45 protein-coding genes and 1 tRNA gene (2 of these 46 cut by a window edge) are annotated in these 57,671 nt (G+C 43.7%); 21 read left to right on the forward strand and 25 right to left on the reverse strand.

Features of this window, described 5'->3' with window-relative positions; all coding sequences use genetic code 11:
- The 4 genes from BMX95_RS30640 to BMX95_RS30655 form a co-directional block, all read right to left on the reverse strand.
- Positions 1-375, reverse strand: partial view of an O-methyltransferase gene (locus BMX95_RS30640; protein ID WP_081198413.1) — the 5' end (the start) only. It extends 423 nt beyond the left edge of the window; only the first 375 of its 798 coding nucleotides appear in the window; the start codon lies at positions 373-375; its stop codon lies off the left edge, out of view.
- A 28-nt stretch (positions 376-403) separates the two neighbouring features.
- A complete protein-coding gene (locus BMX95_RS30645; protein WP_081198412.1) occupies positions 404-901 on the reverse strand; it encodes a dihydrofolate reductase in 498 nt (165 codons plus the stop codon).
- A gap of 52 nt (positions 902-953) precedes the next feature.
- The gene (locus BMX95_RS30650; RefSeq protein ID WP_081198411.1) at positions 954-1,787 is read right to left on the reverse strand and encodes a thymidylate synthase; all 834 of its coding nucleotides are present in this window, start codon (positions 1,785-1,787) and stop codon (positions 954-956) included.
- 310 nt (positions 1,788-2,097) lie between these two features.
- On the reverse strand, positions 2,098-3,672 hold the full coding sequence (locus BMX95_RS30655) for a coiled-coil domain-containing protein (protein WP_081198410.1): 1,575 nt from the start codon (positions 3,670-3,672) through the stop codon (positions 2,098-2,100).
- Positions 3,673-4,095: 423 nt separating this feature from the next.
- Between BMX95_RS30655 and BMX95_RS30660 the strand changes: the two genes are divergently transcribed.
- The 7 genes from BMX95_RS30660 to BMX95_RS30690 all read left to right on the forward strand — a co-directional run bounded on the left by BMX95_RS30660 (position 4,096) and on the right by BMX95_RS30690 (position 12,989).
- The gene (locus tag BMX95_RS30660) at positions 4,096-4,713 is read left to right on the forward strand and encodes an RNA polymerase sigma-70 factor (RefSeq protein ID WP_081198409.1); all 618 of its coding nucleotides are present in this window, start codon (positions 4,096-4,098) and stop codon (positions 4,711-4,713) included.
- A 30-nt stretch (positions 4,714-4,743) separates the two neighbouring features.
- Complete coding sequence (locus tag BMX95_RS30665) at positions 4,744-5,733, forward strand: FecR domain-containing protein (RefSeq protein ID WP_133053873.1); 990 nt, start codon at positions 4,744-4,746, stop codon at positions 5,731-5,733.
- Positions 5,734-5,755: 22 nt separating this feature from the next.
- A complete protein-coding gene (locus BMX95_RS30670; RefSeq protein WP_081198407.1) occupies positions 5,756-7,792 on the forward strand; it encodes an LA_2272 family surface repeat-containing protein in 2,037 nt (678 codons plus the stop codon).
- A gap of 71 nt (positions 7,793-7,863) precedes the next feature.
- Positions 7,864-8,988 (forward strand): LA_2272 family surface repeat-containing protein, encoded by a 1,125-nt coding sequence (locus BMX95_RS30675; protein WP_081198406.1) that lies wholly within the window; start codon positions 7,864-7,866, stop codon positions 8,986-8,988.
- Positions 8,989-9,167: 179 nt separating this feature from the next.
- Positions 9,168-11,504, forward strand: coding sequence for a TonB-dependent receptor (locus tag BMX95_RS30680; RefSeq protein WP_081198405.1), 2,337 nt, complete (start codon positions 9,168-9,170; stop codon positions 11,502-11,504).
- Between the two features lie 32 nt (positions 11,505-11,536).
- Positions 11,537-12,253, forward strand: a complete 717-nt coding sequence (locus BMX95_RS30685; protein WP_165758843.1) for a head GIN domain-containing protein — start codon at positions 11,537-11,539, stop codon at positions 12,251-12,253.
- A 241-nt stretch (positions 12,254-12,494) separates the two neighbouring features.
- Positions 12,495-12,989: a hypothetical protein gene (locus tag BMX95_RS30690; RefSeq protein WP_081198403.1), complete on the forward strand. Its 495-nt coding sequence runs from the start codon at positions 12,495-12,497 to the stop codon at positions 12,987-12,989.
- Positions 12,990-13,064: 75 nt separating this feature from the next.
- Here BMX95_RS30690 and BMX95_RS30695 read toward each other — a convergent pair whose 3' ends face one another.
- Positions 13,065-15,275: a pectate lyase family protein gene (locus BMX95_RS30695; protein ID WP_081198402.1), complete on the reverse strand. Its 2,211-nt coding sequence runs from the start codon at positions 15,273-15,275 to the stop codon at positions 13,065-13,067.
- Between the two features lie 79 nt (positions 15,276-15,354).
- The gene (locus tag BMX95_RS30700) at positions 15,355-17,799 is read right to left on the reverse strand and encodes an InlB B-repeat-containing protein (protein WP_081198401.1); all 2,445 of its coding nucleotides are present in this window, start codon (positions 17,797-17,799) and stop codon (positions 15,355-15,357) included.
- A 721-nt stretch (positions 17,800-18,520) separates the two neighbouring features.
- Here BMX95_RS30700 and BMX95_RS34735 point away from each other — a divergent pair.
- A complete protein-coding gene (locus BMX95_RS34735; RefSeq protein WP_207631522.1) occupies positions 18,521-18,976 on the forward strand; it encodes a glycine zipper 2TM domain-containing protein in 456 nt (151 codons plus the stop codon).
- A 103-nt stretch (positions 18,977-19,079) separates the two neighbouring features.
- On the opposite strand, the gene BMX95_RS30710 is transcribed toward BMX95_RS34735, so the two are convergent.
- The 4 genes from BMX95_RS30710 to BMX95_RS30725 form a co-directional block, all read right to left on the reverse strand.
- Entirely contained in the window at positions 19,080-19,472 is a 393-nt protein-coding gene (locus tag BMX95_RS30710) for a response regulator (RefSeq protein WP_081198400.1), read from the reverse strand.
- Between the two features lie 220 nt (positions 19,473-19,692).
- A complete protein-coding gene (gene dinB / locus BMX95_RS30715; RefSeq protein ID WP_081198399.1) occupies positions 19,693-20,853 on the reverse strand; it encodes a DNA polymerase IV in 1,161 nt (386 codons plus the stop codon).
- 5 nt (positions 20,854-20,858) lie between these two features.
- Positions 20,859-23,810 (reverse strand): DNA polymerase III subunit alpha, encoded by a 2,952-nt coding sequence (locus BMX95_RS30720; RefSeq protein ID WP_081198398.1) that lies wholly within the window; start codon positions 23,808-23,810, stop codon positions 20,859-20,861.
- 300 nt (positions 23,811-24,110) lie between these two features.
- Positions 24,111-24,536 carry an SRPBCC family protein gene (locus BMX95_RS30725; protein ID WP_081198397.1) on the reverse strand — a complete coding sequence of 142 codons (426 nt, stop codon included), beginning with the start codon at positions 24,534-24,536 and terminating at the stop codon, positions 24,111-24,113.
- Positions 24,537-24,748: 212 nt separating this feature from the next.
- Between BMX95_RS30725 and BMX95_RS30730 the strand changes: the two genes are divergently transcribed.
- Entirely contained in the window at positions 24,749-26,563 is a 1,815-nt protein-coding gene (locus BMX95_RS30730) for a bifunctional metallophosphatase/5'-nucleotidase (RefSeq protein ID WP_081198396.1), read from the forward strand.
- Between the two features lie 84 nt (positions 26,564-26,647).
- On the opposite strand, the gene BMX95_RS30735 is transcribed toward BMX95_RS30730, so the two are convergent.
- On the reverse strand, positions 26,648-27,433 hold the full coding sequence (locus BMX95_RS30735; RefSeq protein ID WP_081198395.1) for a PI-PLC domain-containing protein: 786 nt from the start codon (positions 27,431-27,433) through the stop codon (positions 26,648-26,650).
- Positions 27,434-27,882: 449 nt separating this feature from the next.
- The gene (locus BMX95_RS30740) at positions 27,883-28,278 is read right to left on the reverse strand and encodes a winged helix-turn-helix transcriptional regulator (protein ID WP_081198394.1); all 396 of its coding nucleotides are present in this window, start codon (positions 28,276-28,278) and stop codon (positions 27,883-27,885) included.
- 82 nt (positions 28,279-28,360) lie between these two features.
- Between BMX95_RS30740 and BMX95_RS30745 the strand changes: the two genes are divergently transcribed.
- A complete protein-coding gene (locus BMX95_RS30745; RefSeq protein ID WP_081198393.1) occupies positions 28,361-29,254 on the forward strand; it encodes an NmrA family NAD(P)-binding protein in 894 nt (297 codons plus the stop codon).
- A 51-nt stretch (positions 29,255-29,305) separates the two neighbouring features.
- Here BMX95_RS30745 and BMX95_RS30750 read toward each other — a convergent pair whose 3' ends face one another.
- The 4 genes from BMX95_RS30750 to BMX95_RS30765 form a co-directional block, all read right to left on the reverse strand.
- A complete protein-coding gene (locus tag BMX95_RS30750; protein WP_133053872.1) occupies positions 29,306-30,469 on the reverse strand; it encodes a hypothetical protein in 1,164 nt (387 codons plus the stop codon).
- 51 nt (positions 30,470-30,520) lie between these two features.
- Positions 30,521-30,727 carry a hypothetical protein gene (locus BMX95_RS35140; RefSeq protein ID WP_177193735.1) on the reverse strand — a complete coding sequence of 69 codons (207 nt, stop codon included), beginning with the start codon at positions 30,725-30,727 and terminating at the stop codon, positions 30,521-30,523.
- 267 nt (positions 30,728-30,994) lie between these two features.
- Positions 30,995-31,795 carry an alpha/beta hydrolase gene (locus tag BMX95_RS30760; RefSeq protein ID WP_081198391.1) on the reverse strand — a complete coding sequence of 267 codons (801 nt, stop codon included), beginning with the start codon at positions 31,793-31,795 and terminating at the stop codon, positions 30,995-30,997.
- Between the two features lie 144 nt (positions 31,796-31,939).
- Positions 31,940-34,741, reverse strand: coding sequence for an Ig-like domain-containing protein (locus BMX95_RS30765; protein ID WP_081198390.1), 2,802 nt, complete (start codon positions 34,739-34,741; stop codon positions 31,940-31,942).
- 23 nt (positions 34,742-34,764) lie between these two features.
- Between BMX95_RS30765 and BMX95_RS35145 the strand changes: the two genes are divergently transcribed.
- The 3 genes from BMX95_RS35145 to BMX95_RS30775 all read left to right on the forward strand — a co-directional run bounded on the left by BMX95_RS35145 (position 34,765) and on the right by BMX95_RS30775 (position 37,167).
- Positions 34,765-34,929, forward strand: coding sequence for a hypothetical protein (locus BMX95_RS35145; protein WP_165758842.1), 165 nt, complete (start codon positions 34,765-34,767; stop codon positions 34,927-34,929).
- Positions 34,930-35,049: 120 nt separating this feature from the next.
- On the forward strand, positions 35,050-36,057 hold the full coding sequence (locus BMX95_RS30770) for an SPFH domain-containing protein (RefSeq protein WP_081198389.1): 1,008 nt from the start codon (positions 35,050-35,052) through the stop codon (positions 36,055-36,057).
- A gap of 18 nt (positions 36,058-36,075) precedes the next feature.
- A complete protein-coding gene (locus tag BMX95_RS30775; protein ID WP_081198388.1) occupies positions 36,076-37,167 on the forward strand; it encodes a TFIIB-type zinc ribbon-containing protein in 1,092 nt (363 codons plus the stop codon).
- Here BMX95_RS30775 and BMX95_RS30780 read toward each other — a convergent pair.
- The 3 genes from BMX95_RS30780 to BMX95_RS30790 form a co-directional block, all read right to left on the reverse strand.
- On the reverse strand, positions 37,130-37,753 hold the full coding sequence (locus BMX95_RS30780) for a GNAT family N-acetyltransferase (protein WP_081198387.1): 624 nt from the start codon (positions 37,751-37,753) through the stop codon (positions 37,130-37,132). The genes BMX95_RS30775 and BMX95_RS30780 overlap by 38 nt on opposite strands.
- A gap of 143 nt (positions 37,754-37,896) precedes the next feature.
- Positions 37,897-38,304 carry a DUF4242 domain-containing protein gene (locus BMX95_RS30785; RefSeq protein WP_242673032.1) on the reverse strand — a complete coding sequence of 136 codons (408 nt, stop codon included), beginning with the start codon at positions 38,302-38,304 and terminating at the stop codon, positions 37,897-37,899.
- Positions 38,305-38,457: 153 nt separating this feature from the next.
- Positions 38,458-39,549: a nickel-binding protein gene (locus tag BMX95_RS30790; protein ID WP_081198386.1), complete on the reverse strand. Its 1,092-nt coding sequence runs from the start codon at positions 39,547-39,549 to the stop codon at positions 38,458-38,460.
- A 334-nt stretch (positions 39,550-39,883) separates the two neighbouring features.
- Between BMX95_RS30790 and BMX95_RS30795 the strand changes: the two genes are divergently transcribed.
- The 3 genes from BMX95_RS30795 (at position 39,884) to BMX95_RS30805 (ending at position 45,446) form a co-directional block, all read left to right on the forward strand.
- On the forward strand, positions 39,884-43,204 hold the full coding sequence (locus tag BMX95_RS30795; RefSeq protein WP_165758841.1) for a reprolysin-like metallopeptidase: 3,321 nt from the start codon (positions 39,884-39,886) through the stop codon (positions 43,202-43,204).
- A 99-nt stretch (positions 43,205-43,303) separates the two neighbouring features.
- Complete coding sequence (locus BMX95_RS30800) at positions 43,304-44,290, forward strand: DUF2157 domain-containing protein (protein ID WP_081198384.1); 987 nt, start codon at positions 43,304-43,306, stop codon at positions 44,288-44,290.
- Complete coding sequence (locus tag BMX95_RS30805; protein WP_081198383.1) at positions 44,277-45,446, forward strand: hypothetical protein; 1,170 nt, start codon at positions 44,277-44,279, stop codon at positions 45,444-45,446. Before BMX95_RS30800 ends, BMX95_RS30805 begins: the two co-directional genes overlap by 14 nt.
- A gap of 122 nt (positions 45,447-45,568) precedes the next feature.
- Here BMX95_RS30805 and BMX95_RS30810 read toward each other — a convergent pair whose 3' ends face one another.
- The 3 genes from BMX95_RS30810 to BMX95_RS30820 all read right to left on the reverse strand — a co-directional run bounded on the left by BMX95_RS30810 (position 45,569) and on the right by BMX95_RS30820 (position 48,711).
- Complete coding sequence (locus tag BMX95_RS30810; protein WP_081198382.1) at positions 45,569-46,291, reverse strand: hypothetical protein; 723 nt, start codon at positions 46,289-46,291, stop codon at positions 45,569-45,571.
- 220 nt (positions 46,292-46,511) lie between these two features.
- Complete coding sequence (locus BMX95_RS30815; protein ID WP_081198381.1) at positions 46,512-47,162, reverse strand: putative polyvalent protein kinase domain-containing protein; 651 nt, start codon at positions 47,160-47,162, stop codon at positions 46,512-46,514.
- 1,474 nt (positions 47,163-48,636) lie between these two features.
- Positions 48,637-48,711 (reverse strand) — tRNA-Val (locus BMX95_RS30820).
- Between the two features lie 83 nt (positions 48,712-48,794).
- On the opposite strand from BMX95_RS30820, the gene BMX95_RS30825 reads away from it, so the two are divergent.
- The gene (locus BMX95_RS30825; protein ID WP_081198380.1) at positions 48,795-49,652 is read left to right on the forward strand and encodes a dienelactone hydrolase family protein; all 858 of its coding nucleotides are present in this window, start codon (positions 48,795-48,797) and stop codon (positions 49,650-49,652) included.
- A gap of 55 nt (positions 49,653-49,707) precedes the next feature.
- Here the strand turns inward: BMX95_RS30825 and BMX95_RS30830 are convergent, their stop codons facing one another.
- Complete coding sequence (locus BMX95_RS30830; RefSeq protein WP_081198464.1) at positions 49,708-50,931, reverse strand: proline dehydrogenase family protein; 1,224 nt, start codon at positions 50,929-50,931, stop codon at positions 49,708-49,710.
- A gap of 208 nt (positions 50,932-51,139) precedes the next feature.
- Here BMX95_RS30830 and BMX95_RS30835 point away from each other — a divergent pair, with 208 nt between their 5' ends.
- Positions 51,140-52,240: a mandelate racemase/muconate lactonizing enzyme family protein gene (locus tag BMX95_RS30835; protein WP_081198379.1), complete on the forward strand. Its 1,101-nt coding sequence runs from the start codon at positions 51,140-51,142 to the stop codon at positions 52,238-52,240.
- Positions 52,241-52,309: 69 nt separating this feature from the next.
- Positions 52,310-52,828: an acyl-CoA thioesterase gene (locus BMX95_RS30840; protein WP_081198378.1), complete on the forward strand. Its 519-nt coding sequence runs from the start codon at positions 52,310-52,312 to the stop codon at positions 52,826-52,828.
- A 15-nt stretch (positions 52,829-52,843) separates the two neighbouring features.
- Here BMX95_RS30840 and BMX95_RS30845 read toward each other — a convergent pair whose 3' ends face one another.
- A complete protein-coding gene (locus BMX95_RS30845) occupies positions 52,844-53,626 on the reverse strand; it encodes a lysophospholipid acyltransferase family protein (protein WP_081198377.1) in 783 nt (260 codons plus the stop codon).
- A gap of 97 nt (positions 53,627-53,723) precedes the next feature.
- On the opposite strand from BMX95_RS30845, the gene hxpB reads away from it, so the two are divergent.
- Complete coding sequence (gene hxpB, locus BMX95_RS30850; protein WP_081198376.1) at positions 53,724-54,380, forward strand: hexitol phosphatase HxpB; 657 nt, start codon at positions 53,724-53,726, stop codon at positions 54,378-54,380.
- Between the two features lie 807 nt (positions 54,381-55,187).
- Here the strand turns inward: hxpB and rpsA are convergent.
- Entirely contained in the window at positions 55,188-56,999 is a 1,812-nt protein-coding gene (gene rpsA / locus BMX95_RS30855) for a 30S ribosomal protein S1 (RefSeq protein ID WP_242673031.1), read from the reverse strand.
- A 510-nt stretch (positions 57,000-57,509) separates the two neighbouring features.
- Between rpsA and BMX95_RS30860 the strand changes: the two genes are divergently transcribed.
- Positions 57,510-57,671 carry the beginning of a DinB family protein gene (locus tag BMX95_RS30860; RefSeq protein WP_081198374.1) on the forward strand. 315 nt of this gene lie beyond the right edge of the window, so the window shows 162 of its 477 coding nt (coding positions 1-162); it begins with the start codon at positions 57,510-57,512; its stop codon lies off the right edge, out of view.

Below are 57,671 nucleotides of genomic sequence, written 5' to 3' on the forward strand. Positions count from 1 at the left end.
GGCGGTTGAAATGCCCAGCGAAGTGCCCAGCTCCAGCATATTTTTGGGTTGATAAAAATTCACTATGCGGAACAACAGCTGCGCCCATTTTTTTGATTTGGCCGAATGCCGCGCAATAGCCGCAACAGACCGTTGATTTGTTTTACTGATGGTAGAACCGGCGCCGAAGTCCTCTACTTCAATCATGGCCTCGTTATGCAGTAATTTCTGCCGTAACGCTTCTACCTGATCGTACGCATAAAAATTCCGCTTATCGTTCAATACACACCGCACAAAGTCATACACAAAAGGCGAATGAATACCATGCCCTTTACCGTTCAATGCGGTTACATAGTAAGATGAATACTTTTTTAAAAGCTGCCAGCTTGAATACATTGCCAAATCAAAAATTAAGAATTAGAAATTACCCTTCCTTTCGTTCCCACACCTGAAAGCTATATGCATAGGCGTGTTTTTCATCGGCGGAAAAATCGAGTTGGGAAAGCAGGTTCCAATCGGCAAAATTCATTTCAGGGAAGTAGGCATCGGCATCGATGGTAGTGTGAACGCGGGTTAAATAAACGCGTTGGGTGAGCGGCAGGGTTTGCTTATAAATTTCACCGCCACCAATAATGAAGGCTTCTTTGGCGTCTGTTTTGGCAGCCACATCCATGGCCCCCTTCAGGTCATGTACCACAAAAGCGCCATCCGGCTGCCAGTCTGTTTGACGGGTAATTACAATATTGGTTCTGCCGGTCAATGGCCTGCCAAGCGATTCAAAGGTTTTTCTACCCATGATCACCGGCATACCCCAGGTGGTATTTTTAAAAAACTTGGTATCATTCGGCAACGACCATAGTAACTGGTTGTTCTTTCCTATTGCGTTATTATCGGCTGCTGCGACCACCTGGCTTAAGATCATGGAATTAAAAGTTATAAATTTTAAATAAGAAATGAGAAGGCCTGCACCTTTTCTAAACCGCTACCGGTGCTTTAATAGCCGGATGGCTCTGGTAATTAAGCAGGGTGAAATCTTCGAATTTGAAATCAAAAATGTTCTTCACTGCCGGGTTCAGTTGCATAGTAGGCAACGGATAGGGCGTGCGGGTCAACTGCAGGTTTACCTGGTCCATATGATTGCTGTAAATATGTACATCACCAAACGTATGAATGAATTCACCCGGTTCCAGGTCACATACCTGGGCAATCATCAGGGTTAATAAAGCGTAAGAGGCAATATTGAAAGGAACACCTAAAAACACATCGGCCGACCGCTGATACAGCTGGCACGACAACCGGGGCTTGGGCCTCCCCCCTGCCCCCTCCAGTGGAGAGGGAGGAGTTACATAAAATTGAAACAGTACATGACAGGGCATCAGCGCCATTTCGGGCAATTCGGCCACATTCCAGGCGCTTACGATAAGGCGGCGGCTGTCGGGATTGGTTTTTATCTGACGGATCACGTCGGTGATCTGGTCAATGGTTTGGGCGCCCTCGCCTGCCGACCAGCTGCGCCACTGTTTGCCATAAACAGGTCCTAATTCGCCCTGTTCATTGGCCCATTCGTCCCAGATACTAACCCCGTTATCTTTCAGGTATTTGATATTGGTTTCCCCTTTCAGGAACCATAATAATTCGTGAATAATGCTTTTAAGATGCAATTTTTTGGTGGTCACCAGCGGAAAACCCTGCTGCAGATCAAAACGCATCTGGTATCCAAAACAACTGGTAGTGCCCGTACCGGTACGGTCTGATTTATAAACACCGGTTTCCTTGATATGCTTTAAAAGTGCCAGGTATTGCTCCATGGGCGCAAGGTACGAAAACGGTCAATGTGCTAATTTGCTTATGTGATAATGTGCTTAATGTGCTTAAAGATGGGGACAAGTTTTTCAGCAATCGTGAATACAAACCCACCCCTAACCCCTCCCAGGAGGGGATCTTAAAACACCGCCCGCTTCGGCGGGTGAGGCAAAAAAAGTCCTCCGCAAAGCGGAGGACTGGAAACATAAGCAATTAGTTCAGATTTGACAGTAAAAAAATTACAAGTCCTATATAATTGAAGCCTTAATCAGGTTTTATACGCCCCCTTTAGGGGGCTGGGGGTGACGTTGGTAGTTAATGCTGCCCGGCCAGGTTAAATCCATTTCCGTTGATCGTATGGCCATTGGTGCCATTATTGCCACCGCCGTTTACTTTGATACCGTTTTGCTGGGCAGCCGGCGGATTGCTCAATGACTTCGACAGATCACCATAGATCTTGGATAACAACTGGTTATTGGTGATCAGTTTTCCTTCGAGGTCCTTTGTTTTTTGTTGTTCGCGGTTTAATGATTCCTGCAGCGAGGTGATCATATTCTGTTTATCGTCAAGCACCAGTTGCAATACTGCCTGTTGTTGTTGCACTTCGTGCAGGTTACGCTCCAGGTTCTCAATATGACCGGTTTTTGAACGGAGGCTTTCCTGGTGCTGGCGGTTCTCATCCCGGCTGCGTTCAACAGCCTGTTGCCAGGCAGCAACCTCTTCGCGCTGCTGATGCAATTCTTCTTTCATAGCATGGATCTCTCGCTCGTAATTTTCCTTCTGGGTTTGGGTTTGTTGCACCTGCACAGTTTTGTCGGCAGCCTCTTTTTCTATTTCCCGGAAGGTTTTTATGCGCTGCTCCAGCTGGTTTTGCAGGAATTCGATCTGCAGTTTCTTCTCCTGCAATACATCCTGCAGGTATGTTTGATCGGTGATCTTTGTTTTTAAGGTGGTCTTTTCTTCTTCAGCCTGTGTAAGCAGTCCCTGCAGTTCTTTTATCTGTTGTTCGTAACTACCCTGTTTTTGTTCGCCGCTTGTTTGTACCTGTTGTTGCAGGGTTACATTCTCGTCTTTCAATTGTTGAATGGTCTTTTGCAATTGCTGTAATTGCATAGACAGGTCAGCTTTTTCGCTTTTGTATTGTACACCCAGTTCATCCACCTGTTTGGCGAAATAACGCTGCATTTCGGCTGTTTCCGATTGTGCCGACTTGGATGAATATTCCATGTTCTTCATCAGGTTCTCTAAACGGGTAACCTCGGCGGCACTTTTTTCCTTCAATTCCTGCTGCGCACGCAGTTTATCCTGCAGCTGCCTAACCGATTCCTGTAACTGTTGTACCTGGGCCTGACTTTGTGCCAATGCCTCCGGGATCTGTTGTTCGCCGTCTATGAGTTTGGCATTGGTTTGCGCGTTTTCCAATGCCTGTTGCAGTTGCGTTACCTTTAACTTATAACCATTGATCTCCAATAACAAACGTGCATTGGCATCATCATTCTGCTTTTCGGTGCTGTAAGCTTTATTGAGCAGATCGGAGTATTTTCCTTCCAGTTCGCGGAAGTCCTGCTCAAGGGTTGCATAGTTTTCGCGGTACCGGCGTACTTCCTGCTCGTATTTCTTAATGAGGGGCTGATTATCGGGATTGGTACCACTTGCCAGCCAGTCAGGCATCTGGCTATTACCGCCATTAGGATCAGCAGCTACTACTGTATGAAAGCCACCCCCTTCCATATAGGCAGGTTCGGCTCCCTCAGCGCTTCGTTTTTTACGTTTATAGTGAAAGAAAGTAGTAACCAGGAATGCAATAACAGTCCCCGGAATAGCGATCCACAGAACAATCTGCAGAAACTGCTTTAACTCGTACATGGAAACGAGCAGGTATCCCAACATAAAAAAAGTTTTAGGTACACGTTTAGCTTTCGAAACGACAAGATGGCTTCAGAGGGACTGTTGGATTAAATAGTACTACTACGGTGTGGGGGTTATTATTGGCTGATCACTTGTATCACTACTCATAAAAAACTTACTTAATACATTCCATATTGTGCATAGAGAAAATTAAATCTGGCCTGTTTTTTTATGAACAGCTGTTAGCTCGTAAACAGCAAGTGATTCAGGGTTCAATAATAATACCAAAAAAAGGTTAAAACAAGCGTCCGGGGCTTGTTTTTTCCACAAAAACGCATGAAAGAATACGGTCGTGGGTAACACATGCTACCTTTAACATATATAATTTAAGCTACAGGTATAACAAAATTTTAAAGATTCGTAGGGGTACAATTATTTTCAGTTGTCCCTTTTGTTAAAACTTTATTGGAAGCATTTATATTTGGAGCGGATTATCAACGCATTAAAGTGGCCATCCCAAATACTACCACCATTAAGCCGCTGTCGGTCGACAGCGAGAAGGAATTTGAACAACTTTTTAAAGAGCACTTTAAAAGCTTGTACGCCTATGCTTTCACTATTCTGAAGAATGAAGCCATTGCCGAGGAAACCGTTCAAAATGTTTTTTACAAAATATGGGAGAAGAAGGTACCCGACAATATTCAAACATCGCTAAAAGCCTATTTGTACAAAGCCGTATACCACGAAAGCCTCAACTATCTGAAACATCAGAAAATAAAGGCCCGGTATCAAGTGCATGTTATGCATCAATCAAATAACCATAACGACCAAAGTGCCTCCAGGAAAATACTGGTGAAGGAGCTGGAAGAAAAATTGCGGCAAGCCATGAATGCCCTGCCCCAGCAATGCCGCACCATTTTCCAGTTAAGCCGCTTTGAAGGGCTCAAATACCAGGAAATTGCCGACCAGTTAGGCATTTCAATAAAAACGGTGGAGAACCAAATGGGTAAAGCCCTGAAACAGTTACGCGTAAAACTGATTGATTATTTACCAATTTTCTTATTGGCATTACTATACATGTAATACATATGTCAACAAAATAAAATTACCTTATTGAAAAGCTATACACAAAATATGGATGATCTGCTGGTAAAGCACCTTACCGGTGAAGCTACTTCGGCAGAAGTGCTGGCGGTGGAAAAGTGGCTGGCCGACGATGAGGCAAACCGGCATTACTTCGAACACTTCAGACTGATATGGGAAGAAAGCGTGCAACTGGCCGATACTGCACACGTTGATGAACAGGCTGCCTGGCAACGATTTCAAAACCGGGTGCAAACAGGATCGTTCGAAACACCCGGGGCGAAAGTCTGGCCCATGAACAGCCCCCTGCTGCGGGCAGCAGTGATCACCGGATTGGTAATAGGCATTGCGGCCCTTACCTTTTTTCTGTTCCAGAACAAACCGGGCAAAGTGATTGCCATGTCTAATATTCATACCAATGAACTGGTTGTATCCGATTCCCTGCCCGATGGTTCCCTGGTAACCCTTAACAAACACTCACAGGTATCTTTTCCGGAAAAGTTCAGCAACGATAAAAGAGTACTGCAACTAAACGGGGAAGCCTTCTTCAAAGTGAAACCCGATAAGAAAAAGCCTTTTGAAGTACACACCAACAACGTAACCATTACAGTGGTTGGCACCTCCTTCAACGTAAGAAGCCGGGGCGATACCACCGAAATAATTGTTGAAACAGGACTGGTTGAGGTGGCTACCGAAAAACAAACCATACTATTGAGGCCAGGACAAAAAGCAATCACCGGCAGCAATGAAGCCATTTTGCAAAAACAATCAAATACCGATCAGCTATATAACTACTATCGCAGCAAGAAATTTGTTTGTGAAAATACCCCGTTATGGAAGCTGGTCGACAAGCTCAATGAAGCTTATGAAGTACAGATCATTTTTGGCAATGAGGCATTGCGCGACCTGCCGCTTACCACTACTTTTGATAATGAACCGCTCGACAAAATTCTAAATATCCTTAGCACAACTTTTAATATCTCTGTAGTAAAAGAAAAAGGACAAATCATACTACGCTAACCTGCATGCAGAATTAATAACCATGGTAAAGCTACGGGGAGTTCTTCCTACGATAATTGGATTACTTTGTCTTAACATCAATGTATTAGCACAAAACCTGCTCGATAAAAGGATCACTATCGATGCCAATAACCAGCGCCTGAGTGAGGTATTAAAGCAGATCAGCAGTAAAGGGGATTTTTATTTTTCCTACAACAGCAGCATTATTGCCCGCGATAGCCTGATCTCTTTTTCAGCCTATAACAAAACCATAAAACAGGTACTTGACCAGTTTTGCGGCAGCCAATACAAGTGGCAGCAAAGCAACAATTACGTCATATTACGCAAAGCCCCCATAACACCACCTGTAGTTATTACCAGCCCTACACCCAGTGTTGAAAAATTATATACCGTTACGGGTTATGTAATGAATAGTGAAACCGGCGAAAAAGTAGGCAATGTGACCATTTATGAAAAACAACGACTGGTATCTACCATGTCGGATGATAAAGGTTATTTCAAAATAAAACTGAAAAGCAGGTACAGCACGGCTTCCCTTACTATAAGCCGCGAGTTGTTTGAAGATACCACCGTTGTTATAAAACCTAAATTCGATCAACAGGTTACCATCGTAATGACGCCGCTTGAAACCAGTGAACCTGTTGTTACCATCAGCCCTATTGAAGATGAATTGCCTGATACCATTGTGGTTAAACCACCTACCGACACACTCACGGCGCAATCCATAACAAAAGAAGAGATCAACCGCGTGGAGAAATCACACTGGGGTAAATTTTTGCTGTCGGCCAAACAAAACATCCAGAGTATCAACCTGAAAAAATTCATGGCCGACCGTACCTTCCAGGTTTCATTGACACCGGGTTTAAGTACGCATGGAAAATTAAGCGCCCAGGTAGTGAATACCGTTTCAGTAAACGTAGTGGGTGGTTATACTGCCGGGGTAAACGGGGTTGAAATAGCAGGCGCATTCAATATCAATAAAACAGATGTGAAGTACGTGCAGGCTGCCGGATTATTAAACTTTACCGGTGGTTCTGTTAAAGGCGTACAACTGGCAGGTATGCATAACCATGTGCTGGGCAATGTTGAAATTGTTCAGGCATCGGGTATTGCCAACTTCGTGAAAGGCAATGTAACCGGTGCTCAACTAACCGGCATCTACAACCATGTAAGTAAAGATGTAAAAGGACTGCAGGCTGCAGGTATTGCCAACTTTGCAAAAGGCAATGCAACCGGTGTTCAGATAAGCAGCATTTATAACCACGTTGCAGGTTCATTTACCGGCCTCCAGGCAAGCAATATTTCCAACTTTGTATACCGCAAGTTCACTGGGGTGCAATTGAGTAATATTTATAATGTTTGTTACGACACCCTGGTGGGCGTTCAGGCTACCAACATTATAAACTTTGCCCATAAACAGGTTTCAGGTGTACAGTTGTCGGTCATTGGGAACGTAGCTACGCGGGAATTAAATGGTGCTCAATTAGGGCTGTTCAACTACGCAAAAAAATTGCGTGGTTTCCAGTTAGGGCTTATCAATGTGGCCGATACTTCAGACGGCTACAGCCTTGGGCTGATCAACATCGTCTTCAAAGGATATCATAAAATAACTTTCTCTACCAATGAAAGCATGCGCTTCAACGCAGCTTTTAAAACCGGTAACAGCAAGCTTTACAGCATTCTGTTAATGGGCTTCGATCAGAAAAAAACAACGGAAGACTCTGCCAATGTATTTTCCCTGGGGTATGGTTTGGGGCATGAGTTTTCACTCGGCAAATGGTTCAGCATCAATCCGGAGTTCACTTCACAATACCTGTACCTGGGAAATTATAACAGCACCAATGTGATGAACAAATTACATCTGCAATTTCATGTTAAGTTTGGAAAATACTTCTCTGTCTTTGGTGGTCCTTCCTTTACCATGTTGTATTCCGACCAGACAAAAACATATTCCGGCTGGAACTACCCTATTCCACCAACAGGTTACCACACATTTGAGTTGTGGAGCAACAACGTAAAAGGCTGGATAGGCTGGAACGCGGGTATCAGCATCTTCTAACAATCACAAATTTTAGTTAGCCGAATAGGGGAACATCTTCGTTGGGTTGTCATACTGCAAATTATATTTCTATGATAAATGGGAAAATTGCAGTATGCCTTTGTGCCTGCATCATATGGAAAACTGTTGCGTTTGCACAATCATCAACCAGCAATCCTTATAATATAAAAGTGCCTGCACGTGCAGGTGTAATACCCAACATTAGCACACAGGGTAAGAATGACATGTTCACTACCAGTAATTTCTCTTTGAATTTATTGGGCGGTTACACCGGTAGCGTGAATGGTCTTGAGCTTGGCGGCTGGTTCAATATCGACAAACGAAACCTGAAAGGCATGCAGGCCGCAGGCTGGTTCAACGTAGTTAATGGTGATGTGAATGGATTACAACTGGCAGGCTTTTTCAACGGTGCCAGGAACAATGTAACAGGCGCACAGTTTGGCGGCTTGCTTAACTACGCCAATAAGAACGTAAATGGCATGCAGGTAGCCGGCATTTATAATCACGTGGCTGGAAAATTCAATGGGTTTCAAACAGCTGGTATTGTAAATTATAATCAGCAGTCTGTGAAAGGTATGCAACTGGCTGGTATTGCCAACATCAACCCCAACTTCACCAATGGTGTTCAAATAGCCGGCATCGTAAATTACAGCAAACACCTGCGGGGCTTACAACTTGGCCTGATCAATATTGCCGACACCTCAGATGGCTTTAGCATTGGTTTGTTAAACATTGTAAGAAAAGGTTATCACAAAATAACCGTCAGCGCCAATGAAGTGCTGAATGCCAACCTTGCTATAAAATCGGGCAATGCAAAATTGTACAACATCTTAACGGTAGGTGTTAATGCAGGCAGCGATGATAAAATTTTCTCGTATGGTTATGGCCTTGGTCATGAAATAAATGTTGCCAAATGGCTTACCGTAAACCCTGAGCTCACTACTCAATACCTGTATCTTGGCAATTGGAACTACCTGAACCTGTTAAGCAAATTTCAGGTACTGGCTAATTTTAAACTAACACACAACCTCGCCATTTTTGGCGGCCCTTCTTTCTCTGTGTATTACTCCGATCAACCGGAAGCTGTTAAAGGCTATAAATTCATGGTGCCCGGTAATAATTATCATACTTATAATCTTTGGCGTGACAACCTAACCGGCTGGATTGGCTGGACAGCGGGAATTAGTTTTCTGTGAGTAGTGAGTAGTGAGTAGTGAGTAGTGAGTAGTGAGTAGTGAGTAGGCTCGCGATTATTCAGACTTCAGAAAATGACTTTGCCCCTACTGCCCACTGCCTACTGCCTACTGCCTTTTTTCAATTAAGCATAGGGGTATTTATTCACCCAACTGTCACACTAGCACAAAAGTAACCAACCATGATCAACAGTAAAATAATCGTCTCACTTACAGCAGGTATGCTATATTATATAACCAGCTTTGCGCAATTAACGCAAAACATCAGGGGCACTGTAACAGACCAACTGCTACAAACACCTATTGCAGGCGCCACCGTGGTTATAACCGGTACTGATAAAAAAGTAGTGGCCGATTCACTGGGTAATTTCAGAATACCCAATGTAGCAGCAGGCACGTATACGCTGTTGATCACCTGCATCAATTACACCGATGCAATTGCCAGTAATATTGTAGTGAATACCGGCAAGGAAGTAGTGCTGACCATTGCAATGGAAACAAAGGTAAGAGCCGAGAAAGCCGTTGTAATAACCGCAAACAGTAAAAAGAACCGGCCCCTCAATGATATGAGTGTGGTAAGTGCCCGCGCCTTCACCGTTGAAGAAACACAAAAATATGCGGCCGCAGTAAATGACCCCTTACGCATGGTTACCGGTTTTGCCGGTGTTGCCAGTGCCGATGATGGCGGCAACGATATCGTGATAAGAGGGAACTCACCAACCGGTTTATTATGGCGCATGGAAGGGGTTGATATTCCTAACCCCAACCACTTCAGTGAATCGGGTGGCAGTGGTGGCGGTATTTCTATTTTAAGTTCTCAATTACTGGCCAACAGTGATTTTATAACCGGCGCGTTTGCCGCTGAATATGGCAATGCGTTAAGTGGTGTATTTGATCTGAAACTCAGGAAAGGCAATAATGAAAAAAATGAGTATGCGCTGCAGGCAGGTTTCCTGGGTCTGAATGCTGCAGCCGAAGGCCCCTTGTCTGCATCGCATAAAGGTTCTTACCTGGTTAACTACCGGTACTCTACCCTGTCGTTGTTAAACAAAATGGGACTCGATCTGTCGCAGGGCACAACCAACTTTCAGGACCTTTCGTATAACATATATCTCCCCACAAAAAACAAAGGAATTTTTACGGTGTTCGGGTTTGGCGGATTAAGTTCCGAAAGACAAAGCATCGAAACCGATAGTTCTAAATGGGAAATGCAGGATGACCGGTACGCCGGTAAGTTCGTAGCAAATACCGGCGCTACCGGCATCACGCATACTATTCCCATCGACAATCAAACCACGCTGAAGTCGGCACTGGCCTATTCCTATACCTCCAACTCTTATAATGAGCAATATGCCGAGTCCAGTAAAACCGTTGTAGACAATTACAAGGACAATTACGTAACCCAAAAGATCCTGGTCTCTTCAACCCTCAATCATAAGATCAATGCCAGCAATGCCCTGAGGGCAGGTGCCTACGTGAATTTCATCTTCTTTAAATATTACAAGCTTTCGAAGGAAAATCCCAATGCACCGCTACTCGAAAACATCAATACCAGCGGCAATACCCAAACCGTTCAGGCCTTTGTGCAATGGCAATACAAACCTTACAACAACCTTACCTTTAATGTGGGCATGCATTACCTGGCATTGTTGTACAACAATACCGGCTCTGCCGAACCAAGGGCTTCTGTAAAATGGGACCCCAACAGCAAAAGTTCTCTGGCATTTGGTTATGGTTTACACAGTCAGTTACAGGGTATGGGTGTATACTTTGCAAAAGACATCAACGGCCAGCTGCCCAATCAATATATTGACCTTACCAAAGCGCAGCATTTTGTACTGTCGTATAGCCGGCTGGTGGGCTATAAATTAAGAGCTAAAGCAGAAATGTATTATCAGCAATTGTTCGATGTACCGGTTACGGCTGATATCAACAAAACATTCTCCACACTCAATATTCAGAGTGAATTTATTACGGATCCCCTGACCAATAATGGAAAAGGCAGGAACTATGGTATTGAATTAACCCTGGAGAAATACCTGGATAACAATCTTTACTACACAGTGAATGGCTCCTTTTTTCAATCAAAATACACCGCAGCAGACGGCGTGGAAAGGAATACCCGCTACAATGGCAATTATCTTTTTAATGGGGTGGCCGGAAAAGAGTTTCCCTTATCGGGTCAACGCAAGGTGTTGGGCATAAACTTCAAGGTTATTTATGCCGGTGGTTACCGCACAACGCCCATCGATCTGCCGGCATCACAACAGGAAGGGTATACCATCTATAAAGAGAAAGAAGCATTCAGCCTGCAAAACCAGGCTTACTTCCGCCCCGATTGCCGCATTAGTCTTAAGTGGAACCGCCAGCGATTGACCAGTACGCTTTCACTCGATATTCAAAATCTAATAAACCGGAAAAACATTTACAACCAGCGATACGACCTGTTAAAAGGTACAACAGTTACCAATTACCAGAACGGGATGATCCCGGTATTGAACTATAAAGTAGAATGGTAAATACACAATTATCAATTATAAACATTACAACCATGAAAAATTTCCATTTAGCGCTCTGTGTGATCCTATTGCTCATCGTTTCTTTCTCCTGTAAAAAGATCACCGGAAAAGGACCGGTAGTAGTTGAAAGCAGGCAAACCGCCACCTTTGACGGCCTGAACCTTAAGATACCGGCAGAACTGTATTTCAAACAGGATTCTGTTTTTAAAATAGAATTACAGGCCCAGGAAAATATCCTTGATGAAATAGAAACCGCTGTTATCAATAATGAACTGCAGATCCGTTTCCGCCATGATATTACCAAAGTTCGCAGTAATGATGGCATAACCGTATTGATAAATGGTCCTGATGTACGATCGTTCACAGTAGATGGATCTGGTTACCTGGAGATCCCTGACCTTATTACCCCTGCCAACATGAGTTTACATGTAAATGGTTCAGGCAACCTGAAGGTTAACAATGTAAATACTACAGAGGTCAATGGCGAGATCTCTGGTTCAGGTATCATAACCGTTAGCAGTGGCAATGCCAATACGAACAACCTTAAAATTAGCGGAAGCGGATTAATAAATGCATCGGGTTTAATGGTAAAAGATGCCCGCGCCAACGTAAAAGGATCGGGAAATATTCAATTGTTTGCCACCCAAACATTAGACGCCACCATTTCAGGCAGCGGCAGTATTTTGTTTAAAGGCTCACCTGCCGTTACTACCCATATTTCCGGTTCAGGCACCGTAACAAAAATGTAATTGATAGATGAACTGTACGCATACTGAATTTCACAACACAAAACACCAGTTAACAATTAGGTAATACAGAGTTAATATTGTTTAACGTAGTGGGCATCTAAACGATTGACATTTATCAAAAACATGCTCGTTTTTTCCACAATGCGATATAAATAATCCACAATGCATTTTCCTTACAGTGAACAGGTCTATTTTTGGCGGGAGATTCCTAATAATTTGTTAACCCGCTAATTGTCGCATTATGAAATGGGTGTATGTTAACCAGCCGTCTGTTTATATTAGAAAATATCAATTAACAGAAGGCGACAATACTAAACTGGTAATAAAGTATAACCTCGACCAACAATCAGTACGTATTAGTAGCGAAGAGAACCATCGGCTTTTTTTTATCGACAAAACAGGATTATGGCACAACAAAACCATATTGAAAAATGAATATGGTGTAGAAATTGGCAGACTGGCTATTGACAAGGTTCATGGTACAGGGATCATAGAAATTGAAGGAAAAAAATATCACTACACCTTGCAGAACAATTCGCAACTGGTGATATTTGAACACACGATAACTAATCCGTTGGCTGTTTGTGATATGGCAGAAGCGCCTTCCTTTGCTTCCCTGTCGGCCAACAAATACAGCAACGAAGAATATGCCTGCTTTTTACTGGGCATTTGCTGGTACCTGTTCCCGCTCACTGCCGCTGAACAACTTGAATTTTCCGGAGCTACTGTAGCTTAACCCTATATCTTTTTAAAAATTGTAAGAGTCCCCCCGGTTAAACCAGGGGGACTCTTTTTTATTACCGGCTTATAGTTAACGTACGAAAGTATTCTGGAGAACAGTTTTTGTTTTGCCGTTATGTATGATTATAAAATAAACACCTTTTTGTAAGCCGGCATAATCTACAGGTATTGAATAGGTACCGGGTGTATAGGTTTTATTGGCCAATGTTTTTATTAACCGGCCATCGGTGGTATACAAACTAACCATCACTTTTTCAAAGGTGGTAACGCCAAACCGCAGGGTTGATAAACCCGTTGTTGGATTGGGCAGCACCATTGGTTGCACATTGGCAGGATTAACGCCTGTAATAGGCGTTTCGGTTTCCATTCTTGAACCGGTAGCCGCGCTGCACGACGCTTCTGTTGGGTTGGTTCCGGTAATTTCTATCCAGTCTATATTGGCGAACTCAGCAGCAACAGTAGTTTCCAGCCTGATCTTGTTTGCACCGGCAACCAGCGTAACCGGAATTTGAGCAGTGGTGGTCCAGGTGGTCCAGGCAGCTGTTTTCGGGAAGGAAACTGCTGCATTCACCTGCACGCCATTTACCAGCACCCTGGCTGTTGTAGCGCTTTGTGACCCGGCATTGGCATAACGCCAGCGAATATTGTAGGTACCTGCAGCACCCGCACTTACCGCCCAGGTAATGCCCTGTCCGCTCGAATTGCTCAGATTGATATAATAACCGCCATCAGCCCCGGTATACGTGTTTTGGCGGGAACCATTGGCACTGCAATAACCGGTACCTGTACCTGATTTATCATCGATGCGCAAGGTTGTGCCCGTTCCACCGCCACTGGTGGTGAAGTTGGCAGTAACACTGGTATTGGCATTCATGGTAACGGAAGTTGTAGTACTGTTGCCGCTGGCACCACCGCTCCAGCTGCTGAATACATAACCCGATGCCGGCGTAGCCGTTATGGTCACCACCGTGCCTGGTGCATACGTGCTGGTATTCGGACTGCGGGTAACAGCACCACCGGCCGAAGGGTTAGCCGTTGTAGTTAACGTATAGGTAGTACCGGTACTGTTGGTAAAATTGGCCGTAACGCTGGTATTGGAATTCATGGTAACAGTGGTTGTAGTATTGGTACCGCTGGCGCCACCACTCCAACCGGTGAAAGTATAACCCGATGCAGGGGTCGCAGTGAGAGTAACCACCGTGCCGGGAGAATAGGAGCTGGCGTTCGGACTGCGGCTGACAGAACCGCCTGCTGAAGGATTGGCCGAAGTGGTCAACACATACGAAGTGCTGGTACCGCAACCGCATTGCGTGGGCGATGGCAAGGTGGCCCCTGCCCCACAGGTGGCATTACTTACCAGCGCTTTTACATTGGCCGCAGGCGCAATACTCATGGAATAAGCAGGCGTAAAAGAAGTACCACTGCCGGCGGTATTACCTGTTGTACTGTTATATACATTGTTCCGGGAGGTTACAGCGGTAAAATTATTCTCATACAGATCGATGGGGTCGTTCACACCATCAAAATAATTACTCTCTACCAGGATATCGGCTTCCACACCGGCCCGTACGCAATAATTGGTTTGCGGACTATCGAACAAATTATTCACCACATGCACCTGGCCAAACCGAACGCGGGGCATACGCTCCACGGTACCGGTCGTCCACCAGTTGTACACCATAGTAACTTTGAGGCGGCCACGGTCAGACGTTTTGCTGTCTGAATTACCGATCAAATTACAATACTGGTGGTTTTGCGAAGCGGAGGTATAATGGAATTTTGTCCAGGAAATGGTAACATAACTGGCGCCGTTGGTAATGTCCAGATCCCCGTCCTGCCCATCATAAATATCACAATGGTCAATCCATACGTTGTTGGTAGAAGAACCGTCGATGGTTATGCAATCCACGCCATCTACATCCACCGCACCCGGTCCCTGTACAGTCATATTCCTGATGATCACATTACTGGCCTTTACATCGAACCCGCCAACCAATTTGGCGCCGGGCAAACCTATGATGGTGGTATTGGCAGCCACGCGTACACGGGTGCCAACACCGGATCCCATGGTTCCGCTCACATAAATAACCCTTGAACCTGAACCATTGGCCAATGAAGTAAGGTCACTGATATTAGAAACAGTTACGGGTGTCGCATTGCCACCACCTGTAGTACCGCCATTTTGTGTACACCAGCCTACGGGTGCACATTGGTCCTGCGCATACGACAACGAAAAAACCGTCATCAGTAAACACAGCAGTGTAAATATTTTACTTTTCATACAAGTTGATTTGATTAGTTAAGAGTAAGGAAGGGCTTTCCGTCTCGGTTGAGCCGGAACAGAAAGCCCTGTTGGTTGTTTATCTGGTCAGTATATTTTGAAGTAGTTTCTGTTTACCGTTATAGTTTATTGAAATAAAGTATACACCTTTCTGCAATCCTTTATAGTCAACCGGAACGGCATGGGTACCTGCCGCAAATGTGCGGTTTGCCAACGTAGACACCAGGCGGCCGTCTGCTGAAAACAGGTTGATGATCACTTTCTGCTGACTGCCCAGCGTAAACCGTACAGTCGACAAACCTGTTGTTGGATTGGGCACAACAAGCGGCGCTCCTTCTACCATCATAGTTGAGGTTTCGTTTTCCGTAGCAATTCGGCTACCGGTAGCAGCACTGCAAGAGGCTTCGGTTGGATTGTTTCCGGTAATTTCTATCCAGTCGATATTGGCGAACTCAGCAGCCACAGTAGTCTCCAGCCTGATCTTGTTTGCACCGGCAACCAAGGTAACAGGAATTTGAGCAGTGGTGGTCCAGGTGGTCCAGGCAGCTGTTTTCGGGAAGGAAACTGCCGCATTCACCTGCACGCCATTTACCAGCACCCTGGCCGTTGTAGCGCTTTGTGAGCCTGCATTGGCATAGCGCCAAACCAGGTTATACGTACCAGCTGCACCCGCGCTTACGGCCCAGGTAATGCCCTGTCCGCTCGAATTGCTCAGGTTGATATAATAGCCGCCATCAGCTCCGGTATAGGTATTCTGGCGTGAACCGTTGGCGCTGCAATAACCGGTACCCGTACCTGATTTATCATCGATACGTAAAGTAGTGCCGGTACCACCGCCACTGGTGGTGAAGTTAGCTGTGACACTGGTATTGGCATTCATGGTAACGGTGGTAGTATTGCTGCTGCCGCTGGCGCCGCCGCTCCAGCTGCTGAATACATAACCCGATGCCGGTGTTGCTGTTAACGTAACCACCGTACCCGCGGCATAGGAAGTTGCATTCGGACTGCGGGTAATAGAACCGCCGGCTGAGGGACTGGCCGTAGTAGTTAAGGTATAGGTGGTACCGCTTCCATTGGTAAAGTTGGCAGCAACCGTTTTATTGGCATTCATGGTAAGCGTTACCGAGGTAGATGAGCCCGACGCATCACCACTCCACCCGGTGAAGGTATAACCACTGCTGGCAGTAGCAGTAAGCGTAACCACTGTACCCGGGGCATAAGTAGTAGCATTCGGATTGCGCGAAACTGTGCCACCGGCAGCAGGCGATACATTGGTAGTAAGCGAATAAGAAGTGGAAGTATTACCCGATTCAATGGCACCCAGGTCAGGTGCGCCGCCATTGTAGGTAATACCGGTTGAGGTAACACCCGCGTTAATAAGATCGCTGCCCGAAGCCAGATTTAAAAATCCATTGGAGGCAGGGTTGGCATTGGGGCCCGGTGTTAACGTAACAAAATCGGCCGCTGTCACCGTAAAACCACCCGCAGCTCCCTGGAATGAATTGGGCGCGGTGGCGGTGCCAATAATGCGATCGTTTGAACCGCTCTGGAAGGAGAGGTTGTTTTTAAATACACTGGTACCTCCATCAAAATTGAAATTGCGCTCCGTATTGTTATAACCGGTATTATTGGTCACTTCAATAGTGCCCAGGTTTCTGTTGTAAGTAAAACCATGTTTACCGTTGTTGAAGGCAATACATCTTCTAACAATGTGGTTAACCGAAATATCTTCGCCACCCAGTTTGAAGCCGTTTTTGTCGCCATTGCCTGAGGTAGCCCCATCGGTTAAGATACCATTGTCATGGGAAATACAACCATCCAGCGTTATAGCCCCAATGGGGCCTGTATCGGGTTTTGTGTAAAGGTCCCAACCATCGTCGATGTTATTATGTGAAACACAATTGCGGAAAACGTTTCCTGCGCCGCAGGTAAGTTTGGCGGCAAAACCATCGGCATCTTCATTATCCGGATCCTTATTGTCATACGCTTCACAATTCAGGATCAGGTTATTACTGGGCCATTGCGCAATGGTAGTGTAATTGGTGTTATACCTGCTTAGCTGTAAACCGGAGTCGGCGTTCTTTCTGAAAATACAGCTTTCAATAGTGTTGTTATCACCGGAAAGCAGCAACCCATTGTCACCGGCGCTTTCGATGATCAACCCCTTTAAATGCCAGTAGCTGCCGTCCAGGATAATACCCCGGTTGGAGGTAGCAACGGCCATGCCGGCAAAACTGAGTACAGGTACTTCACTGCCATAGGCAAATAAATTCTTTTGTGCAGATGAAGTGCCACTGTTCGATTCGGCGATCAGTACGGTGGCAGTTAAATTATAAGTACCACCCCGCATATAAATTGTGCTACCGGCCGTAATAGTAGCAATCGCGTTTGCCAGGGTAGTTGGCGCTGAAATGGAAGTGCCGGAATTGGTTGCACTCCCCGAAGGAGAAACATACAGATCCTGGGCATAGGTACCCACATAAACCGAGAATAAGGAAAATAATAGCAATAGCATTTTTTTCATAAAACAAGCTTTAATTAAAGTATAAAAGACAATCGTTAAAGGCAATAAGAGTCCTGCATAGTCTTTATTAAAAACTATGTTATAGAAGGCTACACCATTTGGGTGAAACAGTTTGAAAAAGCTACCTAGCGGATAATATGCTCAGCATGCAGAGAGCCGGGTTTCCGGCAAAACAATAAGCTATTGATCGCTATTAGCAATAACGGAATCGGGTAATTGGGCCGGATAAAAAACCATCTGGGTAATTGAAGAAAAATTCTGGGGAATGGGTAATTAATAACTATAGGAAAGTTAAAAAGAAGTGAATTACTTCAAGGGTATTAAAAGAGATTTTTTTACGCAAACGTTCCCGGAAGCGTGCACCATACAATTAACTATCGTTCAACAACAACCGTGAAAATACGGTCTGTAAATAAGTATAACGAACAGGAATGGCCTAAGTTAAATAATCAACCCATTGATATTGGCCGCCTTACCGGGCAAAACATTTTTAGCAGAAAGGTTCGCAAAGAATAGTAAAAACCGCAAAACTTCCCTATTCATTAACAGCTCACTGCCACAAGGCCTTAGTTTTTCTTTATGTTAATGTGAATGAGGGCTACTTTATTGAAAATGAAGGTCTACAGCACCTTCCGGCACCAGCTTTAACATTTGTCGATTTTATGGCACGTTTTTTCAAGTAGGTAGTGGGTATTGATTGATAACCTTAAAATCGCAGATTATGAAACGGATATTTTACACAACCGCAGCAGTAGTAGTAAGTGCAGCCATGTTGATATCGTCGTGCAAGAACAATGATAATAAACTGGAATCAGGCAGTGTACCTGTAACGCCCAATTCAATTTCTCAATCGGAGTATAATGAGTTTAAAGAATGGAAACAAGAACAGGAGAATACGCAAACAAAAACAACCCCTGCCACTCCGCAAACAGTGGTAGTGCACAAACACTATACGGTAAATAAAACAACCACGGCACCAGTAGCCCAAAAAACTAAAAAGAAAGGCTGGAGTAAAGCGGCCAAAGGAACAGCAATAGGTGCGGGTGTAGGAGCAGCAGCAGGGGCTATAATAGTTAAAAAGAACCGGGCTTTAGGCGCCGCAGCAGGTGGTGTGCTGGGTGGCGGCGTTGGCTATGGTGTGGGCAGGTCTATGGATAAAAAAGACGGAAGATATTAATTAGAAACTGGCTAAAATAAACAAGCCCTCCCGATGCATCGGGAGGGCTGTTTGTTATTTGGTTTAATGGAATGTGCGTGTTTTATTAAAAGCTAATCAAGTTTTAGGCCACTTGCACCTGGCTTATCAGGGACAATAACATATTATTTAAATCTGCAAAGGGTGCGTCTTTTGCGATAAATCCGTCGGCCCCCAATTGTATTCCTTTGTTAATATATATGCTGCTGTCTTCCATGGAAAAGAAAATGATCTTCATAGCCGGCCATTCTTTTTTCAAATGAACGGTAGTTTCCAACCCATTCATTACTGGCATATTAATATCAAGCACACAGATGTCGGGTGTATGGCATTCATGTAATTTATCAAGGAACTGCTGCCCATTCTCTGCCTCCACAACTACAGTGTAACCCAATGATTTAAGGCGAAATTTTACACTTTCACGAACAAGGGCATTGTCATCTACAACGGCGATAGTGATAGGATGTTCTTTTTTCATAGTTACTTCAATTTTTTTCAAAACGTCATGCGTCACGAATCGTTAATTAGGTTTATCAGGACTGCCATACTCAAAAAGTTGAGACATTCCCTTTATTACTAATACACCGGAGTAGAAAGTTCGACAAAAGATTTTTTCAGAAAGGCAAAAAATGAATTGTTTTCTGGTTTTCAATAGGTATTTGCACTTAAAAAACAGGCAGTAAAGCCGCTATTTTCGTTTATACACCACCTATCCCAACGGCCCGGATAAGCGTTTTTTCCCCGAATCGCTTTTTTACACTGTCGATTGCCTGGTACAGTTTGATCATTTCCTGGGTATCCTCAAATAAACTTATCTGGTAATTCCCCGGAATGAGGTGGGTAAACCGGATACCCAATAACCTGATGAGTAATCGCCGCTCGTATAACTTATTGAACAGCTCCTTAGCCGTTTGTAATAAAACATGGTCGGCATTGGTATAGGGTATAGTAATTTGTTTGGTAAAAGTTTCAAAATTCGAGTACCGCACCTTCACGGTCACGCAACCGGTCAGCTTGCTTTGCTGGCGTAACTGAAAAGCTATTTCTTCTGTCATTCGCACCAGCTGACTATGCAAAAAATGGGTATCGATGGTGTCCGTTTGAAAAGTGCTTTCTGTAGAAATGGATTTCTGCTCATGATAAGGTACCACCGGCGTTTCATCGATTCCATTCGCCTTCCTCCATAGGTCAATTCCCGATTTTCCCAATAAATTCTCCATCATCTCCATAGGGATCTCACTTAACACCTTCACCGTTTCTACTCCCATCTTTAACAGCTTATACCCGGTTTCCTTGCCTACGCCGGGTATTTTTATAACACTGAGCGGCGCCAAAAACGACTTTTCGTTCCCGAAGGGTATTTCCAGCTGTCCATTGGGTTTTACCTCGTTGGTGGCTACCTTACTGATGAGTTTATTGGAAGCCAGCCCCCAGGAAATGGGTAACCCGCTTTCCTTATTGATCTTTTTCTTTAACTGATCGGTAAATTGCAAACACCCGAAAAACTTATCCATTCCGGTAAGATCAATATAAAACTCATCGATGCTCGCTTTCTCAAAAACGGGCACCGTATCTTTTATTACAGCCGTTACCAGGTGGGAATATTTGCTGTAGGCTTCCATATCACTTCTTACAACAATCGCTTCCGGGCACAACCTGCGGGCAATTTTCATAGGCATGGCACTGTGAATACCAAACTTACGCGCCTCATAACTACAGGCGGCCACAACCCCGCGGTCACTGCCACCCCCTACCAGCAGTGGTTTGCCACGAAACTTCGGGTTGCGTAGGGTTTCTACCGATACAAAAAAAGCATCCAGGTCAAAATGCGCAATATGTCTGTCCTTTGATAATAACATTGTAGTTATTTAAGTGTATCGTAACTGCGTTTTTTAAATCCCACTTTTACCGTTTTACGTGCCTCAATACTATACACCCCAAAATCTTCCACTACCCGGCCGGTGAGTTTATAAAAACCTCCACTGTGCAATGGATAATTTCGGGCTGCATCGGGAAAGTGAACGGTATCGACCCAATCGAGGTCCTTATCAATAAAAGTTCCGAAGAACATGATGTCCTTATTTTTCGTTTGCACATGTTTGCTGGCAATAAAATAAACCAACACCGTAATTACCTGGTGCAAATGATTGCCTATTTCTCTTGCCGGAATATAGTTATCGGTATCCTCATCTACCATCGAAAACGGATTCGATAAAGTAAAACCCAGGATCTCTTTCTGGTCATACAGATCGTCAACTGCATTGTCGGTTAATACGGGCAGACTAAATTCCACCGGTTTTTCTACAAACAAAGACTCGCTAACCGGGATATGACTTTTATTCTTCTTTTGCAGAAAGTTGGCTTCCCATAACAATTGCTTTTTTGTTTTACCGGTAAACCTGAAAGCGCCCACACTCACCAGTATATTGAGTTGTTCAAGCCCGATCTGGGTACGTTCAATAAAATCCTGCAAATGCAGAAATGCACCGCCCGCTTTTCGTTCCTCCAAAATCTGTTGCATGGAGTTTTCCTGCAATGCCCTGATATGAACAAAACCGGTATACACTTCATTGCCACTGATACTGGTGTATTGCTCGCTGTTGTTTATACAGGGCGCATGTATAATACCTCCCGCCTTCATTAATTCAATAAAATATAACTCGGTAGAATAAAAGCCCCCGAAATTGTTGATCACAGCTACCATAAATTCCCGGGGGAAGAATGTTTTTAAATACAGGCTCATATAACTTTCCACTGCAAAACTGGCCGAGTGTGCTTTATTGAAACTGTAACCGGCAAAGCTTTCCATCTGCCGCCATACTTCATGCGCCAGTTCATCTGTATGCCCCAGCTCCCGGCAATTAGCCAGGTATTTATCTTTTACATGTTTGAATTTATTACCCGACCGGTACTTACCACTCATGGCCCGGCGCAGGATATCTGCTTCACCCAGGGATAAACCGGCAAAATAATGCGCGATCTTTATCACATCTTCCTGAAAAACCATTACGCCGAATGTCTCGCTTAAATGTGCTTCAAAAAGAGGGTGCAGGTACACTATCTTATCCCGGTTATGGAACCGGGTTATGTATTCCCGCATCATACCCGATTGCGCCACACCGGGCCTGATAATGGAACTAGCTGCCACCAGCGTGATGTAATCATCGCACCGCAGCTTTTTCAGCAGTTGCCGCATCGCTGGCGATTCTATATAAAAACAGCCAATGGTTTCAGCCTTCCGGATCTGATCTTTAATAGCAGTATTATGTCTGAAATTGTGAAAGTCATGAATATTGACATCGATGCTCCTGTTGGCTTTTATCAGGCGAAGGCTTTCCTTTATATGCCCCAGCCCCCGCTGGCTCAGCACATCAAACTTGTTGATGCCTATATTCTCTGCAACGAACATATCCATTTGCGTGGTGGCAAATCCTTTAGGCGGCATAAACAAAGCGGCATACTCATAAATAGGTTTTTCGGTAACCAGCATGCCGCAGGGGTGAATGGAAATATTGTTGGGAAAATTCTTCATCAGCCTGCCATATTGCAGAATAAGCCGTTGTATTTTGTCGGTAGGCTGTACCGTGCGCTGCAGTCCCTTTATTTCCTCAACCGGCAATCCGAATACCTTTCCCAGTTCCATAATGGTCGCATCGTGTTGAAACGTAGTGTAAGAACCCAACAGGGCCACGTGCTTACGACCATACCGTTTAAAAATATAATCCATGATGTCGTCGCGGTCTGTCCAGCTGAAATCAATATCAAAGTCGGGCGGGGAAGTGCGCTCGGGATTCAAAAAGCGTTCAAAATAAAGATTCAGTTCAATAGGATCTACATCGGTAATACGCAGACAATATGCCACAATTGAATTGGCGCCACTCCCCCGCCCTACGTAATAAAATCCACGCGACTGGGCATATCTGATCATATCCCAGTTGATCAGGAAATAAGAATTAAAACCCAGGTCGTTTATGATCTTTAATTCCTTTTGCATCCGATCCTGCGCTGCCTTATTCTTTTTTCCGTAACGGGCCATCAGTCCTTCCGTGGCCAGCTTTTCCAGCAATACCCGGTCATCTTCGGCAGTAGCGCTGAAGCATTTTTTGTTTTTATCAACCTTAAAGTCCATTTCAATCCGGCAGGCGTCCAATAGCTTGTAGGTATTGGTAACAATAGCAGGAAACTGCCTGAACTGCTCCAGCAGGGTGGCCGGTGATACAAATGTTTCATCAGGTGCTGCCTGGGTTTCAACAGGCAATTTCGACAACAGGGTATTCTTGTGAATGGCGCGCAACAGGCGGTGCAAATTGAAGTACTGTTTGTTTTGAAATGTTACCGGTTGCCGTACTACCAGTTTGTGTTCATATTTCTTCCAATCGGTGCCAAACAGCTTATTTAATTCCGATGCCAGTATGCCTGTATATTCATCGGGCAACAGATCACCGGCAGCCTTTCTATCAAAGGGATAAATGATATACACATCGCCGCTGTTTTGAAACCAGGTTGATGCCTGCTCAGGAAAGTTTTTCTTATGCTGCAGGTAAAAAGACAAAAATTCATTGATACTGGCAAAACCCTTGTTGTTTTTCGCCAGTAAAATATAAAGCAGGGTGTCTTCATTCCTGATCTCAACGCCAACAACCGGCCTGATGTCTTTTTGCTGGCAGCTGTTTACGAAATCCCAGCTATCGCAGGTACAATTGATGTTTGTTAATGCCAGTACATGAATACCGTGGTCCGCAGCAGTAGTAACCAGTTCTTCTGTAGAATAAGTGCCGTATCGTAAGCTGAAATATGTTCTGCAATTTAAATACATAGTAGTCCTTGCTCCACTTCAAAACTACTACGATTACTAATTAATTTAGCTTTACTAAACTAACATACTTAGTATTCAAAACTAAATTTGTATTATATAAAACAACAAACCGGAAACAATAAATCCTTTATAAATGAGGAATGTACCTGATGAAAACAGGTATAAATTGTACTTTGTCACACAGGCTTTGTAATTAATAATGTTACAAGTCATACTAAGAAAGGATACTTTGTACTTTCTGATAAAGGCAACAAAAAAGCCCCACCGAAAAGTGAGGCTTCAATAAAAACATATTTGCGCTTAATTGGTCTCCGTATAGTTCTTGAAATTATTCAAAATAGCCTGCCAGCCGCCCTGTTGCATTTCAACAGAGTGCGTGCTTTCCGCATCAAATGTTTCAACCACTTTGGTTTCATTCCCATTTGCAGTGAAATGAATTTCCACTTTACGGCCATCCCCCATGGTATATTCAATCAACTCATTTGTTTTTACATCATCATACACGCCACCGAAATCAAAACCAAAACTGCCGTCTTTGGCTTCCATTCTGGTAGAAAACTTTCCGCCAACCGTTAAATCATTTTCAGCTTTGGGCGCATGCCAGTCGTCTGAAGCAGCACACCATTTTTTTATGTGTTCGGGCAATGACCAGTATTTCCAAACTTTTTCAACAGGAGCATGTACAATTGTTTCAACCGTAATTTTTGTTGCGCCGGTAGTTTCCATTTTTTTAGTTTTTATTAGTTAATGAAGTCTTTCGTATTGACAAGGCAAACTTACCCCAAGTTAGCAAAATCCAGGCTGTGTAAATGGGACAAATGAGGGGGTATTTTGTGACTTATTGTGTTACCCCTACGCGCATCATAATTTTTTATCAGGAAACCCAGTAATTTAGCCTGTTTCTGTAAATAAATAACCTTTACTTAACAACGATTGTTATGCTTGAGAATCACTCACCCCTATGCAGCTGCGCTGATTGCCACACTGATCCGATAAACCAGGCAGAAAAAGAACTGCACCTTGAACTGTCAGAAAACAGCCGCCGGAATTTCATCAAAAAAGCAGGCCGCCTGGGACTAAGCCTGGGCATTGGTGGCGGACTGGTTTCTACGCCATTGGCGGCGGCGGCATTGAACAATGAAGATGCTGCCTATAAGTTTAACAGCATGCAGCAAAACAAAGCCGTGCGTGATGGCAAAGCTTCCCTGATCACCTTTCTGCATACAGCCGATATTCATTCACAACTTTATCAACACGATGAATTTTTCATAGAAAATGATAAACCCGTTTATAAAAAACGGGGCGGACTGGCCAGTCTTAAAACAATGATCAACACCCTGCGTAATCAAAATGCAGCGAATACCCTGGTGATCGATGGGGGTGATTGCTTTCAGGGCAGTGGCATTGCGGCACTAAGTGAGGGCAAGGCCATTATACCATTAATGAACAATATTGGCTATGATATTATGCTACCCGGTAACTGGGAAGTTGTATATGGCAAAGAAATGATGATGCAGGACATGTTTGGCTATGATGCATTAAAGGTGTGCGCCAATATGTATCACGATACACAGGACGACCAAAAAGGCGACCTGATCTTCCCACCTTATTTCGTAAAACATATTGCCGGCATCAAAATAGGATTTATCGGGTATAATGATCCACTGACACCCAAACGGCAATCACCAGCTTATTGCGATGGCATGAAGTTCACGCCGCCTGAAGCCAATGTGGCCAAGTATATTAAAATTTTAAGGGAGTATGAAAAATGCCAGTTGGTTTTCCTGGTAACCCATATGGGGCTTGCACAACAGTTTGGTCTGTCAAATAAAGAGCAGGTAAAGGGAGTTGATTATATTCTGGGGGCCGATACCCATGAGCGGTTACGAAAACCCATACAGGGCACTTATGCAAAAGTAACAGAACCCGGAGCTTTTGGGTCGTTTATAGCCAGGCTGGATATTGTTATGGAGGATGGCAATATAAAGGACCAGACCTATCAGCTATTGGATGTTGACCCAGAAAAATACAAGGAAGATGAAGAGATGAAACAGCTGATCAGCAAAGCCAATGAGCCTTATAAAAAAGAATTGAGCCGGGTGATCGGAAAAACCAAAAAACCGTTGATCAGGTATTACGTAATTGAAACGCCGATGGACAATTTTATCACCGACGCCATAATGTGGAAATTCAAACCAGACATTGCCCTGAGTAATGGGTTCCGCTTTTGCCCGCCCCTGGTGCCCGACCCGGCTACAGGTACTGCAGACATTACGATTGATTACTTATGGAGCATGTTGCCGGTTGACAGCGAAGCCAAAAAAGGGTCTGTAACCGGCAAACAGTTATGGTACTGGTTAGAGACTGAACTCGAAAATACTTTTGCTAAAGATCCCGCCAAACGATTGGGCGGTTGGGTGATCCGGTTCAAAGGCATGGAGGTAAATTTTACACTGGGAAACGAGGCAGGCAAACGGGTCAATTACATAAAGGTGGGCGGTAAACCGGTTGATCTGAACCGGGAATACAGTTTTGTTGCCTGTGAACGCGAAGGCGATCCCGATACCACCCTTTGCCGCATGCAGGGCGTTCAGCAACCGCATTTGTTAGGCTATACCATGCATAAGGTCATTGAAGAATACCTGGCCGTACATTCACCCATTGCGCCTGTAGTGGAAGGACGATGTACCGCCACAGATGCGCCGCCCACACTATTAACCCAGGTAATGGGTTTGGGCTATGAGTTCAGTTAAAAAGGAAGTAAAAAGTAGAAGTAAATTAAAAAACAAAGAGGCTGTCAAATGACAGCCTCTCGCTTAAAAAGTTAGTACTACCTCTTATTTTTGAGAAAGTTGTTGTTGCTTTTTCAGGAATTGCGCCAGGGCCTTGATACTGTCAGAGTCGATATAATCAACACCCATTTCGATTACCACTTTCCAGGCATCATCAAAATCAGGTACATTCCACAAACGAACTTCTTTACCCAGGGCATGTGCTTTGTTGATGTTATTTCTCAAACGCTCTGCATCTTTAGCAGGGATTGGACCAGTACCATTCCATTTTGAGTAATTGATGAAATTGTCACTCAGCATAGCGATACGGCTGAGTGCATCTTTTGAATACTTAGAGCTTAACAAACCATCGAATACCAGGAATGAAGGAAAAGAAATATAATTATTCGGCTCAGGTTTGTTACCACTGATCATCACTTTGAAGGAAGGGGTCTTAATAAGCTCAGGGTATTTTTGTAAAACATCGATCAATTTATTTATAGCAGGAACGGCGTCACTCTTGATATCCAACATCAGGATCAGCTTACGCGATTCATCAGCGTACACATGCCCTTTATTAGCTTGAATAAAACCCTGGATAGGTTTCAGGTACAGGTCTTCCAGGGTACGGTGTTGATCAAAATCATGCTCAGTGTGAGCTACCAGCAATTCGTCGCCAGCCAGCATTACATCAGCTTCAACACTACCAAACTGCAGTGTGTAAGCCGAAAGCAACGGCGATCCTTGTTGATAGTCATTGTGCGAGTGCGCATTGGCTGTTGAATACGTTTTAGGTTGTGCAAAGACTGTTGTGCAGGATAAAACAGTAATAAATAAAAATAACTTACGCATAAAAAAATAAGATTGGATTTTTTTTGCAGGTTAAAAGTTAATGATCCATCTGGCAATTCGGAAACATCCTGCAATCGGAGTAATAAATTGATTAGAGTGCGCAAATTACAAATTAAATGTCATTCTCACACCTATTAACTAAAACATTACGGCTGCAAAAGAATTACTTTTTGTAGTGAAGCAATTTTTCTGCAGGTAAACCTTTCCGGCTAAGTCCGGCAAAGACTTCCATTAAACGAAAACAGGTAAAATATATTGCAGATATAAGGCATACCCGTTGTTAACTTAACTTGTAAATGTTTGATATACAATATAAAATATTTACATCAATTTATAAAAGCCATTCCCTATAAACCAGGCGCCACCATGTTGTAACAACTTCTTAACAGTCTGCCATTCTTTTTATCCTCATATGCAACCACCCGCATGCAATTTGCGACCCTTATATTTTATAACGGAAAATCCTTCATTTGTTTTGAAAATGTCTTCGACAATTTACCACTGTTACCAACGGCCCATTCAGCCATAGCGTATAAAACAGGGTGTAATGCCTTACCCGATTTCGATAATTCATACGTAACATAAGGCGGCACTACCGGCTTTGATTTTCTTATCAGCAAACCATCCCCTTCCAGTTGTTTTAATTGTTGTATCAATACCTTTTCAGTAATGGCGGGAATTGATTTTTTTAATTCACTGTATCGCTTTGATCCTGATAACAAATTGAATAAAATGATCGGCTTCCAATAACCGCCTATCTTTTCCATAACAAAAGTTACCGGACAGGCTACAAATGCCTGGCTTTTATTTTCCTGAATGGTGGATGATTCTTTGATCAAAGTCATAGTATACACACTTTAGGGTAAGTACTTGTATAAAAGTAAGTATCCTTTTAGTTTTGTGCAACAATTTTAAACGAGCACAACAATGAAAATTACCATTACAGGTTCGCTGGGGAACATCAGTGCTTCCCTTACAAAAAAACTGGTAGCAGCAGGGCACCAGGTTAATGTCATTAGTTCCAATGCCAACAAAGCTGAAGACATCAGAAAACTGCAAGCCATCCCATTGATTGGGTCAATTGAAGATTATGATTTTGTAAAACAGTCGTTTCAGGGCAGCGACGCAGTTTACCTGATGATACCGCCCAATTTTAGTGCACCCGATTACAAAGGCTTTACCATTACAGTGGGCAAAAATTATGCACGTGCTATTCAGGAGTCAGGCATTTCATATGTAGTTAACTTAAGCAGTTCCGGTTCCCCCCTGGCAGGTCAGCCGCCGCTTGTTAATTATCAAAACCTGGAAACCTTTTTGGATGAGTTGCCAACATTAAATGTACTTCATTTGCGCCCTGGTGGCTTCTATTCCAATTTCTATGGCAGCATCGGCCTGATCAGGCACCAGGGCATTATCGGAAACAATTTTGGCGATAATGTAGAAATGGTATTATCGCACCCGGAAGATATAGCAGATGCAGCGGCTGAAGCGTTTTCCACCCTTTCATTTAGCGGTAAAAACGTTAAGTATATAATTAGTGATACAAAAAATGGCCGGCAAATAGCACATGTACTGGGTGCAGCTATTGGGAAACCCGATCTTACGTGGGTGCAGTTCACCGATGAACAGTTATTACAGGGATTGCTACAAAATGGTTTTTCAAAAGAGGCAGCCCAGCATTATATTGTAGATATGGGCATTGCCATTAGGGAGGGATTGCTGGCAACCCATTACGCGCAACACGCAAAGGAAGTATCTGGTAGCCGCAGTTTTACAGCATTTGCTGAAGACTTTGTCCGGGTGTATCAACAGCAGGGATAGAAAGATTGTTACGCAGTACACCATGGAGTACTGCGCAACATCCTGAATAATTTAATCACATTCTATTCCAAACAGATCAACAAAATCGCTCATCCAGAATTGAGACACTCTTTTGTTATCAATCAGCCTGATTCCCCGGCCGGGAAATTTGCACTTTGAATTGGAACTCTTCGGTTCCCAGGTAAAATCATCATGGTAATAGAAATAGAAGTTTCCAACGTTACCCATGATCTTTGTTTTTACGCTGTCTGCATGATCACCTGAAGGAACAAAATAACTGTCCATACTCTTTTCGATCTTGCTATAATCTTTTCCGTAATGAATAGGAATCAGCTGAGTTGAGCAAAAAAGCGGGTGGCCTATCGATTTCAAACTGGCATTATCCAGGCAAAATGCAAAGATGTTGGTGATGCAGGGATCCAATGCAAGCGCTATATTTTTTATCCTCGATCTGGCATATCCATTCGTTCCATAAACATAAAAAGCAGTGTCAAAATAACACCTGGCTTCCTTTTCCAGGGTTTCATTCCTTATTAATTTATACACACCTGCTGTATCATATAACTTCCATTTTTTGGGTACACAGGAGCGGCAGCCTTCCGGTTCTTTTTCCTGAGACTTCTTTGGATAAAACACATCAAAAAGCGTATCCATAATACCCCGAGGTTTCCCTACTTCGTAAAAATTAACTACAAAGGCAGTGGTTTTGGAAGACAGTTCGTACACAGGATAGAAAAGCTGCTTATTCCCTTCCGAAGACCACCACTTGCTTAATCGGTTAGCCGTCGGTTCAAATTCATACAATTGTTTCCTCAGGGTATCCAGATAGATCCATTGGTCAACAATAAAACGGGTATCGGCCCCTTCATCACGTGAAATTTCATGTCCTATGCGATAAACGTCAAATACGCCAGAATCGGTTTTAACAGTATTATCGTACTCCCATTCCAGGGTAAAATTATTCTTATGAGCCTGCTTAAAGGTTTCCGTATTGGCAAAAGCCATATACATTTTTAATAAGCTATCTGACCAGGTTATGTCGCCTTCCGACAAGTCGCTGAGTGCTTTTTCCGGCACTGCTTCCGAAGCTATCATTTGTGGAGTTGAATCTACTGTGGAAACCTGTACATTTTCCGCCGGGGTCTCCTGCTGGTTCATTTCCTGGCACCCGGCCATGAGGATGATCGATACTAAAATCGAAGCTAGTTGTTTCATAGTGTATTGGATATAAATAACCGTTTTACGGGTTCGGGGCTCAAAGATAGATCAATTAAGCTGAACATGAATATGATCGTCGTGGCGTACAGCCTGGCAACCATGAAAACGGATCTTACTATTGGTAAGCTGTAACCGCAATTTTAAATGTGGTTCAATGAATACTTTACCGATCCGATTATCCTGGCAGAATAATTCAACCAGGCATTTTGTTTTTTCGCCATAAAACACAAAATCGTCCTTTCGGCCTTGTGGCATAACGCTTTTGAGAAAACTATATTGCCAATAACCCCGCTGTGAACAAAATTCAGCGGTATTTTTTTCAGCGGTCGTTGGTTCCTCACATATACCATAACCAATCGGTGAGGGCGCTTCATTGGTTGCTATTAATGTGGTTTTAATCTTATAGCAGAACGCCAGATCGAGCTTTTGACCATCGTTATGGCTCAAATGAGGAAACAATGGAAAGCCATTAATAAAGGGGAAATTAGCGCATTTTCTTAAATTTCATGTAGAGGTGGCTGCTCATTGAGACAATATTCGTTGCAATTCCTTTTTATAAACTACATTGTCGGTTATCCCATTGTGTATCTGCCCTTGTAATGCTATCAGGGTATCCTGTTTTTTAAATAAGGTTTGCAACTTAAGCGAACTTCCGTAATAAATCACTTCATCTGCATCGCCATGAAAAATAACAACCGGCATTTTACAGGCTTTCAGATAATTGTTCGTTTCAAATTTATACTTTAAGATAAAAGTGGGTATAATAGGATAGGTATGTCGCATCATATCGGTAAGGCTGTAATAAGGTGCCTGCAGGATCAACAACTTAGGATTGTTTGTCGATGCCAGCATGGTGGCAGCTCCAGTGCCAATTGAATAACCCAAAACAACGATTCGGTCTTCTGCATACCTGTTCTTCAGCGAATCATAGGCAGTTTGAACGTCATTAAAAAACTGTTGCTGACTGTTAATGACTCCTTCACTTTTCCCATAACCCCGGTAATCCAACAGGAATAAGTCATACTTCAATGCAGTATATGTTTGTGCAATTTCACCCCACGATTCAAGTGATCCACCATTCCCATGTAAATAGAAGATAAGCCCTTTTGAGCTGTCGGTTTTAAATAACAACCCGTGCAACTGATTTTTATCATGGGCTATTATTGTCATTTCTTCAAACGGCTGATCAAATCCAAACCGGTAATCCCGGGTTAACTTTTGCGGATAAAAGATCAACTTTTCCTGAAAAAAATACAATAATCCACAAATAACAAAATAAAGCAGCCCTATTGCTATCAAACCTGCTATAATCATTTTTTTCATGATATTGACTGGCAAATTACTTACAAAACCGACTCGATAAATTCCTGATAGGTGATAATGATTTTGTACCCTTAAAGTAATAAAAAAATCCCTGGCATAATAAATACGACTGATTTGTTATACCAGGGATCACCTATTTAATCACTATTTAATGAAACGGCCGGAAATGATCTTTCCGTTCTTTACAATCGTTAACGTATATACACCCGGGGAAAGCCGCGATACATTCACCCGATTATTGGTATTACGGGTAGCGATGAGCTCCCTGCCCGTAAAATCATACACTTTGATCAGGGCACCTGTAAAATCTTCCCCGCTCCGGAATCGTAATTCGTTCAAAACAGGGTTGGGAAATATTTGTAGCCCGGTTATCATTCCTTGTGACTTAGCCGGCGCTACCGCATATACTTTTATGGAAGAAGCGGCATCATTAAATCCGTTGGTCACCAAACAAGGATTGTCAACACTATAGGTTTGGGAAGTGCCCAGGAAATTATCATCAAAATACAATTGTACCTGGTAACCGCTGTTAACCTTCATCGAAGAAATATCGTCGTTGGCAATGCCCAGTGCCAGTAACTGACTGAGGGTATAATTACCTGGCGACAGCGTTACTGCAGTGCCTAAATAGTCACAATCTCTGTACACGGTGGCGGCAGTAACCGTACCAATTGCACTTATTTTAAGTGAAGAGGTAAGATCGTTAAAGTTATTGGCCACCAGACAGCTGTTGTCCGCGGTAAGGGTAATAACAGTACCGGTGAAATTATCATCATTAAACAATTGAACCTGGTATCCACTGTTTACGCGCAAAGATGAAATGTCGTCATTATTAATCCCCATGCTTTGCAACTGGCTTAAGGTATAACTTCCCGGCAATAACCCGACAGCCCCACCACCGTAATTGCAATCCCTGTATATAGTAGCCACCGGCACATTGGTTACACTAATGGTTACCTGTGCAGATGACTGGCCATTGCGGTCGTCCGTAACTGTAGCAGTAAGCGTATAAGTGCCCGTTGCTACATTGTTCCAGGTATATGAGTAGGGTGCTGATGTTGCCTCGCCCAGCCTGGTGCTGCCATTATAGAATTCTACTTTGCTGATGGTGCCGTCTGCATCTGATGCATTCACGGTAATAGCAACAGCAGCCGGGGCCAGGTATTTATTACCAGTAACTGGCTTCAGGAAGCTCACGGTTGGCGCCTGATTGGTTAACGATCTTATGCGAAGCGATGAAACAGAATCATTCAGGTTGCTGGCCACCAGACAAGCTGTATTGGCGCTAAAGCTGGTATAACTACCCTGTAGCGCATTGTTCTTGTACAGCAATACTTCATATCCGCTGGCAATAGTGAATGAGGAAATGTCTTTATCCTGTATGCCACTGGCTACCAGGTCGCTCACCGTATAAGTGCCGGGGGCCAGGCTTACCGCATAACTACCGCTGTAATTACAATCTTTATAAAAAGTGGCTACTGCGTTGGCTGCAGCGCCGGCAATATTACCATTGATTGAATAATAACCAAGCGAACCATAATTAGTATAGCCGGTTGTTGCCGGGTTCCCGTAGCCTACACCTGTAATGGCCACATAGTAAGTACCGGCAGCCAGCGTTGCGCTCAGGCTGGCAGTCAATCCATCGGGATTGGAAGTTGTTACTACAAAGCCTGCATTGTCATACAAAGTAGCCAGCACATCGAGGTTAGGATGTTTTTCTGCCGGGTTGATGTTTAATGAAACGGCGCCGCCGGTAGTAGTAAAAGTAAAGAAGTCGGCATCGCTGGTTGTTTCAATAATACCGGAATTGAATGCACTTCCATTGCCGCTGATAGAAAGCGGCGTTGCGCCTGCTCTTGCGTTACTATGGTCATCGGCCCGGTACCCTACTCCATTGGCATTATTCGCAATAATGGCCAGGTCGTCCTGGGTTTGACTGGGGTTGGCATACTCGCCCTTGCTCCATTGCACAACCGGTACATAATAACCTGCTCCCATAATGGGCGCCCAGTTACCCTGTCCCAGGTAGTATTCTTCAACCGGGTTAGTTCTTCCATCATGACTCAACCCAAACGTATGGCCTACTTCATGTGCCCCGGCATCACCGGCACCTTTTATCCCGCCATTAAATACCCAGCAGGGCGTTTCATTGCCCCAGGTAAATGAATTTAAAAAAGCAACGCCACCTGCTCCAGGTGACGCGGTGTTGGTAGGTGTAAAGATGCAACGCATCCGCCGGTTGGCCGGATATGAAAAATACACTGCTTCACTGGTAGTAATATTGAGTTTGAATGGCCCGAAATCTTCACTGATCAGTTGCCATACTTCATATCTTTCCGCATCTGTTAAAGTGCTTGGCGCTGCGTTAATGGGATTTCCCCCATTCCAGCCGGTTCCTGAAACATATTGTCCGTCAAAATCGAGCAGTACCACGCCATTTGCATTGGGATAACTTTGTAAACTATACAGCTGGCCGGCAGTTATTGCTGCTGCCGCATTACTGACAGCTGAGCTGGCTGGCGCTTTTCCATAATCTATACACAGCACTTTATGTATATCGGTTTCAGTGACGTATACATTCCCGTTACCGTCTGAATTATACGTGTAGGCTTTTTTTGTATTGCGCAGAATAATATTTCCCTGCACACTGCTCCCTTCAAACCGGATAAAAAAGGAAGAACCCGGTATGTTCTCAATTTCCCCTGCCAGAAATTCCTGACCGGTAGCAACAGATTGGCGAAAGTTTATTTTTCCGGGTAATGAATCCGCCACAGTAATTCGTAACGGCAGCCTGCCCGTTACCCGTTGCTGCGGTGCGGCACTTATCTGTTTACGGAACGACGTTAACAACTCCGGTGCTTTTCCCAGCAATACCGGTTTCACCTGGGCGTATCCTGCCATACAGAACAGCAGACTACCCAAAAGCCACAGTGATAGTTTTTTCATACTACATGGTTTTAAATGGTTAAATGAAAAATCGTAAGGGGGAAAGTGCAGGGAATAATTGTTCGCGTGCCGTTACCGGCCCGGATATAGCAAGCTGCCGCCAGGGCAATATGAAGAAGGATTTAAATAAGGGTGTGCAGGGAGTTGCGAAGATATCCCGTTTAGCAGGTAAAAAAACACATTATTAAATCTTTCATTTAAATTCAACAAGGCTATAATTCTTCAGCAGTTTAGTGTAATTTTCTTTCCGGTTTTACTACCTATAGCAACAACAACCAATTTTAGAGAACTCCAACAATCAACAGTATATGGGATTATTCGATTTTATTAAAAATGAATTTATTGAGGTCATCGACTGGGTTGATGACAGTAACAATACAGTCATTGCCAAATTTCCCAACAAGGGAAATAAGATCATGAATGGCGCCCAGTTAACGGTCAGGGAATCGCAGGTTGTAGTATTGATGAATGAAGGTGAGTTTGGCGATGAGTATAAACCCGGCCGGCATGAGCTGAAGACGCAGAACATGCCCATTACCACTACCCTCAAATCATGGAAATACCTGTTCGATTCACCTTTTAAGGTGGATATCTATTTTGTAAACACCAAACAGTTTACCAATCTGAAATGGGGAACTTCCAATCCCATTATTATGCGCGACCCTGAATTTAAACAGGTGCGCATCCGTTCTTTTGGAACTTACACCATACGGGTTGTCGACGCTAAAAAATTCATTAAGGAATTTGCCGGCACCAATCCGTGGGTCACTATCGATACAGTAAGTGAACAACTGCGTAATACGATCATCAGTAAATTGTCAGAAGGCCTGGCGGAAGCCGGTGTTTCCGTATTGGACCTGGCGGCCAACTTTACCGAAATAGGCACCCGATTAAAACCAATATTTCAGGCTGATTTTGATGCCTGGGGTATTGAGTTAGGTCAGTTCTATATCGAGAATGTGAGCCTGCCCGAAGAGGTGGAAAAGATGCTCGACAAAACCACTTCGCTTAATATGATGGGCGACAAACTGAATCAGTTCAACCAAATGCAGGCGGGTATTGCCATGGAGAAAATGGCCGATAACCCGGGCGCCGCCAACACAGCCGGTTTAGGTGCAGGCATTGTGCTTACCAACATGATGCAACAGGCGCAACAACCGCAGCAACCCCAACAACAAGGCACCAGTGCCACCACAGGCAACGACCAGCAAAAAATGCTCGATCTGTTGAAACAGTTGGGTGACTTAAAAACAGCTGGCATTCTTACCGAAGAAGAATTCAATAAAAAGAAAGCAGAGATCTTAGGCAAGCTATAAAGCCGGTTGAACAATCTTATGGAAAAAGTACAAACAGATTCCCTATTGCTATTCCCATGCCCGGGATGCAATGCACAATTATATTTCAACCCCGAACACCAAAAACTCGAATGCAAATATTGTGGCACCCAGGTAGCCATTGATCAATCGAACAACCAGATCAAAGAGAAAAGCCTGCGCCAACAGCTATCTGTTACCGGCGATCCTGATGCAGCCATCGAGCAACTGGTTCATAAATGCGAACGTTGCGGTTCCGAATCGGTATTCATTTCAGAAACGCCTACGTTCACCTGTAGCTTTTGCAACTTCGAGGCGGTGAACCCCGTAGCTTACAAAACCCGATTGATACAGCCATCGGGTATCATTCCCTTCAAGATTGACAAACAACAATCCATCACCATTTTTAAAAACTGGTTGGGAAAAGGCTGGTGGGCACCCGGCGATCTAAAAGAGTTTGCACGCCAGGATGCCCTGCATGGGACTTACCTACCCTTCTGGACTTACGATGCACAAACCTTTAGTGAATGGACTGGTGAAGGCGGCAGACACTATTACGTAACAGTAGAAGATACTGATGCCAATGGTAATAAGACAACCCGGCAGGAACAAAGAACAGAATGGATCTATCGCTCAGGTACCTATAATACAACGTTTGACGATATTCTCATTGGCGGAGGCGATGAGTTAACACAAAAAGAATACGAAAGCGTTTTCCCTTTTCAACTGGAAGAACTGGTGAACTTTGACGCCCGGTATTTATCCGGCTTTCAGGCCGATGTGTATGACATTTCAGTAAGCGATGGCTATGCACAAGCCGAAAAAATTATGGAGCGGGAAATTTATGATGCCTGTGTAGATCAATGCCGCATAGATACCTATCGGAATGTGCAGGTTAGCACCAATTACGAAAATCAAACCTATAAACACATTCTGTTGCCGCTTTGGGTTTGCTCTTATAAGTACAAAAGCAAACAATATCATTTTCTCGTAAACGGGCAAACAGGTAAGATCTATGGTTCAAAACCAGTATCTACTGCCAAGGTAGTACTTACTGTTATAGTAGTGCTGATCGTTATCCTTGCGATTTACTTTTTGTCGCAACAGCAATAATTTGTTGTTCAATTCTTTCTTTAGCGGCGGGCCATTCGTCGTCTAAAATACTGTAATAGGCCGCATTACGGGTGGTACCATCCCCCTGTATGCGGTCTTTTCGCAGAATTCCTTCAAATACCCCTCCTATTTTTTCAATGGCTTTTCGTGAGCGAAAATTCGTGTCTTTCGTTTTCAATTGCACCCTGTTGGTTTTTAGCACCTCGAAACAATAAGTGAGCAGCAATAGCTTGCATTCAAAATTCACGGAAGTGCCCCAGAATTCCCGGGCGATCCAGGTCCAGCCAATCTCCAGCTTTTTATCATCCGGGTATATTTCAAAAAACCGGGTGGAACCGATATACCTCTTTGTTGGTTTGTGAAAAATTACAAATGGATATTGCGCGCCTCTGTCCCTTTCCGATAATGCAAACCGGTATGCCTTATAAAACATATCCCGGTCAGAACAATCAAACGGCACCAGTTTCCACAATTCTTTATCTGCTGCGGCCGTATATAATTCTTCCAGCAATCCTTCTTCTAACGGCAGCAGCTCAACCGTAGTACCTTTTAAAACTAGCGGGTGTTTTATCCAGGGTTGGTTCATATAGCAGGAATTTATAAATCTTTTTTTTGTTGATAAAGATACGGCGTAATACGATGTCGACATGAACGAAGCGATCTTGTTTAACATAAAAAACGGGAGCAGAATTTTATTTCTGCTCCCGAATTCATGGCTATACTGTCCCGTTAGTTAGCGGGGATGGCGGCCGTAGCCGTTGCCGGACTAATGACGTCGGTAACCTCACTGATGGAGTTTGCAGGGAAGCCTCCCTTCTTTGCATGCTCCTTGATCAGCTCCGGATTTTCAGCCCGGTAAATACAATACATTTTGTTACCCGTAACATAGCTGTGGATCCATTCAATTTTAGGCCCCAATTCCTGCAACACATTACAAGAAGTTTGAGAAGCGCTTTTTAGTTGTTCAGGGGACCACTGGCCCAAACCGGGGATTTCCCGCTCAATCACATAAGTTTTCATGATCGAAGGCTTTTTTTTTAATTGTTGGGTGAAAGAATTGGTTTGTGCGTTTACTGTAAAACCGCACAATAACAGAACGGCGAACATCAATGTGCTGTAGGAGATAGTGTCTTTCATGGCTTTTTTTTTAATCGTTTTGATGTATCAAAGCTACGTTCAGGAACCACGAAAGTTGTATAACAAATCGTTCAATGAATATCAATCTTAATTCAAAATAAACGCGGAGTAATGAGGATTGTAAAAAATCATTCAAAAGATAAAACAAATCAATCAATGCAACAGCTCCAGGTAATCCATCGGCAGCAACCCATAGTTCTTTTTAAAACATTTGGTGAAGTAAGAAGGACTGGTAAATCCCGCATCAAAAGTTATTTGCGAAATACTGTATCGTTGTTGGGTCATCAATTCTTTCGCTTTCTCTAATCTGTAATCTTTTAAAAAAATATTGGGCGACATACCCGTGAGCTCAACCGTTTTCCGGTACAGTTGCGATTGACTCATGGCCATTGCCTGGCAAAATTCACTGATGGTAAAATCAGGGTTTTGCCAGTTCTGTTCCAGTTTACTGAATAATAATTCAAGTAAAACTTCATCTGGCTGTGCCAGGCAAACCATATTTTCAGCTGGTTTTTGAAAATGATCTTTCACCAGCTCTTTAACAGCTGATGAAATGGCGATGCGGGTTTCACCGGAAATGGAACTTAAATACCGGGCAAACTGTATGGTTTCACCAAACAGGCTGTTGAGGGTTGACACAGGTTCCCCGGCATTGATGCCAATCTTTAAACCTGCCGCCTGCATATGGGGTTGGTTGGCAGCCGCCTGAATGGTCAATGCGCAGGATACAGCTTTGGAAGCAGCCGTAAAGGAGGCAATAAAACCTTTTCCCGGGTATTCTACTTCACGCCCATCGAACTCAGCCAGGTTTTGACGTATTACACCCGTACAATTGCTCAATATTTCGTTTGCTTTCTCACTACCCAATTCATACCGCAGCAGGGCCGGGTCTTTAGTGGTTATAAAGAGCAGGGTTCGAAAGGAAGAGTCGGTGAAAACATTTAATCCATCGTCAGTTGCAGGCGTTGGGTCTTGTAATCTGCCCAGAAAGGATTCAACCAACTCAGGGTTTACTTCAATTACTTTATGAGGAACCAGCCCGTGTGAATGTTGGTGCAGGGCTGAAACAGATTCTTTGTCAGGCGCTTCTATAAGGCAAAAAACATTATTCCGATCTTCATCTATCCAATAGGTCATGCATTTACACCGATGTTCTTCCTGCAAAAGGATATCCTTCTGATGTGCTTCGGCAACATCCTTTGCGGTAACGCCGGGTATAATATGAACATCCATGAAAAGCGCCATAATCTTGAATTTTGAGCACTTCCATTGGGCGGATCCCTGACATAAAATTACCTGATACGTTCCAAATTAGAATTAAGATTCCTTATACCAGCAAATATTTTACCGGAACCGCAACCAATACCACTAAAGTTTTATGCTCTTGCTAAAAGCATAATTGTGGATATCAGGCAGCTCCAATGTGAAATAAAAAAAACATTAATGCGTTGGTGTTGTGCAATTGTATACTATTTACACATTAGACAATTGCCAGATATAAAACCCCTTAAAAGCCCAATACTCTATGATCCGCAGACTGCTGCTGTCTTTAGGGACATGCCTCCCGATCTTGCATGCTATGGCACAAGACGGCCTCTGGACCCCGGTATCGAAAACCACCATTCAACCTTACATTAATGGCCGTTCAACTGCTTCCCCCCTGCCAGCAAACTATGAGCTGGTAAAGTTGAATCGCAGTCAGCTGCAACAGGTGCAACAAAGAACGCCATTGGTAAAACTGGGCGAACGTGCTAATGTAGCGCCTGCAGGTATTTCCCTTCCTCTTCCTGTTACCGGTCAATCTTTGGCCAGTGGTATTATAGAGTCTCCTGTTTTATCAAGTGAACTCAGCAATCAACTTCCCGGTTTTAAGACCTACGAATTAAAGGACCCGGGCACCAATGCCCTGCAGGGGCGTATCAGTATTACTTCGCAAGGTATTACCGGATTAATATTTACCGACAAAGGCAGTGCTTACATCAGTCCGGTTAGCCCGGAATACCCTGATGTACATATGGTGTATTATGTAAAAGACATTCCTGTTAGCAAACCCATACTGTGTGGCGTGAAGGATGCAGTAGCACGCAAAACCGGTGCCGGCAGTCGGGTAGCAAGCGTTCTTGCCAGCGATTGTAACCTGCGTAATTACCGGCTGGCGGTTGCAGCAACCGGTGAATACACGGCCTGGGCTGGTGGACAAACCCAGGCATTAACCTATATCGGCATACTGGTAAATGATGTAACTGCCATCTACGAGCGCGATGCAGGCATCACCTTTACGCTGGTAAGTAATAACAGCATCATTTTTACCGATGAATTCAGCGATCCTTATAATACCTCTTCCCTGGATGTTACTACGTTAAATGACAACCATAGTACGCTTACCAGTATCCTGGGAAGCAGCAATTTTGATCTGGGTATTGTATTGAGCAATAACTGGGACGGTGGCCTGGCTTACACAGGCGTAGTTTGTAACAATACCTATAAAGGAGGCGGTGCAGCTGGTTATACCTATGGATTTGGTAGTAACCCCAACCCAGGCCCACAAGGTCCTGTGTTTACCGGTACAGTAGCCCATGAACTGGGACACGAGTTCAGTGCAGAACACACGATGGCTTCGGGAAATTTTCTCTGCGCTGGTAATACGAATTACCTTACCGGGTATGAACCTGGTGGCGGTTCTACCATCATGGCGTATGCTGGTTCGTGTGGAATACCCGATGCTTACCAGAACAATTCCGACCTGTATTTTCATGGCTTCAGCATTTTACAGATCGCTAACTACTCTGTTAACTTCGCTACCTGCCGGCCAGCAACGCCCATGAGCAATACAGCCCCGGCAGTATCGGTCCCTGCCGCTTCTTATACCATTCCGGTTTCCACACCGTTTATGCTTACGGCAAACGGCACAGATGTCAACAACCCTACTTTATACTATTGCTGGGAGCAATTGGATGCGCCTTCAGGCCCTACTACAGGCACCCCGGTAGCCACTTCTCCCACCGGTCCGCTTTTCCGGTCTTATCCGCCAACAACAGCCAATAGCCGTATGTTTCCCCGGATAGCTGATTTGATAAGTGGTGCCCATCCCTTTGAAGTGCTGCCAGGTATAAGCCGTTCCATGAACTTTCAGGTAATGGTACGTGATGAGGCAACAGGCGGCGGTTGTACCGCGCAAGCATCCGTAACAGTGAATACCAATACAGCTGCCGGACCTTTTACCGTTACCTCACAAAGCGCTGCCACCACCTGGACGGCCAATGGATCCAATACGGCAACCGTTACCTGGAACGTAGCCGGTACTACTGCAGCACCCTTTAACTGTTCGAATGTTGATATCATATTATCCAAAGATGGCGGTGTTTCGTTTTCTGATACGCTGGTGGCGAATACTGCCAACGATGGCACTGAAACCTTTATTATTCCAAGCCTGCCTACAGATGCTGGTCGCGTAATGGTAAAAGCGCGGGGTAATATCTTTTTTAATATCAACAGCACTACTATTAAAATCTCCAGCGGCTGTACTGCCAATGGTTCAACCTTTACCCCGGGAGCTGCTATAACAGGGGTTGCCGGCAATTCAGCGCTCAACCTGAGCCTGTCACCTGTTTACGGTTCAGCTGTTACTATCAGCGGGCAACTGGCGCCCGGTGACGCGTTCACCGGTTTGTCAGTACAAAGCACCACCAACTCCTGTATTTACTATGTATCTAACTTGCATGTATACGACAGCTACCGGTTTACACCCAGCATAACTGGTACTTATAAATTCGCCTCCTCCGGATCAACCAGTCCGCTGTGTATATACAACCTGTATTCCGGCGATTTTAACCCCGGCACATGCGATAATTTTATCGCTTCCAGCGGACATGATGATGGTACCGGCACTAACTCTACCATGGTTGGATATGCCATCAACGCTACGTTGACCAAAGGCATGTATTACACTATGACTGTAGGCACTTTCGCAGACGGTGCCCCGAGCCTGACAGCCAACTATACTATTAATGTTACTCCGCCTGCTGGCGGCGGCCTTGTATCTGGCACACCCAATCCCGGCGCCGGATTAAACTATACCTATGTGATCGTTGACAACGCAACCGGCCTTATCAAAGCCATCGATGCCAGTGCCGACCTGAGCAATGCTACCATTTATCCGGTAGGCACCACCTATACAGTATATGGTCTTTCGTATTCTAATGCTGTTTCACAAGCGACACTTGACACTTATGCCGGAACTACTTTTGCTTCATTCAGCAACCTGTTAAAATATAGCCCGTCAACCTTATGTGGTAATGTAAGCGCCAACAATACGCAGGTAACTGTTACCGCTATTTTGTCAACCGCTCAAATGCTGCCATTGACGGCCACCAAAGCTGGCAATGCCGTTAACCTGAAATGGGCTACCGCCTCATCGGATAAAATCAGCTATTTCGAGATCTGGCGTTCGGCAGATGGCACTAACTTCAATCAACTGCTTGGCACCATGCCAGTGCAAAACAGCTTCGGCCCACGCATCGATTATGGTCTGAATGATAATTCCCCACTGACTGGCTGGAATTATTACCGGGTAAAACTAATAGATGTGGATGGCAAAGCAACCTGGGGCAATATTGCCCGGATTAATATGCAGCAGGATGTAGCTCCGTCAATCCTGACAGTATATCCCAACCCGGTAAAATCATCCTTACTTACCCTGAAGTATAATGCAACCAGTGTAGAAACAGTAGGTGTTCGTGTACTCAACAGCAAGGGCAGCCTCGTTTACCAGTCTGTGTTTGCAGCGCAATCGGGTCCCAATCTGCACACTATACCCGCTGGCGCTCTGCCCAAAGGCGTTTATATGGTACAGTTGGTTAGTAACGCAGGAAGTTTTATTGCCCGCTTTGTAAAAGAATAATAACCGGTAATACATAATAAAAACCCTTTCCGAAGCATCGGGAAGGGTTTTCTGTTTTAAAAATATTATATTTACTGATAAGTAAACAAACCCCAATACGTGAACATTCCTTTATTTGAGCGACTATATAAAGAAGGCCTGCTATCAGCTCCATCGTTACAAAATGTAAAACAAAAAGCTGGTTCCAAACTTTTTTCAGTGCACTGGGAACTAAAAACCATCTTATACCTGGGCATACTGCTGCTTACAGGCGGATTAGGCATATTGATCTATAAAAACATCGATACCATCGGCCACCAGGTCATACTGGCAGCAATAGGATTATTATGTGCAGGTTGCTTCTTTTATTGTGAACGCAAAAAACTCCCTTTTGCAACCACTAAAGTTCCGGCGCCCAATTCCTTTTTTGATTATATTCTTTTGCTGGGTTGTTTAACCCTGGTTACATTTATAACCTACCTGCAGGTGCAATACATCGCATTTGGAAGAGCTTACGGACTGGCCACTTTTATTCCTATGGTCATCCTCTTTTTTTGTGCTTATTACTTCGATCACCTCGGTGTTTTAAGTATGGCCATCACCAACCTGGCTGCCTGGGCGGGCGTAGCCATAACACCCCTGAATATAGTTAATGCAAACAATTTTGCCGATGCAAAGATAATATTCGCAGGGTTGGTATTGGGCGTGGCACTTGCGGCAATTGCATGGGCCAGCCAACGGAGAAATATAAAAGCTCACTTTGAATTTACGTATGTAAACTTTGGGATGAACATCCTGTTCATTTCCAGCCTGGCGGGCATGTTCCAATTCGACAATTTTTATCCCCTCTGGCTCTTGCCACTGGCAGCGGCCGTATTTTATTTCTATAAAAGAGCGATTGCAACGGGTTTCTTTTATTATATACTGATGCTAGCCCTTTACGGATACATCGGTATCAGTTATGTGATAGTCCGGTTTCTGATAGTAAGCATGCGTGACCTGGGCATTATTTATTTAATCCTGTTGTATTTTATTGGTTCGGCCACCGCCATCATTGTATTCCTTTCCCGGATGAACAAAAAAATGAAGTTGCATGATCGCATATAATCGTACATCGCTTGATAATTTATCCATAAACGAGGCAGTTGTAACTGCCTTCGATCAACAGCTCATCTCAAAAGAAGATACCGGGGCTATAATCAAAGCATACCCTGTTAACATGTACATGCCCAATGTATTTATTCGTATAGGGTTGTTTCTGTTAACAACAGTAATTGTAGTTATGGTTTATGGATTCCTTTTGATGGCTGAGATCGGTGGTTCGGAAAAAGGACTGGGCGTCCTGACCTTTATCTTCTCTTTAGTCCTGTATGGCGCGCTGGAATTTATTATCCGGGAGAAAAAACATTACCGCTCGGGTATAGATGATGCTTTACTATGGTTATGCATCATTGCTTTAATTGCTGCGGCGAACTTAGTTTTTTCCGGGATAACTGGTCTTGCCAATGCGGTACTGGTGTTTATACCTGCTTTTTATTTTTTGCTACGATTCGGAAATGCCGTTATGGGTGCATTGGCTTTTGCCGCGTTGCTTACGATAATATTTTATAGTATAACACCACTGGGCAACATACCCAAAACCATTATGCCCTTTTTATTGATGGCCATCGCCTTTTTCGTGTATTGGCTGGCAATAAAATTCAGTACCGATAACAGGGTAAGGTACTATAAACACTGTTGTACCCTTATCGAGATCCTTGCATTGATCATCCTGTATGCAGCCGGCAATTTTTTTGTAGTAAGAGAAGTAAGCAACAGCCTGTTTGATCTTCAATTGCAAGAAGGAGAATCTGTACCATTTGGCTGGATCTTCTGGATCCCCACCGTATTGTTCCCCGCTGTTTATATTTTCCGGGGCATTCAAAAGCGGGATGTTATCCTATTACGCACAGGTTTAATACTGGTTGCCGCTATCATATTCACCATCCGTTATTATTATCACGTTGCACCCATTGAAATAGCCATGAGTATTGGTGGTGCTATCATGATCCTACTGGCTTATTTCATTACCAAATACCTAACACCGGCCAAACATGGATTTACCCATGCAGAACCCAATGATCCCGGCTTGGCAGGATTACTTCAGGTAGAATCTATAATAGTAGCGCAAACCTTTCATCAAACACCCACAGCAGAACCAGATAAACATTTTGATTTCGGTGGTGGCAGCGGCGGTGGCGCCGGTTCAACCGGAAATTACTGAGAGGAAATATTAATAAAAATAAAGGCCCTTATCCTGGTTGAGCCCGGGATAAAGGCCTTATAACTTAATCAAACCTTACAGCGCTTTAAATCCGCCCAAAAAACGTAAAATTGTACAATTGCCTAGTTCATCCATTCCAGCTTCCTCGAATTCTTCAATAATACTTTTCTTTCATGCGTTTTATTTGCCCGGTAGCAGGGTTGCCAGCGCATCATCCTTGAATAGATCCAGTTATACTCCGTTTCTTCATCTGGCGACAAATTGTTTTTATCCTGCGGGAATTCAACTTTTGTAAGCAATCCCGAACTACTGATGGTTAAAAGCGCGGTAACAGGTTTATTCAAATTCATATGTGAACTTAGAATGCCTGCACTTATAAAGTCTACCATTTTCTTTTGGGCAAAATAGAACACCGGCTCCATCACAATATCTTTATACCGGTTTATTTTGGCAAGAACACTATCATTCATGGCCGGGTTCTGTTCCACTTCCACCCGGGTTGAACTGTCGGATGAATGGATAAAATTCCCGTACATCCGGTCCTTTCCTGCATAAACAATAAACGTTTCAATTGAATCAGTTTGCGGAAACCGCACGAAGGCAGTGTCGCCTTTTTCATAAAAGATGGCAGGACTTATACAGTTATCATTCTTATACACACAACTCATTACAGGCATGCCATCATAATCGAAAAACAACCAGTTGCCCTGTTTTCTTTTTTGTTTGTCAACGGCATTGATCTTTATTCCATGAAATTCTATGTTAGTTTGGGCGTGGCCTGCAAGGAAACTACAAACAGTGATACAAATGCATACTGCTTTCAGGGGGAAGGAAGTAAGTTTCATTTAATGTGATAGGGTTTTAATAGCGCATAGGTATTACGGTTTCAAAAATACACGGATTTTCGGCGGTGGTATGTTAAATAAAAATGAGGAACGAAAGGTGGGAAAGGGTGGATTGCCGACAGATTGTCGAACCAATTAAAGGAATTATCTAAGCGTATAAGAATTGAAAATCACTTGATAGATAAAATATCAATAATATCATCAATTGATATATGAGTAATCATTTTCTTTCCATGATATAAAAGACGGTATCAATAAAGAACAGTACATCGCCTATGGCAATCACATTTTCGTCGTGCATATCTTCCAATATCAATCCAAACTCGGTATTAAAGTAGTCCTGGCGCTTCGTATGTGCAAAACCATTGTAACTCAAATATTCTTTGATATTTTCCAGTTCAGCCTGTCCTCCTTCAATGAATCGTTGTTGAAGAACAGCCCGAAGTTCTCCTTCTTTGCCTAAAGTAAAACCTACAAATTTATAAGCAGTATTTGGAAACAATAGATTATGTATCACCAGGCTGTTAAAGTACTCAAGCCATGTGGCGTAGTATACCGCATCATTGTTTTTAATAACGTGTAATTGATCTGGAGCAAGATAAATTTTAGCCTCTCCACCCTCTGTTAAATATTGAGAATCTACGGGCAAGGATTGCATCCAAATTTCATTATTTTCAGCGTAAGCTTTTAAGAAGCGAGCCTGTTCTTCTTTGACAATTGAGCGACTTTCGAATTCTTTTTTAATAGTTGGATCTGCGCCAAAGCTTTGGCAAAGGAGATTTCTGATTGCTGTGCAATGATCTTCTTTCCCTTCAAGGACATTTCCTCTAACGATATTTTGAAGTTTTTGCCGGATTTCATCTGAGATCATTTTCACAATAATATGAAAAAATCCTAAACAAGCAATACATCCTGCATCTAATTAATAATCAGCAATTTGCCACTTTTGAAAGTCATCACACTCAAGGACAAGCTTACATCAGATCCGTTGGGCTCTTTTTTATAGATTTTCTCAATAACTACTGACTGTTTTAAAAGGATTCTGGCCGATTTGGCCACCCCAAAACAAATCTCGAAACATGGTTCGATGTCGGCACCAATAATTCTTTATAACAATAGACTTTTTAAACTCCTTAGGAGAATTTCTACCGATATTCAAAATACTATAGCAATATGTCGACGTATATTCGGCTACTCTCCATTGAATTGAGATACTTCCTTTAACATCTAATCATTCAATGAAGAAGATGATTGCTTCAATATTTAATTAACGTTGGAAAATATAATTATGGAAGAACAATTAAGGAATGGCTTGTTACTGGGTTTGGGATTCGTAAAGATGCCAGAAAGTGCCTATATACAGCCACTTTTGGGTAGTATCAAAGAGCAATGGTCTTATAAGCAGGTGATTTTAACCTACGTGTCCTGAATAGCGAAGAATACTATATCCTTTGCGATAATACTGAAGCAAGTATCTCGTACCGAATAAAAAATGTTGAGGACCTGAAAGCGTATCTTAGGTTTATTGATAAGGGAGTAAAATTGGATGAGTTATTTTGGTCGGAGCAGGAAAGAAGAAAACAAATCATCGACCGGTTATCCAAGTATCCTAATGGAATGCCTTATTTAGAGGACTTTCGCTTGAACGAATTGGCCAAGCGCTCCAATCTTACATAAAGGAATACTTGTATGGGAAAAAATAGACATAATATACGAGCAAATTATCGGTCCGTATTTCAATGCAGCTCTAAAAAAGCACAACTTGCAGACAAGAATAATAGTTCAAGCTCAATGGCCAGAGAGTTTTATTAGTAAAGTTTTCAACAAAAGAGAAATTTCTTGTTCCATAACTGTAGATCAAAATCCTGAATTTGAATATTTCACTAATACAACAAAGACAAACTTACGACTTCAATTGCTTGATCGATATATCGATTCTTTAAATGCGCCTCCGGATTCAATTAGAATTGACAAAGTGGTTCTTGAGTAGCTTAATGATCACAGCCTAACCATTAACGGTAAATATTGCATCCCACGAATTACATAAAACGGAACATTCACAGAAGGTAAAGATCATCCAAACTTTAGCAGGATCATGCATGACTATTCTGCTGCCCAAAAGGGCTTTATCGTATGGAAAGGTTTTCTGGAGCAAAGGTTAATATAGTGTCGCTATCATAAAATATTAATGAAGTTCAACACCTGCCTGCTCAAATTCCTATACAAGAATATTATTGGATTCGAACCAGGAACCAATTCATTATACGGGAGTAAAACATATCAATAAGAGCATTTGAACTACTTGAAAGCAAAAACCCGCTGCAGGAGCGGGTTTTATAATTTCGTGGACTGCACTGGACTCGAACCAGTGACCCCTACTCTGTCAAAGTAATGCTCTAAACCAACTGAGCTAGCAGTCCGGGAACGCCGAAGATAAAACAGTCGGCGGCCTTCCCCAAATTTATTAACTTTAGGAAAAGCACTTCACCATTCAAGCCATTTTATGAATCAGGAAATAATCAACCTTTTCGACGAGTATACGCACGTTCCGCTTACACGCGATGAATTCCTGCGCCGCCTTACCAAAATGACCGGCAGCCTGGCCGCCGCACTGGCGGTTTTGCCCATGCTGGAAGTAAACTATGCCCATGCGCAAACAGTGCCGCCCCAGGACGACCGCATTACAACAGAACGCATTACTTACCCCGGAGATGATTGTACTATGAAAGGCTATGTAGCCAAACCCAAAGCGAACGGGAAGTATGGGGCAGTGGTGGTCATTCATGAGAACCGGGGCCTGAACCCGCATATTGAAGATATTACCCGCCGTGTGGCACTGGCCGGTTACCTGGCCCTGGCCCCGGACGCTTTATCGCCCGTAGGTGGTACGCCCGCCAGTGAAGATGAGGCCCGCGATAAGATCGGTAAACTGGATGCGCAAAAGAATCTCAATAACTATATCAAGGCTTTCGATTACCTGAAATCGAGGGAAGATTGCAATTTCAAAACCGGGTGTGTGGGTTTCTGCTGGGGCGGCGGCATGGCCAACCAGTTAGCCGTTCATGTACCTGAGCTGAAAGCCGCTGTTGCTTACTATGGCCGTCAGCCCGATGCAGCAGATGTTCCTAAAATAAAAGCCGCCGTACAATTGCATTATGGCGCACTGGATGAACGCATCAATGCTGGTATACCTGCATATGAAGAAGCATTGAAAAAAGCTGGCATCAAATACGAACTGTATATATACGAAGGCGCCAATCATGCCTTCAATAACGATACGGCCCCTACCCGCTACAATGCAGCAGCCGCTAAGTCAGCGTGGGAGCGTACGCTGAAGCTTTTCGGTGAAACACTTAAATAGTTTACCAGTTAACAGGTTGACAAGTTACCTATCAACCTGTTAACTTATCAACTCGTTAACTATCTTTTCTCCTTTCCATTTCCTTCTTGATCAGCCCCAATTCCCGTCCGGTTTGTCCCGATACCGAAGAATTCTCCTGCGCCCGGCGCATCAGGTAAGGGATCACATCTTTAATGGGACCAAAGGGCAAATACTTACTTACGCGGAAAGAATTCTTTGCCAGGTTGAAGGTGATATTATCGCTCATGCCATACAGTTGCGAAAAATGCACGTGTGGATGATTGTGGGGTATTCCTTTTTTATCGAGCAGTTGGGTTGTATATAAATTACTGAACTCGTTGTGCGAGGCTACTATCAATGAAATATGTTCCAGGTAATCAACACAAAATTCCAGTGCCGAATTATAGTCGTCGTCGGCAGCTTTTTTATTGGGTTGAATGGGCGATTGATAATTCATGGCGGCAGCGCGTTTACGTTCTTTTTCCATATACGCACCACGCACCAGTTTGGCGCCCAGAATAAAACTTTTTTGTTGTGCCGAAGCAAAACTGTCTTTCAGGAATTGCAGGCGGTCATGCCGGTACAATTGAATGGTATTGTAGATCACCGTTCTTTTCCGGTTAAATTTCTCCATCATTTGCATGGTCAGCGCATCAACAGGGTCCTGGATCCAGCTTTCTTCCGCATCGATCAATACTCCAATTCCTTTGGCGGCAGCGGCTTCACAAATACGCGTGATCCGTTCTTCAACCCGCTGCCATTCGTTTTTTTCGGCAGCAGTTAACACCTCGGTATGTACTTTTCCTTCGAATCCACTTTTGGTGGCAGCGGCGGCATCCAGTTTCTCCAACAGTGCAAACCGGGCCAGACCGGTTATCTTCACGCTCATAAAGGGAATATTGGGCTGGGTAGCCGCATATTCAATCACTTTGATGAACTCATCGGTACCATGATCAAAATTCTCCTCCCCTTCTATTCCTTCTACCCCATAATCCAGGATCACCTGCACATTGAATTGTTTCAGTTTGGCAGCTACGCGGGCGGTTTCGTCCAGCGTTTCGCCTCCAACAAATTGTTCAAATATGGTATTGCGGATCAGATTTTTGATGGGAAGTCCCGTTCTAATGGCCCAGGGGGTGACCCGGGTGCCCAGTTTTACCAGGGCCTGGTAGCCCATGCTGGAAAATAGGAAATAGGCCTTTTTTAACTCTTTGTCTGATTTATAAGCAAATGCATTTTCAGTATTATCAAAAGATACAGCTACGGCGGTTTTTGACATAGAACTAACGAATGTTAGGCGCGAAGATAATTCATTAGCGATAATCTTCTTGGTATTGGGATCATAATTACCCATATTTAACATGCCTACTGCCCTTTGCCTACTGCCCTTTGGACGCCGCGCAGAAGCATTTGCCCTCTGCCTTCTGCCCTTATTGCTGTTTTTTGCCGATTATCCAGTTCCATAAACCTAGTATCTTGTGTTTTATATGAACATCCTACACACCGATATCTATAAGTTCAGCATTCCCATGCACCCTTTTACCATTGCTACCGGTACCATGCACTATGCCCAGAATATTTTTATCAGGGTGTTTACCGATGCCGGAATTTATGGCGTGGGCGAATGCTCTGCATTCCCCATGATCGTGGGCGAAACCCAGGCTACCTGTTTTGAAATGGCTAAAGATTTTGCCGCCCTTTGGAAAAACAAAGATGCCGCTGCTATTGAAGAACGGTTACAGGAGTTGCATAGTTTCACGGCCTTTAATGCTACCATTAAAAGTGCTTTCGATATGGCGCTGTACGATCTGGCAGCAAAAGCAACTGGCAAACCCCTGTATCAGTATTTAGGGGCAACCGGCAAAAAGGTACTCGAAACCGATCTCACCATAGGGATAGACACGCCTGAACAAATGGCTGCCAAAGCCATTGATTTTGTAAAACGGGGCGTACGCATCATTAAAATAAAACTGGGGAAGAACGCCAAAGAAGATGTGGAGCGGGTACGTAAAATCCGCGATGCGGTAGGACCAGCCATTGGGTTACGCATAGATGCCAACCAGGGCTGGAACTATGAAGATGCGCTCTTTGCCCTTACCAGTATGGGCACTTTCAACGTTCAATTTTGCGAACAACCCATGCGTCACTGGGACGATGATAAATTGCCCGCCCTGGTTAAACAATCGCCTATAAAGATCATGGCCGACGAAAGCGTTTTTGACCACCACGATGCCGAACGCATCATTGCGGCCAATGCCTGCGACTATGTGAACATCAAATTTGCCAAATCGGGCGGTATATGGGAAGCTCAAAAGATCCATGCGGTGTGCAAACAGCAAAACATTCCCTGTATGATGGGCGGAATGCTGGAGAGCCGTGTGGCACTGACGGCATTTGCGCATTTCGCACTGGCCCACGACAATGTCGTTTTTTACGATATGGATACCTGCATGCTGGGTCATAAGACCGATCCCGTTACCGGTGGTGTGCAATACAAAGGCTTTTTGCTGGAAGTGCCCGAAACACCTGGAATTGGCGCCGATGCCAACGAAGCATTTTTACAAACCCTTGAAAAAGTCAGGGTTTAAGAATTCCGGACTTTTCGGACTTCCCTCGTTTTCTGACTTTCTACCTATTATCTTTGCGCAAAAAACTACATGGACCAGTTTTCTAAAACGGCCAAAGAGTCTCAGGTTACGATGACGGAGTTGGTATTGCCCAATGATACCAATATGTTTGGCAATTTGATGGGCGGACGATTAATGTACTGGATGGATATTGCAGCTGCCCTGGCAGCTATGAAGCATTGCGGCACCCCGGTGGTAACAGCTTCTGTTGATAATATCAGTTTTGAGAATCCCATAAAACTGGGCAACGCGGTACATATACAGGCCAGGGTTTCCCGGGCTTTTAATACGTCTATGGAGATCTTTATGAGTGTTTGGGGCGAAGATGCCCTGCACCAGTATAAATACAAAAGCAACGAAGCCTACTTTACCTTTGTGGCACTGGACCCCAATGGTAAACCCCGCAAGGTGCCTAACCTGGTTCCTGAAACGGAAGAAGAAATAAATTTGTTCGACGGCGCTTTACGCAGAAGACAGGTAAGGCTGATACTGGGTGGAAAAATGAAACCCGATGACGCTACCGAGCTAAAAGCGTTGTTTAAATTATAAAAAATGAATCCCGCTTCAGGCGGGATTTGTTTTATCATTTGTAACCTTTCTATGATGGGCGCCCTTTAACATAAACGACTTGCTTTGCTCGATGGCATCCATCACCTGCGCCAGTATCACTTCAGGCGGCGCATCATAATCGATTTGCAATGGCTCCTTGAAGGTTACAGTAAGTAAGGTCCCTCTCTTTTTAAACTTCAATCCCTTTTTATTAAAAGCACGCCAGAAGCCGTTGATCACTACCGGTACAACAGTAGGCCTGCACAGCTTTATGATGTGCGCCGTGCCTTTTCTGCCCGGTGCAAAAGGTGTAGTGGTTCCCTGCGGAAAAGTGATCACCCAGTTGTTATCGAGAGCCCGGGTAATTTTTCGGGTGTCTGAAGGGTCAAGTCCTTTTCGTACTTCGGTTCCTGACGAACGCCAGGTTCTTTTAACCGTTAATGCACCGCCCAGGGTAAACAACCGGCTGATAAAACTGCCCCGCATGGTTTCTTCGGCAGCTACGTAGTATACGTTGGTGAATGGATTCAACAAGTAATACGGTATGCCCAGCTTGTTCTGTTTACGCCATTTTACCGCGCAGAATATATGCAGAAAGGTAATTACGTCGGCAAAGTAGGTTTGGTGATTGCTTACAAAAAGTACGTTCTTCCTGGGCAGTTTGGCAATATGCTCGGTGCCCCTGATCTGTAATTTATTAATAATAACCAGCCCCGGCCAGGTTACAACACCTATAATGGGGTATAATATTTTTCGAACCAGTTTAATATGTCTTAACCTTTCACTAAACGAACTCATCTATCAATATTTAGAACGTCAATTGACACCGAAATTAAGGATTTGTAAATAAAGTAGCTATCTATAAACCTTATCCTGGTTTCTTATCTTTGCGGGCATGAAATTTTCTGCAGCAATTTTTGATATGGATGGCCTGTTGATCGACTCTGAACCTTTATGGCAACAGGCAGGCGCCGAAACTTTACAGGAATTTGGTGTAACGCTTACTGATGAGCAGTACAACCTCACTACCGGTTTACGCACGCCCGAGTGGATCGATTACTGGTTCACCCATTTCGATATAAATAAAGAACGGGCAAAAGAAGCTGCCAAAACCGTTGAACAGGCAGCCCTTGACAAAATAAAACAACATGGCGAGGCCATGGAAGGTGTGCAGTACATCATGGAGTTTTTCAAAACCAATGGTTTCCTTATCGGACTGGCTTCATCCTCGCCCATGCGGTTAATTGAAGCGGTAATTGAAAAGCTGAATATTCAGCCTTATTTGAACGCCGTTACCTCTGCCGAACATCTCCCCCATGGAAAACCGCATCCCCAGGTATTTTTGAATTGCGCTGAGTTGCTACAGGTTCCACCCACCACCTGTATTTGTTTTGAAGATTCTTTCAATGGGATGATCGCCGCCAAAGCAGCCCGCATGAAATGCGTGGTAATCCCGGCCCCGCATGTACACCACGAAGGCCGCTGGAATGCTGCCGATCGTAAGTTGTCATCGTTGCTTAAGTTTAATAAGACTATTTTGGAGACTTTGTAGTTGTAAAGCACAAAGGGCGGAGGGCAGAGGGCAGAGGGCAGAGGGCAGAAAAAAAGTCAAAAGCTTAATTTATAATACGAAAAGCTCACCAGGAAACCTTGGTGGGCTTTTGCATTATATTAACTGGTAAATCTTTTCACCTTATCAACATAATCAACTCGTTCAACCCTTCTCTGCCCTCTGCCTTCTGCCCTCTGCCCTTCTCTATAAAACTCAAACGGGACGCCCCGGTAAATACCGGAACACCCCGCTGAGTGTTACTACCCAAATGAACCTGTAATGTATGAAGTTGAGCACATGAAGGGCCTTACCGGGTACCCGGTAACAGACATCAATGCACGTAAATTCGTATTGATAAAATAACTGCTGAACCAATCAACGCTTTCGCGTTATACACTGAAATGAAGCGTGGCTGAAAACAGGAAAACACAAACGAACACTAAGAAGTGACTGGCTTCTTCCTTTAGCACAATTTTATAGTAAACTACGCTTTCCGATTTTTCCTTACAAGGAAACTGGTTGTATATGTATTGACAGGATAAGTGGGAAGTGCTCGCTAATTACCTGGTGGAATTTATCCCGTTTGTGTTGCTCACATAAACATACAAAAGTGATTTTTCTTATGCAAGCATGTATGCCGATTTTTTATTAACTAATTATATCAGTCAATCAAGCAGTAATAAGGGTTTGCCATGATAATGTGTTAGTTACACAAGCTATCTCGGTTTTGCATGAACGCTATCTGATAGCATAAAAAAACCCTCCCGGTCTATCGGGAGGGTCTGATATTATTGCAGAAAACAAAGGTTATTCTTTTGTTTCAGTAGAACCACCTTGTTGTTCTTCCTGCTTCAATTTTTCCTTGATCTCAGCTAAAGCACCCAGGTCACCTAAAGTAGCTTTTTCTACTTTACCCTGAATGTTTTTAACTGCTTTCTTGGTTTTGTCAGCTTCTGAACGAGCTTCTTTCTGAGCAGCTTGTTTTTCTTCCTGCTTAGTTTGTTCCCAGATACGGGTATGCGAAACTACGATGCGTTTTTCATTGCGATCGAATTCGATAACCATGAACTGAGTTGTTTCGTCAGCGCCGATTGCTTTGCCGTCTTCGCGCATAAGGTGACGGTTAGGTGCAAATCCTTCCAAACCGTAAGGTAATTGAACGATACCACCTTTGTCATCTCTGCGGATAACTGTTCCCTCGTGTACAGAGCCAACTGCGAATGTGCCCTGTAATGCATTCCAGGGATCTTCTTCCAGTTGTTTGTGTCCGAGTTGCAGTTTGCGATTGTCTTTATCAATTCCGAGGATCACTACGTCGATGTTTTCACCAACTTTAGTGTACTCAGAAGGATGATTAAAGCGTTTCAGCCAGCTCAGATCGCTGATGTGGATCATACCACCGATACCAGGAGCCAGTTCAACGAACACACCATAAGGAGTGATGTTTTTCACCAAACCTGTATGACGGCTGCCTTCTGGGAATTTGGTTTCGATAGTGCTCCATGGATCTTCGCTCATTTGCTTGATAGACAAGCTCATTTTGCGATTATCTTTATCGAGCGTAACGATCTTCGCTTCGTACTCATCACCCAGTTTGAAGAATTCTTTCGCATTGATCGGTGTGTTAGCCCAGGTAATTTCACTTACGTGAACCAGACCTTCAACACCTGGCATGATTTCCAGGAATGCGCCGTAATCTTCAATATTCACCACTTTACCTTTCACTACAGAACCTTCGTGAATATTTTCTGGCAGAATATCCCAAGGATGTGGAGTCAGTTGTTTCAGACCTAAGCTGATGCGTTTTTTCTCATCATCGAAGTCTAATACAACCACTTTCAGTTTCTGATCCAGTTTCAGCACTTCGCCCGGATGGCTGATGCGGCCCCAGCTGATATCAGTGATATACAACAGACCGTCTAAGCCGCCCAGATCCATGAAGGCACCGAAATCGGTGATATTCTTGATAGTTCCTTCCAGAACCTGACCTCTTTCGAGTTTGCTCATGATCTCTGCACGTTGTGCTTCGATATCGCTTTCGATGAGGGCTTTATGAGATACTACCGCGTTCTTAATAGCTTCGTTGATCTTAACTACTTTGAACTCCATGGTCTTACCTACAAACTGATCGTAATCAGTTACAGGTTTAACGTCGATCTGTGAACCCGGTAAGAATGTTTCCATACCGAATACATCTACGATCAGGCCGCCTTTGGTTTTTGAAGTAACAGTACCAGTGATAACTTCACCAGTTTTGTGAACTTCAACGATTTTTTCCCAGGCGCGGGTAATACGAGCTTGTTTACGGCTGAGGTTCAGGTGACCTTCCCGGTCTTCTTTCTCAACAACCATAACTTCCACTTCGTCACCGGTTTTCAGGTTCGGCAGATCACGGAATTCATTCAATGAAACCAGACCATCGCTCTTGAAACCAATGTTGATCACCACGTCAGTTTTAGTAAGGGCCACAACAAGACCTTTTACTAATTCACCGTCGGTAACCGCTTTGAATGTGCCTTCGTATACAGCATCGTACTTTTCTTTCTCTTCTTTGCTGTACGTAGCCACATTACGTTTGTCAATGCTCCAGTCGAAATCGTCGTGTGCACTGTTGTCCACAACTTCAGGAGCTGCAGGTGCTTTTGGTGTCGCTGTAGCTTCAGCACCCTGACCGGCTGCAGAAGACTCCTGTGCATCAGCGTTTAATTGTTTAATAAATTGAAACATGATAAAAAACCCGATGATTTTAATTCGGGCTGCAAAGATAATTCAAAATGCTGAATTACAACGGGTTTATTTGTTTTTTTACATTTGTCAATTGCTTGATTTACACCTTGTTAAACAGAACTTTTCCCCGAACTTTTTCTTCCAGGCAACTGTTGCTGCTGGGTAGTATTAGTACATCTCCTTAATGGTAAAAGAAATTAGTCACTAATAGTATGATTCACATAGCAAAAACGATTAGCCGACCCAACAGTATCTATTGCACGAAAATGTTCGAAGATTTTGGGAAAACGTGCATAAATAAGATTGGATTTAATCAATGAAAATTATTTTTTTGTGCTCCTATTCAGACAGGCAATATTTCTTTTTACTTTTATCGAAAATTATTTCAACTGACTATTTGTTATGATTACACCAGTTTTGATCACATTATTTGAGCGGGACCTGAATAAACTGACTGAAGAAATTACCCAATACCCTGACGACAGCAGCCTTTGGGTAGTAAAAGATGGTATCAAGAACAGCGGCGGCAACCTGTGTTTACATTGTACCGGCAGCCTGCAACAT

Origin of the sequence: Niastella yeongjuensis (assembly GCF_900110245.1) — a bacterium.
Classification (GTDB): domain Bacteria; phylum Bacteroidota; class Bacteroidia; order Chitinophagales; family Chitinophagaceae; genus Niastella; species Niastella yeongjuensis.

What these genes read in the sequence shown, in the direction of transcription:
- BMX95_RS30645 (WP_081198412.1), bottom strand. Translation starts at nt 901, where the DNA reads ATGATCTTAAGCCAGGTGGTCGCAGCAGCCGATAATAACGCAATAGGA.
- BMX95_RS30650 (WP_081198411.1), bottom strand. Translation starts at nt 1,787, where the DNA reads ATGGAGCAATACCTGGCACTTTTAAAGCATATCAAGGAAACCGGTGTT.
- BMX95_RS30655 (WP_081198410.1), bottom strand. Translation starts at nt 3,672, where the DNA reads ATGTTGGGATACCTGCTCGTTTCCATGTACGAGTTAAAGCAGTTTCTG.
- BMX95_RS30670 (WP_081198407.1), top strand. Translation starts at nt 5,756, where the DNA reads ATGGTAAAGCTACGGGGAGTTCTTCCTACGATAATTGGATTACTTTGT.
- BMX95_RS30675 (WP_081198406.1), top strand. Translation starts at nt 7,864, where the DNA reads ATGATAAATGGGAAAATTGCAGTATGCCTTTGTGCCTGCATCATATGG.
- BMX95_RS30680 (WP_081198405.1), top strand. Translation starts at nt 9,168, where the DNA reads ATGATCAACAGTAAAATAATCGTCTCACTTACAGCAGGTATGCTATAT.
- BMX95_RS30685 (WP_165758843.1), top strand. Translation starts at nt 11,537, where the DNA reads ATGAAAAATTTCCATTTAGCGCTCTGTGTGATCCTATTGCTCATCGTT.
- BMX95_RS30690 (WP_081198403.1), top strand. Translation starts at nt 12,495, where the DNA reads ATGAAATGGGTGTATGTTAACCAGCCGTCTGTTTATATTAGAAAATAT.
- BMX95_RS30695 (WP_081198402.1), bottom strand. Translation starts at nt 15,275, where the DNA reads ATGAAAAGTAAAATATTTACACTGCTGTGTTTACTGATGACGGTTTTT.
- BMX95_RS30700 (WP_081198401.1), bottom strand. Translation starts at nt 17,799, where the DNA reads ATGAAAAAAATGCTATTGCTATTATTTTCCTTATTCTCGGTTTATGTG.
- BMX95_RS34735 (WP_207631522.1), top strand. Translation starts at nt 18,521, where the DNA reads ATGAAACGGATATTTTACACAACCGCAGCAGTAGTAGTAAGTGCAGCC.
- BMX95_RS30710 (WP_081198400.1), bottom strand. Translation starts at nt 19,472, where the DNA reads ATGAAAAAAGAACATCCTATCACTATCGCCGTTGTAGATGACAATGCC.
- dinB (WP_081198399.1), bottom strand. Translation starts at nt 20,853, where the DNA reads ATGTTATTATCAAAGGACAGACATATTGCGCATTTTGACCTGGATGCT.
- BMX95_RS30720 (WP_081198398.1), bottom strand. Translation starts at nt 23,810, where the DNA reads ATGTATTTAAATTGCAGAACATATTTCAGCTTACGATACGGCACTTAT.
- BMX95_RS30725 (WP_081198397.1), bottom strand. Translation starts at nt 24,536, where the DNA reads ATGGAAACTACCGGCGCAACAAAAATTACGGTTGAAACAATTGTACAT.
- BMX95_RS30730 (WP_081198396.1), top strand. Translation starts at nt 24,749, where the DNA reads ATGCTTGAGAATCACTCACCCCTATGCAGCTGCGCTGATTGCCACACT.
- BMX95_RS30735 (WP_081198395.1), bottom strand. Translation starts at nt 27,433, where the DNA reads ATGCGTAAGTTATTTTTATTTATTACTGTTTTATCCTGCACAACAGTC.
- BMX95_RS30740 (WP_081198394.1), bottom strand. Translation starts at nt 28,278, where the DNA reads ATGACTTTGATCAAAGAATCATCCACCATTCAGGAAAATAAAAGCCAG.
- BMX95_RS30745 (WP_081198393.1), top strand. Translation starts at nt 28,361, where the DNA reads ATGAAAATTACCATTACAGGTTCGCTGGGGAACATCAGTGCTTCCCTT.
- BMX95_RS30750 (WP_133053872.1), bottom strand. Translation starts at nt 30,469, where the DNA reads ATGAAACAACTAGCTTCGATTTTAGTATCGATCATCCTCATGGCCGGG.
- BMX95_RS35140 (WP_177193735.1), bottom strand. Translation starts at nt 30,727, where the DNA reads ATGCCACAAGGCCGAAAGGACGATTTTGTGTTTTATGGCGAAAAAACA.
- BMX95_RS30760 (WP_081198391.1), bottom strand. Translation starts at nt 31,795, where the DNA reads ATGAAAAAAATGATTATAGCAGGTTTGATAGCAATAGGGCTGCTTTAT.
- BMX95_RS30765 (WP_081198390.1), bottom strand. Translation starts at nt 34,741, where the DNA reads ATGAAAAAACTATCACTGTGGCTTTTGGGTAGTCTGCTGTTCTGTATG.
- BMX95_RS35145 (WP_165758842.1), top strand. Translation starts at nt 34,765, where the DNA reads ATGAAAAATCGTAAGGGGGAAAGTGCAGGGAATAATTGTTCGCGTGCC.
- BMX95_RS30770 (WP_081198389.1), top strand. Translation starts at nt 35,050, where the DNA reads ATGGGATTATTCGATTTTATTAAAAATGAATTTATTGAGGTCATCGAC.
- BMX95_RS30775 (WP_081198388.1), top strand. Translation starts at nt 36,076, where the DNA reads ATGGAAAAAGTACAAACAGATTCCCTATTGCTATTCCCATGCCCGGGA.
- BMX95_RS30780 (WP_081198387.1), bottom strand. Translation starts at nt 37,753, where the DNA reads ATGAACCAACCCTGGATAAAACACCCGCTAGTTTTAAAAGGTACTACG.
- BMX95_RS30785 (WP_242673032.1), bottom strand. Translation starts at nt 38,304, where the DNA reads ATGAAAGACACTATCTCCTACAGCACATTGATGTTCGCCGTTCTGTTA.
- BMX95_RS30790 (WP_081198386.1), bottom strand. Translation starts at nt 39,549, where the DNA reads ATGGCGCTTTTCATGGATGTTCATATTATACCCGGCGTTACCGCAAAG.
- BMX95_RS30795 (WP_165758841.1), top strand. Translation starts at nt 39,884, where the DNA reads ATGGCACAAGACGGCCTCTGGACCCCGGTATCGAAAACCACCATTCAA.
- BMX95_RS30805 (WP_081198383.1), top strand. Translation starts at nt 44,277, where the DNA reads ATGATCGCATATAATCGTACATCGCTTGATAATTTATCCATAAACGAG.
- BMX95_RS30810 (WP_081198382.1), bottom strand. Translation starts at nt 46,291, where the DNA reads ATGAAACTTACTTCCTTCCCCCTGAAAGCAGTATGCATTTGTATCACT.
- BMX95_RS30815 (WP_081198381.1), bottom strand. Translation starts at nt 47,162, where the DNA reads ATGATCTCAGATGAAATCCGGCAAAAACTTCAAAATATCGTTAGAGGA.
- BMX95_RS30825 (WP_081198380.1), top strand. Translation starts at nt 48,795, where the DNA reads ATGAATCAGGAAATAATCAACCTTTTCGACGAGTATACGCACGTTCCG.
- BMX95_RS30830 (WP_081198464.1), bottom strand. Translation starts at nt 50,931, where the DNA reads ATGTCAAAAACCGCCGTAGCTGTATCTTTTGATAATACTGAAAATGCA.
- BMX95_RS30835 (WP_081198379.1), top strand. Translation starts at nt 51,140, where the DNA reads ATGAACATCCTACACACCGATATCTATAAGTTCAGCATTCCCATGCAC.
- BMX95_RS30840 (WP_081198378.1), top strand. Translation starts at nt 52,310, where the DNA reads ATGGACCAGTTTTCTAAAACGGCCAAAGAGTCTCAGGTTACGATGACG.
- BMX95_RS30845 (WP_081198377.1), bottom strand. Translation starts at nt 53,626, where the DNA reads ATGAGTTCGTTTAGTGAAAGGTTAAGACATATTAAACTGGTTCGAAAA.
- hxpB (WP_081198376.1), top strand. Translation starts at nt 53,724, where the DNA reads ATGAAATTTTCTGCAGCAATTTTTGATATGGATGGCCTGTTGATCGAC.